Raw genomic sequence first — 57,671 nt, 5'->3', positions numbered from 1 at the left:
GCACGGCAACGAGAATTGGCGGGAGAATGAGAGATTCGCCAGCTCCATCCATGATCGTCTGGAAAAAGCCTATCCCGGGATTTCCCGAGGGATCTGGGGAAAGACGTCTTCTCAAGGCAACGGGGAATACAACCAGTCGCTGTCGCCGAACAGCGTCTTGATCGAAATCGGCGGCATCGACAACAGCGAAGAAGAGCTGGAGCGTACCGCCAAAGTGTTGGCCGGGATCCTGGCCGATCTGTATTGGGAAAGCCAGGACGCGGAGAAAGCGGGCAAGCTGACGAAAAGCGGTACGGACGGCATCGCGAACGGCAGCGCAGGCAACTCTAACAAAGGCTCGAGCAACTCCAACAAGGGTGCGAACGAGGGTTCAACGAAGTCCGGGGAAACGAGTAAGAAATCTTGATTTGAAATAAACGAAGCGACGGGGGATGGACATGGCTAAGATGCTGCGCAAAACATTGGTATACGGCCTATTACTGGCGGCGGGGGTGACGCTGGGGATGCAGCTCGCCGAAAGCGGAACAACCTCGGTATTCGGCCCCGGCTTTCAAACCGGGGGGACAACCGTGGGCACCAACGGACCATCCATAGCATATCCCTATCCGCAGCCGCAGCAATATAGCAACGGCTGGACAGCCGGCTCCGCCCCTGTATGGACAACCGGCCAAGGCAACGCCGCGCCGCAGGGGACGTCGGGCGGATACAGCCCGGCTCCCGGCTACGGTTATACTCCGTCAGGGACTGCCGCGCCAAGCGCGACGGATGACGGTTCGACCGCCTCGTCGGGCGGCCAGGCGATGCAAACGCCAGCGGACTTGCTGATGCCGCCGCCGTCGCCTCCGGCCATCGACCGGTTTGCGGACAAAGCGGCCCATCTGCTGCAGCAGGCGTCCCAGAAGAGCATTCATTGGGTAGCCTCCTTGTTTGGTCCCGGCGAATGAAATAGCGGTTTATAACGAAATCTGGATTTGTTATACTGCTGTTATATTGTTATGAATCCGTTCGTTATACGTTATTTCGGAGGTTAGAACTCTTGAAGAAAATTACGATGCAGCAAATCGCCGATCATTTAGGCGTCTCGAAATTCGTCGTATCCAAAGCTTTGTCCGGCAAGGGCGGGGTCAACGAGCAGACCCGGGAACGGGTCATTCAAGCCGCCTCTCAGCTCGGCTACTTTAACCAGAAGAACGGCTACGTCAAGAACGTCATTCCCTCGGGCACAACGCTGCCGGCGCCGGCTGGCAAGCAGTCGGTGCTGGTGTTGATGCCGAATATCCGGTTTCAAAACAAGGAATCGCTGTATTGGGGCCGGCTGCTGGAGGGCATCTCCCGGGAGCTGGAGGCACAGCAACTGGGGATGATCATCGTATCGGAACCCCGGGGCGACAATTTTATGCACATCCTGAATCCGGACGGCATTCTGGGAATGATCGGGGTCGGGCAAATCGCCACCTCATTCCTGTTGGAGGTGCACCGGATTGGACTGCCGATGGTCCTCGTTGATCATGAGGACCCGCTGATTCCCAGCGACACGGTCTTTGCGAACAACCTTGACGGGATGGCCCGCCTGACCACCCATTTGATCGGACTGGGGCACCGGGAATTGCACTTCTTGGGGAACTCGGCTTTCTCCCGAAGCTTCCGGGATCGCTGGATCGGTTACCGCAGCGCTTTGGAGGAGAATGGCCTAACACCTCAAGCGCCGGATGATCCGATGCTGCAGTTGGAAGGCATCGATACCGGGGCATACGGGGACGAGCTGCAAGGGTGGTTGGAACGGAGGAGAAAAGCAAAGACGCTCCCGACGGCGCTGGTATGCGCGAATGATTCCATCGCCATCCATGCCTGTACCGTCCTGGGTGAGATCGGGTTAACCGTGCCTGGGGACATCGTTGTAAGCGGGTTTGATAATATCGACGATGCGGCCCGCAACGCGCCGTCGATTACGACTATCCATGTGCCGAAAGAGGACCTCGGCCAGCGCGCGGTACGAAAGCTGATGGACCGGCTTGCTCATCCGGATGCGCCACAGGAAAAAATCATGATATCCGTCGAAACCGTGTACCGGGACTCTACCGCCGAACCACAACAGACCGGGCGATAGAAGGCGCTAACTGCCGCCGCCCTTCATACGAGAACAACCCAAAAGAGCGAACGACCAAGGAAACCTCCCTTAGCCGTTCGCTTTTTTTTAATAATTACAGACTTCCGTTCAGAAAATGCTCGTTTCGTTCAATCAAGTTGATTCGCTGCTGTACGCAGGCGTAGGAGCGCAGGGGATCCTCCGGCGTGTTCAACACATAGTCGAGAAGCCGATCCACCGTTGTCGTGGCGACGTGAATACGCGTGTCGGAGGAGGCGTAATAGATATAGATGTCGCCATTGTCGCGGGCGATGACACCGTTGCAGAACACGACGTTGGATACGTCGCCGACGCGCTCCTCGCCTTCCGGTGCGATCAGATGGCCACCCGGGCGATGCGTGACGCGCTGCGGCTTCTCGAGGTCAGAGAGAAAAGCGTATAGCACATAACGTAGTCCTGCTGCCGTTCCTCGTACGCCATGGGCGATATGCAACCAGCCTTGGTTCGTTTTGATCGGGGCTGGACCTTGGCCGTTCTTGACCTCTTTGATCGTATGGTACTTCCGGTCGTCCACGATGATTTCCTCGTCGATCACCGCACGCTCGATCGAATCGGACACCCCCCAGCCGATCCCGCCTCCGGAACCAGCGTCGATGAAGCCGTCCTGCGGACGGGTATAGAACGCGTATTTCCCGTCCACGAACTCGGGATGCAGCACGACGTTGCGCTGTTGCGGGGATTTTGTCTTCAGGTCGGCCAGCCGTTCCCAAGTGATCAGGTCCTTGGTACGGGCGATGCCGCACTGGGCGACGGCGCTCGATAAATCGCCCCGCGGAGCTTCGGGATCTTTACGCTCCGTGCAGAACAGGCCGTAGATCCAGCCGTCCTCATGCTGTACGATCCGCATGTCGTAGACGTTGACGTCTGGCTCCTCCGTTTCCGGCATCACCACCGGCTTATTCCAGAAGCGGAAGCCATCGACGCCGTTATCGCTCTCAGCAACTGCGAAGAACGATTTGCGGTCTACGCCCTCGACTCGTGCAATCAGGTAGAATTTTCCATTCAGCTCGATGGCACCCGGATTAAATACGCCGTTGACGCCGAGGCGTTCGGAGAAATATGGATTCGTGGCCGGGTTGAGATCGTATTTCCAAATGAGCGGCGCATGCTCCGCGGTTAGTACCGGATAACGATAGCGATCATACACCCCGTTGCCAAAAGGAACCTTCTCGTTGCGCCGTCCAATCAGCTGCTCGCAGCGTTCAGTAAGCTGCCGTTTTCTTTCGTCAAATAAGCTCATTCTATATTCCTCCGATCGATGAAATGGAATGAAAAGATGATAGCTATTGCTCGTGCCCCAGACGTTCCAACATTTCCAGGCAAGCGCGACTGTTGTGGTAAGGGCATTTCCACGGGCTGACCTTCGGCTCGCCCGGCAGCGGGTCGCCGCTTCGGTCTACGCCCCAGAACCATTCGCCGTTCTCGCGGTCCACCAGATACGTCTGGATAAATCTCCAGGAATGGGCCGCCGCATCCCGGTACTTCGCGTCACCGGTCAGTTGATAAGCGTTGTAAAAGCCAACCATCGCTTCCGCTTGCGGCCACCAGTCTTTATGATCATCGGTTAGGCCGTCTGAATCGGCTTCGTTCCATATGCCGCCGTCTAGGTCTACGCCTTCCATATATACGGCCTCCGCCATTGCTACGGCGATGTCCTTCACGCGCTGCGTCAGCACGGGGATACCCAGCACCTCAGCAGCCTCCACAAGCAGCCAGCTGCCTTCGATATCATGGCCATACGAGACATGATGTCCCTTGATCTCCCAGGTGTCATCGAAGAATAACAGAAAATGGGCGGTTTTCGGATCAATAATATGCTCCAGCGTCACATCAATCAATTCGGATAAGCTGTTTTGCAGCTCGGGGGATTTCCACACCCGGTACAGATTGGTGTATGCCTCCAGCACGTGCAGGTGCGTATTCATGGATTTCTTCTCGTTTAAATCCTTATTGCTGAGACTTAAGTCTTCGGTTGGTTTCCAATCGCGCGCGAGCGCTTCAATATAACCTTTGTGAACCGGATCATAGCCATGCTGCTCCAGGAGACGGTAAAGCTCGATCGCCCGTTCTAACACCTCGGTATTGGAGGTCACGCGATAATATTCCGCCAAAGCATAAATAACGAATGCTTGCCCGTAAACCTGCTTTTTGTCCTGGACCGGAATGCCTTGCGCATCGACCATCCAATAGAAGCCGCCGTACTCGGGATCTGCAAAATACGCCTTCAGGTAATCGTAAGCACGCTCCGCCATCTCCAGGTATTTCGGAACAGGGAAGAGGCGGTAGGCGGAAGCGAAGGTCCAAAGGATCCGGGCATTCAGCACCAGTCCTTTATCGGCATCGAGATTCTTGTTGAGGTGCGGATCGATGTAGCCGACAAAACCGCCTTGTTGCCCGTCAACCGTATGATCGGTCCAAAACGCCAGAATGTTGGCCTGCAGCTCCTGCTGCAGTTGTGATTTCCAATCAGGGGTTTTCACGAAAAAAGCCTCCTTAATCTTCTATCGCGCTAAGTTTGACGGCATAAGCTTCGGCCACGATCTTTTCCGCCTTTTTGCCATAAATGCAGTAACCATCATGCGTTGCCGCCTGGTTCCGTTCATATAGCCGCGCCGGCCAATCCCACAGCATAAAGCCGCGAACCCAGTCGCGCTCCCCGCATTTTTGCAGCATTGTGCGGTAATATTCCGCTTGCTCATCCTCGCTAACTGCGCCTTGCAGTGTCCAGTCGTTGGGAAGCATCGCCGAACCTGTGCGGCTGGGGCAGCCGGCTTCCATAAATAAAAATGGTTTGCCGAATTTTTGGATAACGCTTTCAATTCGGTCTAACTGGCGATCCCAATCCCCGATCGGGTAATAGCCGCTGGAACTAATCAGATCGAGTGCGTCCCACCATGTTACGTTGTCCTCTTGATATTTGTCGCAGTTGTAGGTCAACGGCCCGTGGTAAATCTGACGGACATCGGCGATTAAGGCGCGCCATTCCGCTTCCCGCCGGTCGGTTTGCACCATTTCGCAGCCGATACAGAACATCTCGCATCCGGTCTCCTCGGCGATTTGCGCGAAGTGCAGAATATAGGCACGGTAGGAGGTAAACCAATCGGACCATTTCGGTTCGCAGGGCACGTCTTTATCAAAAAAATTAATGTGCGCCCGCCAAGTCCCGTCCGCGCAGTTCACGATCGGCTTCAGGCATGCCTTGAGCCCGAGCGAATGCGCCTTACGAATCGCCCACCTGATTTCCTCGTCCATCACCGTCGGTGCTTCCCAGTAGGGGATCTCTGTCGAGAAGGCGGTCGCTTGTAATGCGGCAAAAGCAATGGCCGTCCAGTTACTCCCGGTGACTGCTGCCATTGTTTCCATGGAACGAGCCGCGGTTTCGTTACCCCAGTCGCCTCTGATCCCCATAAATCCCCAAGTCATCCCGGCAATATACGGTTCGATCGATTGCATCATGTAGATTCACCTCATCATCCATTACTTGATTTTTGTTATCATTTGTTATTTGCATTATGATAACAAACATCGATTTATGACATAACTATATAACGATTAAACGGGAGATTCAACCATTTTATTTTAGGATTTGTTAGCGTGTTTTTGCCTAAATACACAAAGAACCCGCCGACTATTCGGCGGGTTCAGTATGAAGGGTTTTGACGGAATTGCGATAGATGATCTTGCCCTGCACCAGCATGCGGCCGATGCGGCGATGGGGGTTGGACACTTTATCCATGATCGCCTTGACGGCGGAACGGGCCATCTGCTCAATATCCACCTCGACCGTTGTTAGCGGCGGGTTCGCCAGTGTTGCGTAAACGTCGTTGTCGAATCCGACAATCGAGCAGTCATCCGGAACGCGGTAACCCATGTTGTTTAGACGCTCGCCAAAAATATAGGCAACCTGGTCACAGTTACAGACGAACGCGGTAGGCATTTGTTCCGGAAGCTCAATATCGATATAAGCGCCATGTTCGTCACGATCATTGAGTAACAGGCGCTCATTTAACGCCATTCCGTGTTCCAGCAACGATTTGTAATAACCTAGGAAACGATCCTGGATACTGCTGGTGGAATAGATGTTGCCTACAAAGGCGATGTCGCGATGGCCGCATTGGATCAAATAATTGGTGATCTCGTATGCGCCGTAAAAGTTATCGGTAACGATCGAATCGATCGCGGCATGCTCATCGTAAAAGTCGAGAAACAGCTTCGGCAACTCCATATTTTGCACCGTTTCGATGTACTTCTTGCTGACCTGCCCCAAAATAATGATGCCGTCCACCTTATTCTCGCTGTAGACTCGCGGAAAATTCAGCTGTTCTTCGTCTTCACTGCTTAATATGTTTAAAATTCCGAAGTAGCCGTAGTGGTCCAATTGAATGGCGATCTGCTGATAGACCTGCAAATAAAAGGACTCCCGGAGCCCCGTAAACCGCTGCGGTATCATGACTCCAATATTATATGAAAGTCCGTCCTTGATCGATTTGGCCGCTGAGTTGAAGCGGTAACCCATTTCGCCGGCTACCTTTTTGATCTTCAGCTTCAGGGTGTCGCTAACGCCTTCTTTGTCATTCAGCGCTTTGGATACCGTTACACTGCTGACGCCTAGCTTGTCGGCGATATCTTTCATCGTTATGTTGCTTTTCATGAACTTGTATTCACCATCCCGTTAAATCGTTTCATGAGAGCCAATCGACCTAAAATCCAGTATACCTATTCTATCGGTAAATAGAAAGATAAGAAGTAGGTCGGACTTAATAAAAACCTAATATAACCTGAAAAATTACTTTACAAAATAAAAATATATCGACTTCATTATTGACGAGAAAGCGTATTCAATATAGAATCGTATGTAGTTTATCGATAACCTAATTTATAAACTGAAAGGGGTTAACAGAAATGAGAAAAAGTAAATCGTTTCTCGGCTTGATGGCCTTGATGCTTGTCCTGACTCTACTGGCAGGCTGTGGAGGGAACAACAAGAACAACGCGGCTCAGAACAATGTGACGGGGAATACCGGAACTGAAAGCACCAGCTCAGAGCAACCAGCGGGCGGAGATATCTCTGGAGAAATTACCGTCATTACCCAAAGAACAGACATCGTGGATACGGTATTCAAAGATTACGCGGCCGAGTTCAATAAGGAATATCCGAATGTCAAAGTGAAGTTTCAAGCACTTTCCGACTATGAAGGACAAATTACGGTTCGGATGAACTCCGACGATTACGGCGATGTTCTGCTGCTTCCTACCAGCATTCCGCTCGCGGATACCCCAGAGTTCTTCGAACCGCTCGGTACATTGGAGGAACTGAGCAAGCAGTACATCGGTTTGGAAGAGAGAACCGTAGACGGGCAATCTTACGGCATTCCGATCGCAGTGAACTTCTCCGGTATTTTGTACAACAAGAAAGTGTTCAATGACGCCGGCGTAACGACGACACCAAGAACGCCGGACGAATTTTTAGCGGCTTTGCAGAAAATCAAAGACAAAGGCGACGCGATTCCTCTATACAGCAACTATGCGGACAGCTGGCCTTTGACCCAATGGGAAGCTGTATTGACTACCGTTGCCGGAAGCGTCGACTACGTCAACGTTACGCAACCCAACACGGACGACAACTTCGTTCCTGGACAACCGCACTATGAACTGTACAAAGTGATGTACGACACCGCGAAACAAGGTTTAATTGAAGAAGACCCAACCACGACGAACTGGGAAGCCTCCAAAGCCGACATGGCCAATGGCAAAATCGGGGCCATGGTGCTGGGTTCGTGGGCGATCGGGCAGGTTCAAGGGTTAGCTGAGAATCCAGATGACATCGCTTACATGCCTTTCCCGACGAATGCCAAGGAAATCATTATGCCACTCGCCGACGACTATACGCTAGGCATCAGCAAGCACAGCAAGAACAAAGAAGCGGCAAGAGCTTGGCTGGACTGGTTCATCAATAAATCCGGATATCCTACGGAACAAGCAGGCGGCATGAGCCCGGTTGTAGGCGCTCCGCTTCCTGAAACGCTGAAGCAATTCGAAGGGTCCGATGTGAAGTTTGAATTGCAAACCCCTGCACAGCCAGGCCAAGAAGGTTTGGTGGACAAAATCGACAAGGATGCAGAAATCGGCTTGTGGCAACCTGAATTTAAGAAACGGATCATGGAAGCCGCGATCGGCAACCTCGATGAATCCTATGACGACATCATGAAGGATCTGAACGACGCCTGGATCAAATCCCGCGCCAAATTTGCGAAATAACTTCGGTCACCGGGGAGACAAAACTTGCAAGGGGAACGTGCTGAATGTGCGTTTCCCTTGTGATCTTGGTCAAGGAGAGACAGATATAGGCATTTTTCAGAGTTTTTGGAGGTGTGAGTGGTGTTCAAAAATTTAAGCTACAAAACCCAGCGGAAAGTGATCATCTTCGCCTTCTCGCTGATCCCGGTCGCCTTATTGTTCACTTTCGCCTACTTGCCGGTATTTAATATGTTCAAATACAGCTTCACCAATTGGAACGGTTATAGCAAGCATTACGATTTCGTAGGGTTTGAGAACTACAAGACGATTTTTACCGACTCCAAGTATTTCACCGTCTTTAAGGTCAGCTTATATTATTTCGGCGCGACCTTCGTTCAAATGGCTTTAGCTCTTTATTTCGCGACGATTTTAAGCTTTAAAGTACGGCTCAAAAACTTTTTCAAAGGGGTCTTGTTCTTTCCTTACCTCCTAAACGGGGTAGCCATCGGGTTCATTTTCCTGTTCTTCTTCCGTCCGGACGGTACGCTGGATACCTTAATGCAATCGGTGGGGCTCGGCGCCTTTACGCAGGGATGGCTGAAAAACCCAAACATCATCAACATCTCGCTGGCAGGCGCGTCCTTGTGGAGATATATGGGCTTTAACTTCATTATTTTCCTAGGAGCGATATCCTCGATCGGTTCCGATATTTACGAGGCTGCCGAGATCGACGGGGCCAACCGCTGGCACCAGTTCCGCCATATCATTATCCCGAGCATTATGAAAATCGTGCAGCTCAACCTGATCCTCGCCATCAGCGGCGCGATCAGTGCCTTCGACATTCCGTATATTATGACCGGCGGCTCTAACGGAAGTAACACGTTCGTCATCCAGACGGTGACCACCGCGTTTAAATATAACAAGCTTGGCCTCGCTTCCGCCATGGCGGTCGTCCTGCTGTTCATCGTCATCATCGTGACCCTGCTGCAGCGCATGTTGATCAAGGAGGAGAAGTAAGCCATGTATAGATTGAAATATGCCGCCACGTCCTTCATTAAATATATCAGCTTGCTGCTGGGCGCTTTCGCGGCGTTGGTTCCCATCGTCGTCGTGCTGTTTGCTTCCTTTAAAACGAATAAGGAATACGGCTCGACCAGCCCATTGACGCCGCCTGAGAACTGGCTGAACTTCGCCAACTATTCCAAAGCTTTTCTTAACGGAAAAATGCTGCTAGGCTTCGGGAACACGGTGATCATCGTGATTGTTTCAATCCTCGGCGCCACCTTGATCGGCTCGATGATCGCTTACGTCTTGAACCGCTTCAAATTCCGCGGCAACAAGTTGCTGATGGGCGCCTTCTTACTGGCGACCCTGATTCCAAGCGTGACGACCCAGGTCGCCACTTTCCGAATCATCAATTTCTTTCACCTGGTCGATACGCGCTTTGCCCCGATTTTGCTCTACTTGGGCACGGATATTATTGCCGTGTATATCTTCATGCAGTTTCTGGATTCGATATCCGAATCTCTGGACGAATCGGCCATGCTGGACGGTGCTTCTTATTTTACGATTTACTGGCGGATTATTCTACCACTGCTCGCCCCGGCCATTGTCACCGTCATTATCGTGAAGGGCGTCAATATCTATAACGATTTCTATACGCCGTTCCTGTATATGCCTAGCGAGGATCTGCAGGTGATCTCCACCGCACTGTTCAAGTTTAAAGGCCCTTACGGTTCACAATGGGAAGTCATCTGTGCAGGGATCATGATTACGATTGTGCCGATCTTGATCGCTTTTGTATCGCTGCAGAAATACATTTACAACGGATTCGCGCAAGGCTCGGTCAAATAAACGCACTCATCTGATTGAATTGGAAGGGGTAACCTCATGAGCACAGTGAAAATTATTGGAGAGAACCTGCCGAATATCCCATGGCAAGACAAACCGGAGTCTGCGGCAGGACCCGTATGGAGACATAGCGCTAACCCCGTCGTGAAGAGAAATCCGGCCAAGGGTATCGCGCGGATTTTCAATAGCGCGGTCGTTCCTTACGGAGGCCGTTTCGTTGGTGTTTTCCGCGCCGAAACGATTAACGGTCGTCCTCATCTGCATGTAGGTTGGAGTAATGACGGCTATGACTGGAAAATCGACGAGGAACGGATTTTATTCGTAGATGAACAAGGGAAGCCGTTCCAACCGAATTATGCGTACGATCCCCGGTTGGTGAAGGTGGAGGATATCTACTATATTATTTGGTGCACCGATTTTTACGGCGCGTCAATCGGCGTGGCCACAACTCAGGACTTCAAGACGTTTGTTCGCTTGGAAAATCCGTTCCTGCCGTTTAACCGCAACGGCGTGTTGTTCCCGCGGAAAATCGGCGGCAATTTCGTGATGTTGTCTCGCCCAAGCGATAGCGGCCACACGCCGTTTGGCGACATCTTCCTTAGCGAAAGCCCGGATTTCGTTTATTGGGGCAAACATCGCCATGTGATGACCAAGGGCGGGCAAGGTTGGTGGCAATCGGTGAAGATCGGCGGAGGCCCGGCTCCCATCGAAACGTCCGAGGGTTGGCTGATGTTTTATCATGGCGTGACTGGGACGTGTAACGGACTGGTTTACAGTATGGGCGCGGTAATCTTGGATAAAGACGAACCTTCTCGCGTGAAATACCGCTCCAGCACCTACGTGCTGACGCCGGAAGAATGGTATGAGGAGCGTGGCTTCGTGCCCAATGTGGTGTTTCCGTGTGCCGCCCTTACCGATGCTGATACAGGGCGAATCACCATTTACTACGGAGCTGCGGACACCTATGTAGGCGTCGCCTATACGACGGTGCAGGAGATCGTGGATTATGTAAAAGCTACGCATGAGGAAGTCGGAGACGACGCCGATATCGGAAGAATGTAGCGGGAACGGGAGGCGCCGAGATGGCTAACGATAAATTGGTGGACTTGTTAACATACGAGGGGAGCAGTCCCAAACCTGACGACTTCGACGCTTATTGGGCGCGGGCCTTGGGTGAATTGGACGCCCAACCGCTCAAATACGAGTTGGTCCCGGCGGATTTTCAGACACCGCTCGCGGAATGTTACCATCTGTATTTCATGGGAGTAGGCGGAGCACGGGTTCATGCGAAATTGGCGAAACCCAAACACCCGCAGGGTCGAGGAGCAGGGCTGGCTTTATTCCACGGGTATCATACCGGAAGCGGAGATTGGTCGGATAAAGCGGCGTATGCGGCTCATGGCATTACAGTCATTGCCATGGATTGCCGGGGGCAAGGCGGTTTGTCTGAGGATAACCTGAACGTTAGGGGAACAACGCTGAAAGGACATATCATTCGCGGGATCGACGAAGACAACCCGGATCAGCTGTATTACCGCAATGTATTTCTCGATCTCGTCCAAACCGTGCGGATCTTGATGACGATGGAACAGGTCGAACCCGATCGAATCGGCGTGCACGGCTGCTCACAGGGAGGCGCTTTAGCCTTGGCCTGTGCCGCGCTGGAGCCGCGGGTGAAGCTGACCATTGCGGTGTACCCGTTCCTAACGGACTACAAGAAGGCATGGGAAATGGAAGTCACCAGTTCTGCGTACGAGGAGTTGGCCTACTACTTCCGGTTTATGGATCCTCTGCACCAGAAGCAGGACGATTTCTTCAACAAATTGGGCTACATCGATGTTCAGAATCTCGCCGATCGCATAAGGGCAAGGGTCATCTTCGTCACCGGCTTGGCCGATACGATCTGCCCGCCCTATACGCAATTTGCGGCCTATAACAAGATCCTATCGGAGAAGGAACTGGTGGTTTATCATGAATACGGTCATGAATATTTGCCTTATTTGGGCGACCGGGTTCTTCTGGAGATGTTGAAGCTGTAAACGGAATTTAACTCGTCGTGATTGCTGCTTGCCCCTGCAACTGATATAATAAATTGATTGTATGACTTCGATGATTTGTGGTGGGGGTAAGGATGACAGATATTAGGGCTAGACAAGCGAAAATTCGCAATTTCTGTATTATTGCACATATAGACCATGGCAAATCGACATTGGCCGACCGAATTCTGGAGTATACCGGGGCGCTGACTTCCCGGGAAATGCAGGAGCAGGTCCTTGACCAAATGGATTTGGAACGCGAACGTGGAATCACGATTAAACTACAGGCCGTCCGCTTAACCTATCGCGCCGACGATGGGGAGGAGTATTTGCTGAACCTCATCGATACGCCGGGACACGTCGACTTCACTTACGAGGTCTCCCGCAGTTTGGCCGCTTGCGAAGGCGCCCTTCTAGTGGTAGACGCCGCTCAGGGGATCGAGGCGCAAACGCTGGCCAACGTTTATCTGGCGCTCGATAACAACCTGGAAATTTTACCGGTCATTAACAAAATCGACTTGCCAAGCGCCGATCCCGATCGGGTGAAGCAGGAGATTGAGGATGTCATCGGCCTCGATGCCAGCGAAGCGGTGCACGCTTCCGCCAAAGCCGGGATCGGGATTAAGGAGATTCTGGAGCAGGTCGTACAGAAGGTGCCTGCACCAACGGGAGACCCGGATCAGCCGCTGAAGGCGCTGATTTTCGATTCGCATTATGACCCTTACAAGGGCGTTATCGTTTACGTGCGCGTCATTGACGGGCAGATTAAGGCTGGCTCGAAAATCAAAATGATGGCAACGGAAAAAACGTTTGAAGTTATCGAAGTGGGTGCCTTCAAACCGCGGATGACAATCGTGGACGAGCTGAATGTCGGCGATGTCGGCTTTATCGTTGCCGGGATCAAGACGGTCGGCGACACTCGCGTCGGGGATACCGTCACGGACGCGAAGCATCCGACACTTGAACCGCTGCCGGGTTATCGTAAGATTAATCCGATGGTCTATTGCGGCTTGTATCCGATCGAAACGTCGGATTACAACGATCTGCGTGAAGCGTTGGAGAAGCTGCAGTTGAACGACGCTTCGCTGAGCTTCGAACCGGAAACCTCAAGCGCGCTCGGCTTCGGTTTCCGTTGCGGCTTCCTGGGATTGTTGCACATGGACGTCATTCAGGAACGGATTGAGCGGGAATTCAACATTCCGCTGATTACGACGGCGCCAAGCGTTATTTACAAAGTAACGCTGACGAACGGCGAGACGATCTCCATCGACAACCCGTCCAACTATCCGGAGGTCGGCAAAATCGACTATGTCGAGGAGCCTTACGTCAAAGCGGCGATCATCGTACCCAATGATTATGTCGGAACCGTCATGGAACTCTGCCAAAGCAAACGCGGCGAGTTCGTGAATATGGAATACCTTGACACAACCCGTGTGACGATTACGTACCAGGTGCCATTGTCGGAGATTGTATACGACTTCTTCGATCAGTTGAAATCGAGCACGAAGGGTTACGCTTCCTTCGATTATGAGCTGTCGGGTTATCGTCAATCGAACCTTGTGAAGATGGACATCCTCCTGAACGGAGAGCAGGTCGACGCTTTGTCCTTTATCGTCCACCGCGAACGTGCTTACCACCGCGGCCGGATCATTTGCGAGAAGCTGCGTGAGCTGATCCCGCGCCAAATGTTTGAAGTGCCGATTCAGGCCTCGATCGGGCAGAAGGTCATCGCCCGCGAGACCGTTAAGGCGATGCGCAAGAACGTCCTTGCCAAATGTTACGGCGGTGATATCTCGCGGAAGCGCAAGCTGCTGGAGAAGCAGAAGGAAGGCAAGAAGCGGATGAAGCAGGTCGGCAACGTCGAGGTACCGCAGGAAGCGTTTATGGCCGTACTGAAAATCGACGACAATTAAGAAATGCAAATCGTTTGATGAAGGAAAGCCGTCAGGCTTTCCTTTCTACTATTATTCATGATAATTACGGAGGAGGGCATGACCATGAACCAAACGACAAACCGATCAGGGCAGGGAGTGCCGATCCATAACCCGGCGGCGGGCAGCGATATGACGCACCTCGAACCATCCATCGCACCGCAAGCTGTATATATCCATATCCCGTTTTGCACGAACAAGTGCTTTTATTGCGATTTCAATTCCTACGTCCTGAAGGATCAGCCGGTGATGGACTATTTGCGCGCCTTGGACCGAGAAATGGAACGGACGGTTCAGCAGACCCCACCGGGTGAAATCCGCAGTATCTTTGTAGGCGGGGGCACGCCAACTGTACTCAATCCGCAAGAAATGGAGTTCTTCCTGGCATCGGTCAGACGCCATTTCCCCCATTGGTCCAGTGATATTGAATTTACGATGGAAGCCAACCCGGGAACGACAGATCGGGACAAAATGACGGTCATGAAAGACGGCGGCGTGAATCGGGTCAGCTTCGGCGTGCAGGCGTTCCAGAACGAACTGCTCAGCGGCATCGGCCGGATTCATAATACGGAAGATGTTTACCGGAGTCTGGAAAATGCCCGGGCGGTCGGCCTCGATAATCTGTCCATCGACTTGATGTTCGGGCTGCCAAACCAGACGGTCGATATGTTGGACTATAGCGTTTCACGAGCATTGGAGCTCGGGCTGCCGCATTATTCGATCTATAGCCTCAAGGTCGAAGAGAACACGCTGTTCCATACGCTGTATCACAAAAATCAGCTTCCGCTCCCCAGTGAAGAGGAGGAGCTGAATATGTATCTCCTGCTGATGGAACGGATGGAGCAGGCCGGGTACAAACAGTACGAGATTAGCAACTTTGCGAAACCCAGCTTTGCCAGCCGGCATAATATTACTTATTGGAAGAACGAGGATTATTACGGCCTGGGTGCCGGCGCTCACGGTTATGTTGGCCGCAAGCGTCACGTCAATATCAAGGGTGTGAATCCTTACGTTGAAGCGGCGAAAGCAGGCCTTCCTCGCTTGGAGCAGTTTGGCGTGTCCCGGGAAGAGGCGATGGAGGATTTCGTGATGGTAGGCCTTCGCATGTTGGACGGCATCCGCAAGGCGGACTTCCGCAAGCAATTTGACGAAGAGCTGGATGACGTGTTTGCCCGGCCGCTCAACAAGATGCTTAGCGCCGGTTTGCTGGAGACCCATGAGGATGGAGAAGGCTACCGGTTAAGCAAGCAAGGCGTATTGTTCGGAAACGAGGTATTTGCCGAGTTTATCGGTGTTTTAACCGTATAGCAACCGATGAATCAAGCAGCTTGCACTTCATTTATGAAGTAGCTAAGCTGCTTTTTTGCGTTCCGCTGAATATACCTTGAACGTGACATGGCGGTGAAACATTTTCCTTGAAGTTTTATACCGTATAATGTATATTTATTCATATTATTGATTTGTGATCGAGGGGGAAAACAGCATGCCAGCGGTTGCCGTGTGCAGACAGGCGAACATAGCGGACGTCGAGCCGTTATATAACATGATTGAGGGGTATGCCCGTCGGGGGATTATGCTGCCGCGTTCGCGGGCGGTGCTGGAGCGCCAAATCAAGGATTTCGTCGTCGCGGAAGTGGATGGCGAGGTCGTCGGCTGCGGATCGCTGTGCAAGCTGGGGGAGGAATTGGTTGAAATTCGTTCGCTTGGGATCGCCGAAGGCCACAAGGGCAAAGGGTTGGGCTCCATGCTCGTCGGTCAGCTGGTGGAAGAGGCGCGGAGACAAGCGATTCCCAAAGTAATGGCGCTCACGTATGAGGTTTCCTTTTTCGTCAAAAACGGGTTTGCGGTCGTCGATAAAGAGATCTTTCCGGAGAAAGTATGGACCGACTGCGTCAATTGCGCGAAGCAGCATTGCTGCGACGAAATCGCCGTTCTCAAGATACTGGACTGACTTGACAATCGTCAGGTCGGTTTGGTATTTTTGTATTAGTGATTAGCACTCTACGACATTGAGTGCTAACGATTCGAAAAATCGAGCAAACTCAGGAGGGATTGCCATGTTGACGGAACGCCAAAGAATGATTTTGACAGCTATTGTGGACGACTATATTCGCTCGGCGGAGCCTGTGGGATCCCGAAGCATTTCGAAACGGGGCGATGTCGGGTACAGCCCGGCGACGATCCGAAATGAAATGGCCGATTTGGAGGAGCTTGGTTTTTTGGAGCAGCCGCATACGTCGGCGGGGCGGATTCCTTCCAATAAAGGCTATCGCTACTATGTGGATCACCTGACACCGCTGAATTTGCTAACCAACGATGAATTGACGACGTTAAAAGCGTTTTTCGCCGAGAAGCTGAACGCAACCGAACAAGTGATTCAACATGCCGGGACGATTCTATCCCAAATGACCAACTACACTTCCATCCTGCTGGGTCCGGAAGTTTTTCATACGTCTTTGCGCCATTTTCAGCTATTGCCGCTGAACGAGACGACGGCGGTGGCCATCGTCGTGACGAATACGGGGCAAGTGGAGAATAAGACGGTGACCGTTCCGGCCGGCTTGTCCGTTTCGGATATGGAGCAGGTGGTCAACCTGTTGAACCGCAGGCTCGCGGGCGTGCCGATATACAAGCTGAAGTCTGCCTTGTACAACGAAATTGGCCGGGAGATGCAGCGGCATATCGAGCATTTCGAAGAGCTGATGAAGGTGTTGGATCAAGCGCTCGACGCTGGCTCGGAGGGGCAACGCCTCTTCTTGAGCGGGGCGACGAACATGCTGACGCAGCCGGAGTTCCGCGATGTCGACAAGGTGAAGAGCATTCTGGATTTGCTGGAACAGACGCCAACCTTGACGAAGATGATCTCCTCGGCCGCCGGTTCCGGGATTCAAGTGCGCATCGGTACCGAGAACGGTCATGAAGCCTTCGCCAATTGCAGTCTTATCACGGCGACTTATCAATTGGAAGGCGAAGCGGTTGGAACGATAGGCATTTTGGGACCGACACGGATGGAGTACGCCCGGGTTATCCGAATTTTGGAGATATTGTCCAGGGATTTGAGCAAATTCCTGACCCGGATGTAATAACATGCATGAACGATTCGTCTAGCTGCATGTTAAGGAGGCGAGCATCTTGAAGGAATCACAGCCGATTCAAGACAACATCAATCCTAATGTAGAGGAAGAAACGAACATGAACGATAACATGCAAGAGGACTTGCAACAAACGCAGGAACCGGAAACGAGGCAGGAAGAAATCGTCGAGGAACCCCAGGGCGCTGCAGAAGAGATAGCTGAATCCGGGAACGATGCCGGAGCTTCCGCCGAACTGGAGAAGCTGCGTGCGGAGAGCGAGGAGTACCAGCAGCGGCTGCTAAGAACGCAGGCCGATTTCGATAATTTCCGGCGCCGTACGGTCAAAGAGAAGGAAGAACTGGGAAAATACGCTTCCGCCAAGTTGATTACCGAGCTGTTGCCGGTCATCGATAACTTTGAACGGGCTCTCAGCTCGGCTGGGGAGAGCACGGACGCTTCTTCCTACACGAAGGGCGTAGAAATGATTTTCCGCCAGCTGGAAGGCGTGCTTAAGGCAGAAGGGCTGACGCCGATGGAAGCGGAAGGTCAGCCGTTTAATCCGGAGTTCCACCAGGCGATTATGCAGGTGGAATCCGATGAGCATGAAGAGGGCGTCGTCGTTGAAGTCGTGCAGAAGGGTTATCTTTTGAAGGATAAGGTGCTGCGCCCGGCGATGGTCAAAGTTAGCGGCTAATTTCTCTGGCCAGCTTTGGGATCTTAGATGATTTAACCTATTAAGGAGGACATAACGTAATGAGCAAAGTAATCGGTATTGACTTAGGAACAACCAACTCCTGCGTAGCAGTTATGGAGGGCGGCGAAGCGGTCGTCATCCCGAACCCCGAAGGGGCGCGTACGACTCCATCCGTCGTAGGCTTTAAGAAAGATGGCGAACGGATCGTCGGGGAAACGGCGAAACGTCAAGCGATCACCAATCCGGACCGGACGATCATTTCGATCAAACGGCATATGGGGACCAACCATAAAGAATCGATCGACGGCAAGGAATTTACGCCGCAGGAAATTTCCGCGATCATTTTGCAGAAACTGAAAGCCGACGCGGAAGCGTACCTGGGCCAACCGGTCACGCAAGCGGTGATCACGGTTCCGGCTTATTTTAACGATAGCCAACGTCAAGCAACCAAAGACGCCGGTAAGATCGCGGGTCTGGATGTGCTGCGGATCGTCAACGAACCAACGGCGGCTGCCCTGGCTTACGGTCTGGAAAAAGCCGAAGATCAAACGATTCTGGTCTATGACCTCGGCGGCGGGACGTTCGACGTTTCGATCCTCGAGCTGGGCGACGGGTTCTTCGAAGTGAAAGCGACCAGCGGGGACAACCATCTCGGCGGCGACGACTTCGACCAGAAGATCATCGATTACCTGGTGGCTGAATTCAAGAAAGATCAAGGGATTGATTTGAGCAAGGATAAAGCGGCCGTGCAACGTTTGAAGGATGCTGCCGAGAAAGCGAAAAAGGAATTGTCCGGCGTGCTGACCACGACGATCTCCTTGCCGTTCATCACCGTAGTGGACGGCGTGCCTCAGCACCTTGAGGTCAACCTTACCCGCGCGAAATTCGAAGAATTGACCGCGGATCTCGTAGAGCGTACGCTCGGCCCGACTCGCCGTGCGCTTAGCGATGCTGGCTTAACGCCGGCGGATATCGACCGCATCGTTCTTGTCGGCGGATCCACGCGGATTCCGGCCGTGCAAGAAGCCATCAAGAAACTGACCGGTAAAGAACCGCACAAAGGCGTAAACCCGGACGAAGTCGTTGCGCTTGGCGCAGCGGTGCAAGCGGGCGTGCTGACAGGCGACGTCAAAGACGTCGTATTGCTCGACGTGACTCCGCTTTCCCTGGGGATCGAAACCGCCGGCGGCGTATTTACGAAGATGATTGAACGGAATACAACGATTCCGACCAGCAAATCGCAAATTTTCTCCACCTATGCCGATAATCAGCCAAGCGTAGAGATCCACGTGCTGCAAGGTGAACGGGAGATGGCGGCCGGCAACAAAACGCTGGGACGCTTTATGTTGGGCGACATTCCGTTGGCTCCGCGCGGCGTACCGCAAATCGAAGTCACCTTCGACATCGACGCGAACGGGATCGTGAACGTGTCCGCAACGGACAAAGGAACCGGCAAAAGTCAAAAAATCACGATCACTTCTTCCAGCGGCTTGAGCGACGAGGAAGTCGAGCGGATGATGAAGGACGCCGAGCTGCATGCGGAAGAAGACAAGAAACGCAAAGAGCTGGTTGAAGCGAAGAACAACGGCGACCAATTGATCTACAGCGTTGACAAGACGTTGAAAGAGCTGGGCGACAAAGTCGACGCATCCGAAACCGACAAAGCGAACGCGGTCAAGGAAGAGCTGAAGAAAGCGCTGGAAAGCGACGATCTGGAGCAAATCAAAGCGGCTTCGGAGAAATTGACCGAAATCGTTCAGCAATTGTCCGTGAAGCTGTATGAGCAGGCTTCGCAGGCGGCGGGAGCGGAAGGCGCAGCCGATGCTGCCGGCGGCCAAACCCGCGATAACGTCGTGGACGCCGACTATGAAGTGGTTGACGAAGACAAGAAACAAAGCTAAGATGACTCACAGAGCAGTAGAGTCTTGGGAATAGACTTTGGCAACCGGGAAGGTCAAAGTGCGGGAGGCTTCCGCGCTTTGACTTTCCTTTTGCCGTGATCATAAGATGACTATTTGTCGGGTTTTGAGCACCGAGAAGGTTGGATGAAGCTGGGACTGAGTAGCGGAGCGTACATAGGGGTACGTGAGCAACTGAAATGTTTCCGTGGGAAACATGCTTCGGAAGCATACGCTTTGGCTCGGCTGAATTCAAGATTCGATGTCGAATCAGCTTCTCGATTTGCTTCGTGATCAAAAGACGATAGACGGGGGTGGAAGAATGGCAGAAAAACGCGATTACTACGAGGTGCTGGGCCTCGGTAAAAACGCATCCGACGAAGAAATCAAAAAAGCTTACCGCAAGCTGGCCCGGCAATATCACCCGGACGTCAATAAAGCGGAGGATGCGGAAGCGAAATTCAAGGAAGTAAAGGAAGCTTATGACGTTCTGAGCGATTCGGCGAAACGCTCGCGTTATGACCAATACGGCCATGTCGATCCGAATCAGGGAATGGGCGGCGGTTTCTCCGGCGGGGATTTCGGCGGTTTCGGAGATATCTTCGACATGTTCTTCGGCGGCGGTGGCGGACGGCGTGACCCTAACGCTCCGCAGCGCGGCAACGATTTGCAATATACGATGACGATCGAATTCAAGGAAGCGGTGTTCGGCAAGGAAACGGATATCACGATTCCGCGTACGGAAAACTGCGACACTTGCTTTGGGACTGGGGCCAAACCCGGAACGAAGCCGGTCACCTGCTCCGTGTGCCACGGCACAGGGCAACAGGAGGTTGTGCAGAACACGCCGTTTGGCCGAATGGTCAACCGGCGGGCTTGCAGCAACTGCGGCGGCAAAGGGCAAATCATCAAGGAGAAATGTCCGACCTGCGCCGGCAGCGGCAAGGTGAAGAAGCAGCGCAAAATTCATGTCCGCATTCCGGCAGGGGTGGACGATGGGGCGCAGCTGCGGATGACCGGCGAAGGCGAAGGCGGATTGCGTGGCGGTCCTGCCGGTGACCTCTACATCGTCATCCGCGTGAAATCGCATGATTTCTTCGACCGCGAAGGCGACGATATCTATTGCGAAGTACCGTTGACGTTCGCCCAAGCCGCGCTCGGAGATGAAATTGAAATTCCGACGCTAACGGAGAAAGTGAAGCTGAAAATTCCGGCCGGAACGCAAACCGGGACCTACTTCCGCTTAAAAGGAAAAGGGGTTCCGCGCCTGCGCGGGATCGGCCAAGGGGACCAGCATGTCAAAGTGGTTGTCGTCACCCCAAGCAAGCTGAGCGACGAGCAGAAGGAACTGTTGCGCCAATTTGCTTCTCTGGACGGCGAACAGACGCACGAACATGAGCAATCGTTTTTTGACCGTATGAAACGGGCATTTCGCGGGGATTGATTGATCCCCGATAAAAAAAGCGCGAGCCGAGGAATCATCCTGGCTCGCGCTTCTTTTTTACTTATGGGATGCAGTCCGCGGAGATTAACCGTTCGTCTGAATCTCCGCGAGAATTTCTTCCTCCAGCATAAGCCGGATATCCTCGCGGAACACCCGCATCCCGTATTCCCGGTGAACGTACACCATGATCGCTTCCATGATGTTCGATTCGACGATATACCGGCTGCGGCCGTTGACCCAAACTTCTCCGGTATATCCGGTATCCTCATCCCAGCTGAGCTCCACCGTCACATCGGTGGGACGAACGCCCGTCCGCTCGGCGGTATGCAGGCAAATCGCGTTTATGATTTCGTCCATCCCGAGGATCATGGTTTAATACCGGCCTCCGCCGCGGTAATCATCGTGGCTCGGCCGCTTTTTGAATCGGCGATACAAGGCCATGACCGCGAGAATAATGACATAAATGGCCAACAGGTTAACGGCTAAACCCAGCAAATTGCCGAAGAAGCCCATATTCCCAAACAAGCCGCCGAATAGCAGGCCGGCAAATCCGCCGATCATCATCCCGCGCATAAAGCTGCCGCCGCTAAAAAATCCCCGGTTCGTCGTCGGGGTACCTGTCGTAGCTCCCGTTCGATTCCCCGTCGTATTCTGGTATTCGCTTTGCGCCGGTTTCTTCGGAGCAGGCTTGTAGGTGCGAGGGCCGGATTTAAAACCTCCGCCGCGTCTCGCGTCGGCAAAATCAGGGGCGGTGAAGGTGAAAAATACGGTAAAGGCCATCATGAGAAGCATCACTCTTTTTAACATGTTGCTTGAACCCCTCCTATGCAAGTAAGTATGTTCTGTTCCCTCGCAAGTAATACGGACAACCCCTGCCGGACGTTTCAAATTTAAAATACAGCGCCCCGGAGCAAAGTTTGCATAAAGCGAAGCCCAAGATTACATCCTACGACATAATGGGCTGTGAAGGGTACAGCTTCATTGAAGCGTAAAACGAAAGGCAGGGAGGAAGAATGGCTGAAAAGAACATTTTGGCCTATTTCAAAAGCCCGGAGGAAGCCGAAGGGGTCGCCCGTAAGTTAAGCGCGCTGCGGGTTGCGGATATGTCGATCGACCGTTTCAGCCGTTATGCGGGCGAGGGATACGATCCGATGAACCCGGTTACGGGAAGCATATCCAGCCTGGCGGCCATGACCCAGGATGCGGCAATCACGAACCGTTCAGCGGGGATTCTGGCGGCGGCAGATCCGGCAGCCAGCGGACTCAGCCACGGGGGACAAGGCGGGCCGACCGGCCATGATATCTTGCTGACCGCCGTCGTCGACGAATCGATTCACCATCAGGCGCTGCGTATTATTGAAGAAGCAGGCGGCATGATTTAGCGATGAAGGACGATCCAGAATCTTACCGATACTGGAGATCAAACCTGAAGGAGATGAGCATGGAGATGAGTCAAAGCCAGGAGGACCGGCGAACGAAGCGGATTTCGGCCAACGGAAAAAATCTGCCGATCGGACATAATAACGACGTGGAGTTTTCTGAGGATCTGGCCGATCAAGAGGATTGGGAAGCGTTGGAACGCAGCGAACGGGCGGATGCTCGCCAGCAGGGACAATTTAAGTTGTAACGCCATGGCAGGCGGGGGAACCTTAACGGGGTCCCCTGTTTTGTTTTGTCACGTTCTTTATTCTATAGTACAATAAAACTTATGCATGTAAGTCAAGGAGGAAATCATACGATGATTTGGAAGGAAATAACTATACATACGACGGAGGAAGCGGTGGAGATGGTTTCCAATTTCCTGCATGAAGCAGGTGCAGGCGGTGTAACCATCGAAGAGCACGTCGATAACGATAAACCTCGGGATACTTCGCTTGGGCAATGGTTTGAAATTCCGCCCAATGATATTCCTGAAGGGGAAGCCAAAATCAGCGGTTATTTTCCGGAGGGTCTGAATATCGATGAAGTGATTGCCGAAGTCCGGACGCGCATCGAGGAGCTCAAGGGCTACGATATCGACCCGGGGAATGCCGACATTACCGTCCGGGACGTAAGCGAAGACGACTGGGCCAATAACTGGAAGCAATACTTTAAGCCGCTGCGGGTGTCGGAGAAGCTGACGATTAAACCGACATGGGAGGAATATCAACCTCAATCTCCGGAGGAGCAAATCATCGAGCTGGATCCCGGAATGGCGTTTGGAACGGGCACGCATCCGACGACGTCATTATGCTTGAGAACCCTCGAGAGCATTATCCGCGAAGGGGACGAAGTCATCGACGTTGGCACCGGTTCGGGGATCCTGGCCATCGGCGCCTGCCGGCTTGGCGCTTCCAAGGTGCTGGCTCTGGATCTGGATCCGGTAGCCGTGTCCAGCGCAACGGAGAACACGCGCCTGAACGGCCTGGAGAACCAGATCCAGGTAGTGGAAAGCGATCTGCTGTCCGTCCTTAAAGGCGAAGGCAGTACCAACGTTCAGGTCAAGCTGCCCGTGCGGGTCGTCGTGGCCAATATTTTGGCGGAGATCATTTTGCTGTTTATCGAGGATGTTTACCAAGCACTAGCGTCCGGCGGTTATTATATCGCATCGGGCATTTATAAGAACAAAGAACAAGCCGTACAAGAAGCGCTGATAGCCGCGGGTTTCGAACTGGAACGGACGGCCCGGGATGAAGATTGGGTCGCTTTTGTGGCTAGAAAGAGGTAACTTTGCATGGATTTTTTGAACCGAATTTTGATTTACCCGTTGGATCAGCTTCCCTTTTATTTGATCACGTTGGTGATCGCGTTTACCTTGCATGAATTTTCGCACGCTTATTTTGCCAATAAATTTGGGGATCCGACCGCCAAACTGCTTGGCCGCGTGACGCTAAATCCAGCGGTACACTTCGATTTGCTGGGCATCATCCTCTTGATGATCGCCGGCTTCGGCTGGGCCCGGCCGGTACCGGTCAATCGCGACAACTTCAGCAAACCGCGCCTGATGGGCGTGATCGTATCGGCAGCGGGACCGCTCAGCAACTTGTTACTGGGCGTTCTCGGAACCTTGGTTTACGTGATGCTGGCCCAGTTTGGCGTTTTGGACTCCATTACGAACGAGAAGTTGTTTCAAGCCGTACTGATCTTTTTTAATCTGTTTACCATCATGAACTTCTTCCTATTCTTATTTAACCTGATTCCTTTGCCGCCGCTCGACGGCTATCGGATCCTGGAGGATGTCGTGCCGCGTCGCATGTTGGGCAAGCTGCAGCAATACGAGCAGTGGTCGGTGCTGATTTTTCTGGTGATCCTGATCGTCCCGGGAATGCAGCGGTATACGATCACGCCGTTGTATAACGCGGCCGAGGCGATCTATTTCCAGTTCGCCCATCTTTTCCTGGCGATGTTCGGTGCATAAGGCCGGAAGTAGGACTGGAAACGGGGTTTCAAAAGTTGTATGATGTAGTTTGGTGATTTTGAACCTTGATTGAACGATGAGGATGATAAGCATGCAGCGTTATTTTGTGGAGCCCGTGCAATTCGGCGATCGGGAAGTGATGATTGTCGGCGAGGATGCCCGTCATATCGGCAGGGTGATGCGTTCCAAACCCGGCGACAAGCTGATCGTGAGTGACGGGGTTTCCCGGGAAGTCCTCGCGGAGATTACATTCATCGAGCCGCAGCAGGTAACTGCGGCTATTATAGAGGAACTGGCGGCGTCCGGAGAACCGTGGCTGCAGGTGACCGTGGCCCAGAGCTTGCCGAAAGGCGACAAGATGGAAACCGTCATCCAGAAGTGCACGGAGATTGGAGCGGCCTCTTTCCTTCCATTCCTATCGGAACGTACGGTCGTGCAATACGATAGCAAGAAGGAAGAGAAGCGGCTCGCCCGCTGGCAAAAAATCGCCAAGGAAGCCGCCGAGCAAGCGCATCGCAGCAAAATCCCGGCTGTCGAGCTTCCGGTCAAGTGGGACGAACTGCTTGCTGCGCTGCCGGGCTACGATTTGGTATGCTTATGTTATGAAAAAGAGGACGGCCAGCAACTGAGGGATGTGCTGCAGCCTTTCGCTGCGGGGCTAACGCCCGAAAAGACGGTGAACGTCGCCGTCGTGGTCGGGCCGGAAGGCGGCTTCAGCGAAGCGGAGGTAAAGGAAGCCGAAGCTGCGGGCGCGGTATCCGTCGGTTTGGGCCGGCGCATCTTGCGCACCGAGACGGCCGCCATGGCCGCCCTGACCTGCATCATGTATGAAACCGGAGAAATGGGGGGGATTTGAGCGATGCCAACCGTCGCCTTTTACACCTTGGGCTGTAAAGTGAATTTCTATGATACCGAAGCCATTTGGCAGTTATTTAAAAACGAAGGCTACGAGCAGGTTGATTTCGAGCAATCGGCTGCCGACGTTTATTTGATCAATACCTGCACCGTGACGAACACCGGCGACAAGAAGAGCCGCCAGATCATTCGGCGTGCCGTTCGCCGCAATCCGGACGCCATCGTTGCGGTGACCGGCTGCTATGCGCAGACGTCGCCTGCGGAGATTTTGGACATCCCCGGCGTGGATCTGGTCATCGGAACGCAGGACCGGGACAAAATTATCCCTTACGTAAAGCAGCTTCAGGAGCAGCGCAAGCCGATTAACGCGGTGCGCAACATCATGAAGACGCGGGAGTTTGAAGAACTGGACGTTCCGAGTTTCGCCGACCATACCCGGGCTTTCTTGAAAATCCAGGAAGGCTGCAACAATTTCTGCACCTTCTGCATTATCCCATGGTCGCGCGGCTTGTCGCGCAGCCGTGACCCGCAAAGCGTCATTCAGCAAGCGCGCCAATTGGTCGCCGCGGGTTACAAGGAGATTGTCCTGACCGGCATCCATACCGGCGGGTACGGGGACGACCTGGAAAACTACCGTTTGTCCGATCTGTTATGGGATCTGGATAAAGTGGAAGGGCTGGGCCGCATCCGCATCAGTTCGATCGAAGCGAGCCAGATCGACGAGCGCATGCTGGAGGTGTTGAAGAACTCCTCGAAAATGTGCCGCCATTTCCATATCCCGCTGCAAGCGGGCAGCAACGAAGTGCTGAAGCGCATGAGAAGAAAGTACACTATCGAAGAGTTTGAGCATAAAATCAAAATGATCCGCGATTTCATGCCGGACGTTGCGATTACGACCGACGTCATCGTGGGCTTCCCGGGGGAAACCGACGAGCTGTTCCGCGAAGGCTTCGAAGCGATCAAACGCATCGGCTTCTCGGAAATGCACGTGTTCCCTTATTCCAAGCGGAGCGGTACGCCGGCCGCGCGGATGGAGGATCAGGTCGACGGGGACGTGAAGCATGCCCGCGTGCATGAGCTGATCGATTTGTCCGAACAAATGCAGCTCGCTTATGCCGAGAAATTCGTCGGCCAGGTGCTGGACGTCATCCCGGAGAAGGATGAGAAGGGCACCGCCGGAGATGGTTTCGTGACCGGCTTCAGCGACAACTATCTGCAAATTCGCTTCCCGGGCACTCCGGACCTGACCGGCAAAATGTGCCGCGTCAAGCTGACCCGAGCCGACGTCAACACCAGCGAAGGCCAGTTGGTCCGCGTCCTGGACGAAGCGTCGCAAGCCCTAGCCTAATACTACCGCCCGCCACCGGGCATTAGCCAAGGATTTCACCCGGATAGGGTTGAAATCCTTGTTGTTACATAAGGGCAAATTGGAAGGATGAGTACGATGCGCCTATAATTAACAAGTAACATCAGGCGTCATCGTATTCTCCCCAGCACCGGAGACCGCGCATTCCCGAAGGGGGAAAAGCGTTCCACGAGCCAACGTCAAGCGCATTCCCGAAGGGAACAGCGCAGGAGCGCCTCAGTCGATCCCACGTTCTTCCGGTTTGAGCAGGTAACCCAGGAGCCAAGAAAGTAAGACGAACCCGAAGGGGGAAAAGCGTTCCACGAGCCAACGTTAAGCGCATTCCCGAAGGGAACAGCGAGTCAGGAGCGCCTCAGTCGATCCCGCGTTCTTCCGGTTTGAGTCAGGTAGCCCAGGAGCCAAAGAAGTAAGACGAACCCGAAGGGGGAAAAGCGTTCCACGAGCCAACGTCAAGCGCATTCCCGAAGGGAACAGCGCAGGAGCGCCTCAGTCGATCCCACGTTCTTCCGGTTTGAGCAGGTAACCCAGGAGCCAAAGAAGTAAGACGAACCCGAAGGGGGAAAAGCGTTCCACGGGCCAACGTTAAGCGCATTCCCGAAGGGAACAGCGGCAGGAGCGCCTCAGTCGATCCCATGTTCTTCCAGTTTGCGGGATCCCCAAGGGCAGCGGGCCCTTGGGGGCCCTCCCTTACGGTAAGGGAGGGTTTGGGAGGGTTGAGTCCCGGTTTGGGAGGGTTGAGTCCCGGTTTGGGAGGGTTGAGTAACTTAAAGGAGGTACAGCCAGAATGCCATTCAAAGAAATCTCTGCTGGAGGCGTCGTCTATCGCATCCAAGACGGGCGGCTGCAAGTGCAGCTGATTACCGACCGTTACGGCAAAATATCGTTTCCGAAAGGGAAGAGAGAACCGGGGGAAACGGTAGAGCAAACGGCACTGCGCGAAATTTTGGAGGAAACCGGCATTGTGGGCCGGATCGATAAATTGATCGATATCATCGCTTATACTTACCATCATCCCAAACTGGGGAACGTCGATAAAGAAGTCCATTATTACCTGGTAGAATGGCAGAGCGGAGCCCTTCGCCCTCAGTTGGAGGAGATCCGCAGCGTGTCCTGGTACGAGCCGCAGGAGGCTTGGCGTCAGCAGCTCAAGGCGGGGTACGACAACAACGATTTCATTTTAGAAAAAGCGTTGCAAATGCTTGGCGTCGAACCGAAAAGTTAGAAAATGTGGAGGCGAGCGGAAATAGATGCCAATATACAGTTATTTCCGCCGAAATCGTCTAATACGCTCGAATAAATGCAAGAGTGCAGTTATTTTTTACGGTATTTGAGAAATCGAAGGATATCGGCGAAAATAACTGCATTTTTGCAGCTGTATGTAGGAGAAGAGCCGCCTTTGACTTAGGAATAACTGCATTCTCGCAGTTCTTCCTAAGCCTTCGTGTTCGGAAGGAGAGGGCCGGTGAGATCGCTATCGGACCGGTCCAGCCGGGACCAGACCGGCAAATAGCAAAACGGCAGCGCGAGCAAGGAGCAAACGACGTTAAAAATCGTTTGCGTGTGGGCGATTTGCGCCGAAGGATCGCCCGTCAACCAAGTCGCTGCCGCTTGCAGCAGCGGAACTAGCGGCAAGAACAACGCCGCCCCCAGCACGTTGAGCGTCACGTGCGACCAGGCGACGAACCGGCCCGGCCGGGTGCCGCCGATCGCGGCGATGACCGCCGTCACGCAGGTGCCGACGTTGGAGCCGATGACCATGGCGATCCCGAACTCCACCGGCAGAGCGCCGCTGGCCGCAAGCCCCATCGTCATGGCGACGACCGCGGCGCTGCTGTGAATAAGCGCCGTCAGGATCGCGCCGGCGAAGGCGCCCCACAGCAGGCTGCCGGTGGCATGCTCCAGCAGCCAGGAGATCACGCCGCGCTCTTCCAGCGCCGGACCGATGGATTGCATGAAGCGTATCGCGACCATCACCAGGCTGAAGCCGGCCAAGGCCAAGGCGCCAAACTGCAAGGGCAACAGCCAAGGCATGCGGCGTTTAACATATTCGGGCAGCATTTCGCCGCCAAGCACGGCGGCCGCCCAAAGCCCTAACGAAACGACGAGCATGGGAACGCCCAGCTTGGCTATATTAAGGGCAAGCAGCTCCGTGGTCAGGCAGGTCCCGATATTGCCTCCCAGGATGATCCCCAGCGTTCGCGCGTAGGACAACAGGCCGGCATTAACGAGACCGATGGTCATCACCGTTACGGCCGTGCTGCTCTGCAGGACCGCCGTGATCAGCGTGCTCGACAGCAGGCCGGTCCAAGGCGTCCGCGTCGTTCGGTGAAGAAAGCCGACCAGCCTGGGGCCGGCCCAAGCGTGCAGGGCAGCCTCCATCACTTTCATGCCGAACAGGAACAGGGCGAACCCAAACGTCACCGGGAACAAGATGTCTTGATACATTTTGGCAGCCCCCTTTCCCGCATAATCAGTAAATGCAAACAAGGCTACATTCGTACAAGTTACATATATGACGGACGGACAACTTCCATGCTAGCAAAGCCGGCGCAACGTCCGAACCGTAAGGGGCGCATGACGCCCGGGGTTTATTTTTTTTCATGAGGAGTGAAGTATCAAGTGGCAAGGGTCATACTGCAGCGCAGCCGTAAGAAACGGTTAGAGAAAGGACATCCCTGGATCTTCAAAAACGAAATCGAGGGCATAGAAGGGGAAGTGGAGCCGGGCGCTTTGGTCGAGGTCGTTGATCACCGGCAGCGTTACTTGGCCACGGGCTACTACAACCCGGCCTCGCAAATTACCGTCCGCGTCGTGTCGTATGCACCGTTGGCGGCGATGGACACGGCCTTTTTTGTCCGGCGGTTTACGGAATGCCTAAAGCACCGGGAAAGGTTCGTGAAAGAGGATTCCTACCGCTTGGTATACGGAGAAGCCGACTTTCTGCCGGGGCTGATCGTGGACAAGTTCGGGGATGTGCTGGTCGTGCAACTGTTGACGCTCGGCATGGATCGCTGCCGGGAGCAGATCGTGGAGGCGTTGTCGGAAGTGCTGCATCCCGTCGGCATCTATGAGCGAAGCGACGTATCCGTACGCGAAATGGAAGGCTTGGAGCAGGTGAAGGGGCCGATGTTCGGTCAGCCGCCGCGCCATGTCATCGTGTCTGAGAACGGGCTCCGGATCGAGGTGGATATCGAGCAGGGGCAAAAAACGGGGTATTTCTTCGACCAGCGGGAAAACCGGGCGTCTATTAAGCCGCTGATGACGGGCTGGGGCGGACGCAGCGGCATTGCGCTGCAGGAGCTGCCGGCGGAAGACGGCGGCGTACGGCTAGCGCCGGTCAACCGGAACGGCAAAGAGGTCACCTTCCCGTACTGGGACGGGGCGACCGTGCTGGAATGCTTCTCGCACACCGGTAGCTTCACCCTGCATGCCTGCCAATACGGAGCCAAAAAGGTCACCTGCCTCGACATCTCCGAGCATGCGATCGAAAGCGCGAAACGGAACGTCGAGTTAAACGGGTTCACCGATCGCGTCGAATTTGTCGTGGCCGATGCGTTCGACTATTTGCGGAGCCAAGTGAAGGGCTTGGAGGAGCGGGCGCGCCGGGCGGAGCAGGATGCGAAGGTCGATACCTCCTTGCCGCTGACGGCCGGAGGGGGACGGACCTGGGACGTCGTGATCCTCGATCCGCCGGCGTTCGCGAAGACGAAATCAGCGGTCAAAGGCGCCTGCCGCGGCTACAAGGACATAAACCTGCACGGCATGAAGCTGGTCAACGAAGGCGGTTATTTGGTAACGGCCAGCTGCTCCTATCACATGCGTCCGGATCTGTTCTTGGAGACGATCCTGGAGGCGGCGGAGGATGCGGGCAAAGTGCTGCGCCTGGTCGAATGGCGGGCGGCCGGAAAAGACCATCCGCAAATCCTTGGGGTGGACGAAGGGCATTACCTGAAATTCGCCATTTTCGAGGTCCGCAGCAAAGACGTGTTTTAAGATTAGCAACGATGGGGCAAGGATGTAACATTTTTCCTGATTTCTGCCGATAAGTAAGGATAAGAGAAAAATACTAGGGAGATGCTGAAATGAACGTGATCAACGGGAGGATCGCCACATCTTATCCGAATCTCTACACCTCCGCCAAGACGACGGAAAAACCGGGTTGGGTCCAAGCGGAGGGACCTTTGCCCCGCCTGGAAGTTCGCCGGGATTTGCTGGAAATCAGCGATGAGGCTCGCCGGATCGCGGCCGATGTTACGCATGAAGCGGTCAAAGTCGCGATCCCGGATCGTCCCGTGGGAGCTCCGGAGGACTACGTGGCAGCGGATAAACTGATGGAGTTTGTCCATCCCGAAACCTATGGGAAGATGACCGAAGCTTTTACGCAAGGGGATGCCAAATCGGGCTTAAGCCTGTTGCTCGATTTCGTTCGAAACATCCCGGCTCACCCGGAATGGATGGAGAGCTACAGGAAAAATAGGCAACAGGCAACGATGTAAGTGGAAAATGACGGTACAACAGCCTCGTTTCGCGGACTAGCGCGGAGCGGGGCTGGTTTTTTATATGCGAATGTTTGATCGTATTTATGCTATACTGGAGACTAACGAATTGTCCGTCGTAGGAGGTATTTCCATGTCTTTACGGTTCATACTCGGCCGCTCCGGCAGCGGCAAAACCAGCCTCATTCTCGACCGGGTTACCGCCGCGCTGCGCGAGGATCCCACCGGTCCGCCGCTGATCCTCTTAACTCCGGAACAAGGCACGTTCCAAATCGAACAGCGGATCGCCACGGCCCCGGGCCTACGCGGTACCGTCCGCACCCAAGTGCTGGGGTTCCGCCGTCTGGCGCTGCGCGTCATGCAGGAAACCGGCGGAGCGGCGCTGGTCCCGATCGATGACGAAGGCAAAAAAATGCTGCTGTACAAGCTCATGCGCCGCCGTAAGGACGATCTGAAGCTGTTCGGGCACGGCGGGGATCAGCTGGGATTGATCGACCGGATCGCCGGACTATATACGGAAATGAAGAAATATAACGTGGATTTCCCGGCATTGCAGGAGCACTACCGGCTCTTGGAGCAGACCGAAGGGGAGTCCCCTTTATTGAAGGATAAAATGCACGACCTCAGCCTGTTGTTCGCCGAATTCGACGAAGAGCTGTCCCGCTTGTACATCGACAACGAGGACCATGTCGTCAAGCTGGCGCAAGGGGCTGCGGAATCGGCTTATTTGCGGGGAGCGGAGATTTGGATCGACGGGTTTCACACGTTCACGCCGCAGGAATATACGGCGATTCTCGCGCTGCTCAAGGCAGCCGCGAACGTCACCGTCTCGTTGACGATGGACCGGATCTACCGCGACGGAACGGTGCCGCACGAATTAAATCTATTCCATACTCCGGCGTCCGCTTACATTACATTGAGCCAACTGGCCGTGGAGGCCGGAATCGATGTGCAGCCGGCGGAGCTGCTGGAGGAACGTCCGTTTCCCCGTTTCAGGGAGAGCGAGACGCTTTCGTACCTGGAGTCGGCTTACGAACGGCGTTTGCCGTGGCCGCAGGCCATGCCGCCGAAAGATTTGGAGCAAGCCTTGTCTTTGCACCGGGCCGCCAGCCGGCGGGCCGAAGTCGAAGGCGCGGCGCGCGAGATGGTGCGCCTGGCACGGGAAGAAGGAGCACGCTGGCGCGACATGGCATTGCTGGTGCGTAATCTGGGGGATTACGAAGAATTGCTTGCTCCGACGATGGAAGCTTACGGGATTCCTTATTTTCTAGACCAGAAGGCAAGCATGCTGTATCACCCGATGATCGATTTTATCCGGGCGGCGCTGGACGTGGTGCTCGGCTTTTGGAAATACGAAGACGTATTCCGCTGCGTGAAAAGCGAGTTTCTTCTGCCGCTGGACGGCAGCCTGACGCGCGGACATATGGATATGCTGGAGAACTACGCCTTGGCCAGCGGCATTCAAGGCTACCGTTGGTTTGACGGGCGGCCATGGAAGTCGGCGCCAAGCCTGTCGCTCGAGCAGGAGGACCAAACGGCGGCTTCGGCAAAAGCCTTGGAGCAGTTGAAGCTTCTGGAACGGTGCCGCGCTGCGGTGGCAGAGCCTTTGTCGACGTTCGAGAAAGAGATCCGGAAGGCGAAGAACGCCGCAGACATGTGTGCCGCGGTGTATCACCTGCTGGAGAGCGTGGAAGCGGCCCAGCGCCTTGATGTGCTGGCGCACCGGATGGTGCGCGAAGGCAAGCCGCGCCAGGCGATGGAACATCGCCAATTATGGGGCGCGGTACTGGACGTACTAGACCAGATCGTGGAAATGATGGGGGACGAGCCTCTGGAGCTGGAGCTGTTTGCCGGCGTGCTGGAGACCGGTCTGCAGGAACTGAAGTTGGCCCTGGTGCCGCCTTCGCTCGACCAGGTGCTGATCGGGAGCACCGAACGGACGCGTTCGGGGCAGGTCAAACACCTGTTCCTGCTGGGCATTAACGAAGGGATCATGCCGGCCAATCTGCAGGAGGAAGGCGTGCTCAGCGAGCAGGAGCGGCAGCGCCTGGCGGAGCTCGGCCTGGAATTGGCGCCGGGGCTTGCCCGGAAGCTGCTGGATGAGCGGTTCCTCGTGTACGAGGCGCTGTCGGGGGCAAGCCGTTCGCTGTGGCTGAGCTACCCGGCCGCGGATGGAGAAGGCGGCGCGCTTTTGCCATCCGAGGTGATCCGGCACGTGAAGCGGATTTTCCCGGGCCTGCAGGAGCGCCCGCTTGCTTTAGCACCCGGGCCGGCCAACGGCTCTGCCGATCTGACGGCCTCGCAGCTTGATTTTGTCTCGCGCCCGGGGCCCGCGCTCAACGTTTTGATCGGTCAGTTGCGGCTATGGAAGGCGGGGGAGCCCATTTCCCCGCTGTGGTGGCGCGTGCTGGAATGGTACAAGGACCGGCCGGAATGGGATCACAAAGCCTCGCGGCTGCTCACGTCGCTGGATTACCGCAACCGGGTGCGCGGCTTGACGCCGGCGACCAGCCGGCGGCTCTACGGCAAGCGGCTGCGGACGAGCGTGTCGCGGATGGAGCAGTTCTCGGCTTGTCCGTTCGCGCACTTCGCTTCCCACGGACTGAAACTGAAGGAAAGACAACTCTATCGGCTGCAAGCGCCGGATATCGGGCAGCTGTTCCATGCCGCGCTCAGCCAGATGGCGATCACTTTCAAAGCGCAAAACCGGAGCTGGGGCAGCCTCACGCCGGAGGAAGCGATACAAGCGGCGAATTCGGCCGTTGACGAGTTGGCGCCGAAGCTGCAGGGAGAAATCCTGTTAAGCTCCAAGCGCTACGGTTATATTTCCCGCAAGCTCAAAGCCATCGTTGGCCGAGCTTCGCTGATCCTTGGCGAGCAAGCGCGCCGCGGCAGCTTCGAACCGGTCGGCCTGGAGCTGGATTTCGGGCCGGGTCGGCCGCTGCCTCCGCTGACGTTCGAGCTGCCGAACGGCTGCGTCATGGAGATCGTCGGCCGGATCGACCGGGTCGATATGGCGGAAGGCGAACATGGTTTGCTGCTGCGGGTCATCGACTACAAGTCGAGCCAGACCGACCTGAAGCTGCACGAAGTCTATTACGGCTTATCGCTGCAAATGCTCACCTACCTGGACGTCTTGTTGTCTTCGGCGGAGGCTTGGCTAGGCCAACCTGCGCTCCCTGCAGGCACCTTGTACTTCCACGTGCACAATCCGTTGCTTCAGAGCACCAACGGGATGAGTGCGGAGCAGGCGCAGCAGGAGCTGTTGAAACGGTTCAAAATGAAAGGCTTGCTGCTGGCGGATCGGGATGTGATCGCGAAAATGGACGGCCAACTGGAAAAAGGCTATTCGGAGATTATCCCCGTGGCGATCAAGGCGGACGGCGGTTTTTACAGCAGCGCGTCCGTAGCGACGCCAGAGCAGTGGGATACGCTGCTGGGTTCCGTTCGGCAGACGATCGCCGAGATCGGTACGCGCATCACGGAAGGTGACGTGCAGATTGCCCCCTACCGGCTTGGCATGGAGACGGCTTGTACGTTTTGTCCATACAAACCGGTGTGCCGGTTCGAGGAATCGCTGGACGGCAATTCGTATCACGTGCTCGGCAAGCCGGGCAAAAACGAGATTTGGCAGCTCCTGGGACAGGAGAGCGGAAAGGAAGCGAATCCATCATGACGACCACGATGAAACCCAAACCGGCCGGCAGTTATTGGAGCGACGACCAATGGCGGGCGATCGCCCTGTCCGGCGGCGACATGCTGGTGGCGGCGGCAGCCGGCTCCGGCAAGACGGCGGTGCTCGTCGAGCGGATCATCCGCAAGCTGACGGACCGCGATCAACCGCTAGGCGTGGACCGGCTGCTGGTGGCCACGTTCACCAAAGCGGCCGCCGCGGAGATGCGGGGGCGGATCACGGAAGCGCTGGAGAAGGAGCTTGCCAAGGATCCGAACAACGAATACTTGAACCGTCAATTGGCCATGCTGGGGCGCGCTTCGATTACGACGCTCCACTCGTTCTGCATGGAGGTCATCCAGCGTTATTACACGTTGATCCCGCTCGATCCGGTCTTTCGGATCGCTTCCGAAAGCGAAACGGCGCTGTTGCGGCAGGAGGTACTGGAGGAGCTGCTCGAGGAAAAGTACGGCAGCGAACCGGCGGACAGCCCGTTTCTGAAACTGGTTGATCGGTTTGGCGGGGAACGCAGCGATGCCGCGGTGTTCACCTTGGTCCAACGCCTTTACGATTTCTCGCGCAGCCATCCTTGGCCGGATCATTGGCTGCAGGAAGCGTCCTCGGCCTTTATGGCTCCGGATCTAGGAGCCTTAGAGAAGAGCGCATGGGTTCAAAGCCTATTGGCCGATACGACGTTGGCGCTGGGAGGCGCGATCAGCTTGTTGTCGCAAGCGAAGGCGCTGGCGTTGTCTCCGGGGGGACCCGAGCCTTACGCCGTGACGCTGGAGGACGATCTGAACGTGGTTCGTTCGTTGCAGGAAGCGGTGAACCGCGGAGCCTGGGCTTCGCTGTACGACGTGTTTCAGGGCACGAGCTTCGGCAAGCTGAAGCCGGTTAAGAAAGACCAGACCGATCCGGAGGTGCAGGAGCGGGTCAAAGCGCTGCGCGAGGAAGCGAAGAAGACGGTCACCGACTTGCGAACGCAGCTATACGGCCGGCCGGCGGAGGCGTTTTTGCGGGAGATGCATGACATGGCTCCGCTGCTTGGCGCGCTTTCCGGTCTCGTCAGCGACTTCGGGGAACGGTATCGGCAGCAAAAAGTGTCCAAAGGCTGGCTCGATTTCTCCGACCTGGAGCATTATTGCCTGCAGATTTTACGGCATCCGGATTCGGAGCCGGGCGAGCTTCGGCCGTCCGACGCCGCCCTGGAATACCGGCTGCAATTCGATGAGGTGTTGCTGGACGAATACCAGGATACCAATACGGTACAGGAGACGATCGTGCGGTTGATCGCCCGGGAGAACCCGGGCAACCGGTTTATGGTCGGCGACGTGAAGCAGAGCATCTACCGCTTTCGTTTGGCCGAACCGGGGTTGTTCTTGGAGAAATACCGGACCTATGGCGACGATTTTGACGGGACTGGTCTGCGCATCGATTTGGCGCGGAACTTCCGCAGCCGTCGCGAGGTCGTCGATGCGGTTAATTTGTTGTTCCGGCAAATCATGAACGAAAGCGTGGCGGAAATTTCGTACGATCCGCGCGCCGAGCTGGTGTACGGGGAAGGATTTCCGCCGGAGGAGGCGGAGGATTACCGGCCGGAGCTTTTGCTGATCGACCGCGACACCGGCTCAGGCGGAAGTTCGGATTTCGCGGACCGCGGGGATAGCGAGACGACAGAGAGCGAAGGCGGTGACGAGGAAGATGAGGCAGCGTTGATCGAGGCCGTGCGGCTGGAAGCCCGCGCGATCGCTGCCCGCATCCGCGGCATGCTGGGCGAAGGCGGCCAACCGCTGCGCATCTACGACAAACAGCTGCAGGCCATGCGCCCGGTCGCATTCCGGGATATGGTGATTTTGCTGCGCTCGACGTTGACCTGGGCCCCGGCCATGATCGAGGAGCTTCGGGTGGAAGGGATCCCGGCTTATGGGGAACTGAGCCAGGGGTATTTTCAGGCGTCCGAGGTCGAGACGATGCTGTCGCTCCTGCAAGTGATCGATAATCCGCTGCAGGACATTCCGCTGGCGGCGGTGCTGCGTTCCCCGCTGTACGATTTCTCCGAGGAGGAGCTGGCGGACATTCGGCTCGCTTTCCCGGGAGGCCGTTACTATGAGGCGGTGCTCGCACGGGCAAGGGCTGCCGCCGGGAACGCGGAGGCGTCTTCGGAGGACCGTAGCGTTGGCGGTGCAGGGGAAGCCCCGGCAATTAACTTGGCGGTAGGGACGGTTAGTCCAACGGCCAAGGATGCTTTGGCGATGAAACTGCAGGCCTTCTTGCGGCAGCTGGAGGCTTGGCGCAGCATGGCCCGAGTCGGACAGCTGGGCGACCTGATCCGGGAGATCTACCGGGAAACCGGTTATTTGGAATGGGTCGGCGGCTTGCCGGGCGGAACCCAACGTCAAAGCAACCTGCAAGCGTTGCTGGACCGCGCTAGGCAATACGAGGTGTCGTCTTCCGCGCCCGGTTTGTTCCGCTTCCTGCGTTACGTCACCCGTCTGCGCGAAAACGGCGGCGACCTCGGCGCACCCGGGGATGCCGGGGAGCAGGGCGACGGCGTCCGCATCATGACGATCCACAAGAGCAAAGGCTTGGAGTTTCCAGTCGTGTTCGTTGCCGGGTTATCGAAGCAATTTAACCGGCAGGATTTGAACGCGCCGTTTCTGATGCATAAAGAAATGGGCTTTGGTCCGAAATACGTCGATGCGGAGACCCGCGTCAGCTATCCGACGCTGCCGAATCTGGCGATCCGGCGGCGGGCGCAAATGGAGCTGCTCGCGGAGGAGATGCGCGTGTTGTACGTGGCGTTAACCCGCCCGAAGGACAAGCTTGTGCTCGTTTCTTCGGTGAAGAACCTCGCCAAGTCCGTCGAAGCCTGGGGCGGTGCGCTCGAGGCAAGCGACCCGCAGTTGCCGGATTACTTGCTGGCGCGCGGTCGCTGCTATCTCGACTGGATCGGCCCGGCGTTGATCCGCCACCCGAGCATGCGGGAGCTGCGGCAATTTGCCGGGCTGCCGGAAACAGGGCCCGCCGTGTTAGCGGACAGCCCGTCCGAGTGGCGCATCGCGTTTATGTCCGCGCGTGCGGCAGGACAGACCGGCGGAGCGGAAGCCGCAGCGACTGCGGAATCTGCGGCGGTGGACCCGGCGCAAATCAAAGCGCTGCTGGCGGGGCGGCCGGTAGCGGTCCTGCGGAAGCAGGCGGACGATGCGGAGGCCGCTGCGTTGAAAACCGCGGTGGAGTCCCGGCTCAGCTGGACGTATCCTTACGCGTTGGCGAGCCGGATCGCGGCCAAAACGTCAGTGACGGAGATGAAGGCGCTGTTGGCCCTGCAGGAGGAACCGGCGCGCGACATCTTCGCCGAAGCGGAGCTGGCGCGCGAACGGGAGCAAGCGGAGGCGGAAGAGCTGCCGGAGTTGAAGCTGCATTTGCGGAGGCCGCGGTTTATGGAGCAGCGCAAGCTGACCCCAACCGAAAGAGGGGTGGCATACCATACGCTGATGCAGCATCTGCCGTTTGACGCGGAGCCGGACATCGCGGTGGTTCAAGCGACGTTGTCCGGGCTGGTCGAGCGGCGGATCATGACCGCCGAGCAGGCGGCCGCGATCGACGCGGAGAACATCGCGCGGCTGTTGATAAGCCCGCTTGGCGAGCTGCTTCGGCAGGCGGACTGGGTGAAGCGGGAAATGCCGTTCAGTTATGGGCTGCCCGCGGCGGAAGCCTCGCCGCAGCTTGGCGGCCTGGAAACGTTGGATACCGATCCGACTGGCACGGCAACGATCCAGGAGTTGGACGGGGAAACCGTGCTGATCCAGGGAATCGTGGACTGCCTGTTCGCGGCGGGCGGCAAAGTGTACCTGCTCGACTACAAAAGCGACCGGGTGCTGGAGCATCGCGGCGGCACGGCGGCGCTGACGGAATCGTACCGGTTCCAACTGGAGCTGTACGCCAAAGCGGTCGAAGCAATCACCGGCACGGCGGTTGACGAGAAGTGGCTGTATTTCTTCGATGGCGGCCAAGCGGTCAAGCTGTGAGACTGCGAAACTATGAAACTGCGAAACTGCAAATATTTAGAAACTATGAAACTGAGAAACTATGAACTATGAACTATGAAGTTTGTAAATAGTTAACAGTGTAACTATGTAACGGTGAAATTGTGGGCTTCGGGAACGCGGATAGGGTCATACACGGTTTGCTCAAGGTTCGTTCAAGCTAGGTGCAAGATCGGGGCAAGGGTTTGTGCAAGGTTCGCCAAGATCAGCGCAAGGTCCGCGCAAGATCCGTGCAGGGTCCGCGCAAGATCCGCCCGAAGTTCGTGCACAGTTCGTGCAAGGTCGGTGTACAGAACGTGCAAGGTCCGTGCTAGATTCGTGTGCGGTTCGATACGTCGTTCTGCGATACCCTTAGCGTTTTCGGTAACGAGAAACTGCAAAAGTGCAGTTATTTGGGACAAAGTTGGAGTTTCTGGTGAAATTGATGCAAAAATGCAGGTATTTTACGGAAATTTGAGGTATTAGCCTATTTTCGTAGAAATAACTGTATTTTGCAGGAATATTCGATAGATTGGCCATATTCCACAGAATTAACTGTATTATTGCAGGAATTTTCTGGGGTAACTCTCAGGCAGATCGTAAAAACGTTAGACTGGCTGACGAAAGAGAGCCTGGTGAGTAGTTTGTGATTTAACCATGTGGAAAGCCGGCGGATCGCCGGAGTTAGAGGGGGAGGAACGGATGCGCATATTACATACGGGCGATTGGCATTTGGGTCGCACGCTGGAGGGACGCAGCCGGCTCGCGGAGCAGGAGGCGTTCCTGGACGAGCTGGTGCGGATGGTCAAGGAGCAGCAGGTCGATCTCATCCTGATGGCCGGCGACGTCTATGACAGCGTGAACCCGCCGGCTGCGGCGGAGGGGATGTTCTACGAAGCGGCGGCACGGCTGATGGAGACCGGCTGCCATCTGGCGGTGATCGCCGGCAACCATGACCAGCCGGAGCGGGTGGCCGCCGTATCGCCGCTGGTCGCGCGCCGGGGCATCTCGTTGGTGGGGCTGCCGGTGCCGGAAGCGATCGCCGTCCCCGTTGCCCGCACCGGGGAAACGGCGGTCATCGCCGCGCTTCCGTATCCGTCGGAGGCCCGGCTGTCCGAGCTGCTGGCCGGCGATGCGGACGAATCCGAGCTGCGGCTCGCCTACAGCGCCAAGGTGGGGCTGCTCATGCGCCAGCTGGCCGGTGCATTTCGCCCGGACACCATCAACCTCGCGATGAGCCATATATATGTGCTTGGCGGACTCGAGTCCGACTCCGAACGTCCGATCCAGGTTGGCGGCGCCTATACCGTGGATCCGTCGGCGCTCGACGTTGGCGCGCAATACACGGCGCTGGGCCACCTCCACCGGCCTCAAGCGGTGAAGGGCGGCGGACTGACCCGGTACAGCGGGTCGCCGCTGGCGTATTCTTTTTCCGAGGCGGGACAAGCCAAGTCGGTGATGCTGCTGGACGTGGCACCTGGCAAGGAGCCGGTCCTGGAAGAGCTGTTTCTGAGCAGCGGTCGGCCGTTGGTGCGTTGGAGCTGCCGGGGCGGTCTCGCGGAAGCGTATCGCTGGCTGGAGGAGGGCCGAGACGCGAATGCGTTCATCGACCTCGAAATCAGCCTAAGCGAAGCGATGTCACTGGGCGATATCCAGGCGCTGCGCAAAGCCCATGAAGGCATCGTGCATATCCGGCCGGTGTATCCCGGACGGGAGCTGGAGGAGGATGAGCTAACGTCCCGCGCGAGCGTGCCGGTGCATGAGCTGTTCCGCAAGTTTTACCAGCGACAAACCGGCGGGGCCGAGCCGGAGGAAGCGATGGTCGAGCTGTTTATGTCGCTCGTCTCTGAGGAAGAGGACGAGGCGGCGGGCGATGAGGGAATGGGGGAGGGGGAAAGCCGATGAAGCCGATTACGCTGAAATTAGCCGGGCTGCAGAGTTACCGCGAGCCACAGACGATCGATTTCACCGAGCTGTGCGAGACGGGCTTGTTTGGCATCTTTGGACCGACGGGCAGCGGGAAATCGACGATTTTGGACGCGATTACGCTGGCCCTTTACGGCAAGGTCGGGCGTGCATCCGGCGGGACCCAGGGCATCATGAACCATTCGGAGGATTCATTGTTCGTGGCGTTCACCTTCGAGCTGAACTCCGCCGCCGGAACGGAGCGTTATCGGGTGGAGCGGCGTTTTAAACGCCAAGGCGAGCTGTCGGTCAGCAATACGATCAGCCGGTTTATCGAAATTCTGCCCGAAGGGGAAAAGGTCGTCGCCGACAAGCTTGCCGACGTGACGCGCTATGTGGAGCAAAAGCTTGGCCTCAAGATGGACGATTTCACCCGCGCGGTCGTGCTGCCCCAAGGCAAATTCGCCGAATTTCTGTCCCTGAAAGGGGCGGACCGCCGAGCCATGCTGCAGCGGCTGTTCCATCTGGAGAAATACGGCGACCTGCTGGGGCAGAAGCTGACGCGCAAGGTGCGGGCCAACGAGCAGCGCCGCGCCGAGGTGGCCGCCGAGCAGCAAGGGCTCGGCAACGCGTCCGCGGAGGCGCTGGAGCAAGCGGCGGCTGCGGCGCGCGAAGCTGCGGAGCACGCGGCCGAGCGGCGCCGCGAGTTGCTGCTCGCGCAGCAGCGCTACGACCAGCTCGCCAAGGTGCGCGAGCTCGCGGTGGAGCGCGCCGGGCGTGCGGCGCAGCTGGAGGCGCTGCGCGCGCAAAGCGGCGAGATCGCCGCGCTGGAAGCGAAGCTGGCTCGCGGGAGCGCCGCCGAGGCGCTCAGGCCGGTGCTGACGGCCTGGCAAGAGGCGCAGCGCGCCGCCGCGGAGCGCGCGCGACTGGCGGCCGAGGCCGAGCAGGCGGCTCGGGCCGCTGCTGCGGCTGCCGCCGAGGCCCATGCGGCCGCCGAAACTGCTGCGGCGGCGCTTGGCCGCGAGGAGCCGACGCTGCTCGTGCGGCTTGAGCAGCTGGAGCAGGCGCGCGGCCTGCAGGAAGAGGCCGCGCGCCTCGTCGACGAGCTGCAGCGGCTAGCGGCGCAACGCGCGGAGGGTGCGCAACGGAAGCAACAGCTCGCCGAGCAGACGACGAAGGAGGAGCAGCTGCTGGCGAAGGCGCAGACGCGGCAACGTGAGCTGGAGCAGCAGTTGAAGGAAGCGGAGGTCAAGGCCGAGGAGCGTCAGCTGGTTCAAACCGCCGTGCAGCTCGCACAGCAGTTGACCGCATTCCAAGAGCAGCTCGCCGGGGCGGAGCGGGAGGAGGCGGCGGGGCGGACGAACCTGCAGCAAGCAACGTCCAAGCTGGAGCATATCTCCGCCGAGCTTGCCGCGGCGCAGCAATCCGGGCAAGCGCTGGCCGTGCAGCTCGCGGAAACCGCTGGGCAACTGGTTGGGCTGGAGGAAGACTTGCGGCTTTATGCCGGCGAGCTGGCAGCGCACGAAACCTCGCTGCGCCAGGCGCTGAAGGCCCGCGAACGCCATCATTGGGCGGCCCGGCTAGCCGAGCAGCTGCAAAGCGGCGAACCTTGCCCCGTGTGCGGGTCTGTGCATCATCCGGCACCGGTGCAGGCCGAGGACGGCGACGCCGATGGCGGCGAAGCGGAGCTTGAAACGCTCGCCGCCCGGATCGCAGAGGCCCGCGAGCTGCAGTTCGCGGTTTCCCGCGACCGGGACGCTTGCGATGCGCTGCTGCAAGCGCTGGGCCATGACGGCGAGGCCGCGGGTTCTGCGGCGGCCACGTTCGCCGCTCGCGAAGCGGCCGCCGGCGCCGAGATGGCCGCGCCGGACGCCCCCGCGCCGGCCCCTGCGGGCATCGCGGGCATGGCTGCCCTGCAGCAGCAGGCCTTGGCGCTGGGCGAGCGGCACGCCGCTTGCCGCCGCCGGCTGGAGGCGCTGCAGCAGGACGGCCGCGCGGCGCAAACCGCGCTGGCGGCTTTGCAGCCGCAGCGTGCCGCCGCCGAAGCGGCCGCGGCTGCCGCCTCCGGGCTGCTGGAGCAAGCGGCCGCGCGCAGCGCGCAACATCGCGAAGCCCTCGCCGCGAAACGGCGCGAGTGGGCGGAGCTGTACCCGGGCATTACGCCGGAGGAAGCCGCCCGGCAAATGGAGTCTTTTGCCGCCAAGGATCGGCAGGCGGAAGACCTGCGGGGCCGGCTGGCGCTCAGCGTGCCGTTCATCGAGGAAAAGACGGCCAAGCTACAGGCATTGGCCGGAGAAATGATCGAGCTGGATAAAACGCTGGTGCAGTGGGAAGTTCAGGAGCAAGGGAAACAGGAGCTGCTTCGCGAAAAACAGGAAAGACTGCATGCCGTGGCTGGAGAACGTCCGGTCGATGCGCTGCTCGCGGAGACCCGGGAGAAGCTGGCGGTCCTTCGCCAACAAGCGGAGAGCAGCCGGGCGCTGCAAGCGGAAACCGCGGCCCGAAGCCACGAGCTGGCCAAAGCCGAGGCACTCGCCGGTCAAGCGGCTACGGCTGCCCGGGAGCAGGAAGCGGAGCTGCAGGCCCGCTGGTTCCAGGCGTTGACGGATTCGCCTTTTGAGGAGGAAACCTCCGTGCTGGACAATCTGCTCGCCCCGGGAGAAGCGGACGCGATCGCCGGTACCGTGCAAAACCACCGCAGCCGCGAACAGGAGCTGGTGATCGGCCTTAGCGAGCTGGACGCCAAGCTGGCGGGACAAACGGTCGGTGACGAGGAATGGAAAGTTAGCGAGGCGGCGCTAATCGCAGCAAAGGAGCAGGACGAGGCCGCCCTGCAGCGGAAGGCCCGCGCCGAGCGGGATTGGGAGGACCTGCAGGTCCGTCACGTCCGCTGGCAGGAGCTGGAGACGGTCCGCGCCCAACTGGAGCAGGAAGCAGGTTTACTCGCCAAACTGCAGTCGGCGCTGCGCGGCAATGCGTTTGTCGAATACGTGGCGGAGGAGCAGTTGATGAACGTCAGCCACGCCGCTTCCCAACGCCTGCGGTTCTTGACGAAGCAGCGGTATGCGCTGGAGACCGATTCCGGCGGAGGCTTCGTGATCCGAGACGATGCGAGCGGCGGCGTGAAGCGCCCGGTGGCCACGCTGTCGGGAGGGGAGACTTTCCTGGCTTCCTTGGCGCTGGCGCTGGCCTTGTCGGCGCAGATTCAACTGCGCGGCCAATATCCGCTGCAGTTCTTCTTCCTGGACGAAGGTTTTGGAACGCTGGATCCCGAGCTGCTCGACACGGTGATCACCTCGCTGGAGCATTTGCATCACGACCATCTCTCGGTGGGGATTATCAGCCATGTCGCCGAGCTGCGGTCCCGGCTGGCCCGCAAGCTGGTGGTCATTCCCGCGGAAAGCGGCGGCGCCGGTTCCCGCATCGAACTGGAACGGCTGTAATGAAACAGCGGGTATAGGCCGTTAGTCAGGCGTGGATTAGCCCGCTGGCGAAGTACGGATACGAAACGGAGGAGCGGCATGAAAATACGCGTGCTGATCGCAGACGATAACTCATTTATCCGCGAGGGAATGCGGATCATTTTGAACAGCTTCGAGGAATTCGAGGTGGCGGAGACGGTGCAGGACGGTCAGGAAGCGGTGGATTATTGCCGCCAACACCCGGTGGACGTTGCGCTGCTGGACGTGCGAATGCCGAACCTGAACGGCGTGGAAGCGACTCGGCTGCTGACGGAGGAAGGGCTGGCGAAGCCGCTGATCCTGACCACCTTCGACGACGATGAATACATCATGGACGCCATCCGTTTCGGAGCCAAAGGGTACTTGCTGAAAAACAACGATCCGGAACGGATCCGCGACGCAATCAAAAGCGTCCATTACGGGCATAACGTCCTGCAAGACGTTGTGTTGGACAAGCTGAAGCAGTCGCTTACCGCAGGTGGAGCTTCTAAGGAGGAAGGCGCGCAGCCTAAGCCGGAATCTGCCGGCGCCCGGGTTGACTTCCCCGCACCTGCTCTCCATTCTCCCGCCGCTCCGGCCTCGGAAGGCTCCCGTCCGCCTATCGATCTGGAGCCGTTCACCGAACGGGAGCTCGAGGTCATGTCGCGTATCGCCAAGGGATTATCCAACAAGGAAATCGCCAAGGAAATTTTCATTTCCGAGGGAACCGTGGCGAACTACATTACTTCCATCCTGAACAAAACCGGGCTGGAGCATCGTACGCAAATCGCGATATATTATCTGACCGGAAGGATCCGTTAACCTATGGAGCGGTGGAGCATCGGCAACAAATGGCTCGTGCTTGGCCTGGCAATCGCCTTGGTTTATGCGATGGAGACGGCCCCGTCCCCTAGGCTGATTTTGTTTATTCTGCTTTATCTCGCCATGGATCTCACGGCGCTCTTGCTTCAGAAAACGGTTTTTCGGAACGTAATGCACGGGTTGTTGATCGTTTACTGCGCCGTTTGCGCGGGATACGTCAACCCCGAATTCGCGCTGCTGCTGCCGCCGATCGCCTATGAAACGGTCCGGGGGACCGGTCCGCGCGTCGTCGTTACGGCTTTGCTGGTAATCCCGCTGCTGTTCCTGGAGGGGATGCTAGCGACGGTGTATGCGTTTATTGCGGCGCTCAGCCTATTTAACGGAATCCACGTCCGGCGCCTTTTACTGCGGTTAACTCGGCAGGAGGAACAGCTCGACAAACTGCGCCTGGATCAAGAAAAAATGCGAAAGCAACTGAACGGCAACCGGGAATTCATCCGGGCTTCGGAATACGCCTATAAGCTGGAGGAGCGAAACCGCCTCTCCCAGGAAATTCACGACGGCATCGGCCATTCGATGACGGGGGCTCTGATCCAGATGGAAGCGGCCAAACGGGTGCTGCATACCGACCCGGCAGGGGCGGAGAAGCTGCTGCAAAATGCGATCGGCATCTCCCAGGAATCGATCGAGCGGATTCGGCAAACGCTCAAGAACATGAAACCTCCGGTGGAGCAACTGGGGATTCACCGGCTAAGAAACGCCGTCGAGGCCTTCGGCAGCCGTTCCGGGCTCCAGACCTCGGTCGTTCACAGCGGGGATCTAGAGAAGATCACGCCGCTTTACTGGAAGGTCATTCACGATAACGTGACGGAGGCGCTGACCAATACGGCCAAATACGGGAGTGCCACCACCGTGCAGGTCGAAGTACGGGTACTCGGCAAATGGATTCAAGCCGTCGTGACGGATAATGGGCGGGGACAGGCCAAAATCGTCAAAGGCATGGGCCTGCTCGGCATGGAAGAGCGAACGGCCGCGGTCAACGGTACGGTGATCGCGGATGGCACGCAGGGGTTCAAGGTGACGACGTTGATTCCGTACGTCCCGTCCAAGGAATGAAGAACCTCACCCGTCTTTGTCCAGCCCTGGCGACAACATGAACATTTTCATGCGCAAAGGATGAACTTATGCACTGACATAAGGGCATCCTTTTTTTCTACAATAGGGTCAAGAACCAAGCAGGAATGGAGAGGTTGCAATGAATGTATTGGAGATCCACGGACTGACGAAAAAATTCGGCGACTTTATCGCGGTTGACAACATGTCATTATCCGTCAAGGAAGGGGAAATTTTCGGGTTCCTCGGCTCCAACGGCGCTGGCAAAAGCACGACGATCCATCTGGTCGCCTCGTTGCTTCGCCCGACGAGCGGGGAAATCCGGATCCTCGACAAAGACATCGTCAAGCACAGCCGGTTCGCCAAAATGAACCTGGGGATCGTACCGCAGGATTTGGCGATTTACCAGGACATGACCGCCTACGAAAACGTGAAGTTTTTCGCCGGGCTGTACGGCTTGCGGGGGGCGGAGCTCCAAGACCGGGCGGAGGAAGCGCTGCGGTTCGTCGGTTTGGAAGATAAAGCAAAGAGCTTTCCGAAGAATTTCTCCGGCGGGATGAAACGCCGGTTGAACATCGCCTGCGCGATCGCGCACCGGCCTAAGCTGATCATCATGGACGAACCGACGGTTGGCATTGACCCGCAATCGCGGAACTACATTTTGACCTCCGTCCGGAAGCTGAATGAAATGGGCTGCACGATTATTTACACCAGCCATTACATGGAGGAAGTCGAAGAAATCTGCTCCCGGATCGCCATCATCGATCACGGGAAGATCATCGCCGACGGCACGAAAGAGCAATTGATCGCGACGATAACCGACGTGAAGGAAGTGCGCATCGAGCTGAAACAGGCGGGGGATGGCTTTCTGGGCCTGATCCAGACGTTACCCGGGGTCCGAAGCGTTACCGCTCATGAAGAAGCGATCCGAATTCACAGTGATCTGTCGGTCGATAACCTTAGCGGCATCCTGAAGCAGCTGATCGACGGCGGGGCGGTCATCCGCTCCGTCGAGGAGCAGGAGCCGAATCTGGAGACGGTGTTCCTGACGCTGACCGGACGGAATTTGCGGGATTAGGACGGCGGTCGGCATACGGATCGCTAAGGGAGGAGATCAGAATGAATACATTATCGATTGCGCTCAAGGAGATCAGAAGGGAGACGCGAAACCGTTGGACGCTGGTGTTCATGCTCGCGTTTCCGATCGTGCTTATCTTGATCCTGGGCACAGCCCTGTCGAACGCGTTTGGCGGTACGGCCCAGGTCGGGGACATTCGCGTGCTGGTCAAGGATCAGGGGGCGAATCCGGCCTTGACGCAAGCGTTCGGGGCCTTTGCCAAGGAAACCGCCGGCATGGGGCTCTCCTTCGAGCCGCTAACCACGGAAGAAGATGGCCGGAAAGAGGTTGAAACCGGCCGTTACGACGAATACGTCGAATTGGGAGACCAAGGCATATCCCTCTATTTAAGCGGGCGGGATGCCATCCAGAGCAATGTCGTGCAAGGCATGCTGACGGCATTTGCCGAGCAATACAATGCGATATTGGCCATAGAGAAGAACGCTCCCGGTCAGGCGGCACGAGCCATGGCCGCGGGGGCGGCGAATCCTGAGTATATCAAGGAAACTTCGATTGCAGCCGACCGCCAGCCAGGTTCGCTCGATTATTACGCGCTGGCCATGACCTCCATGATCGCCTTTTGGAGCGCGATATCCGCCAGCCGGCTGATCTCAGGGGAGATTCGGCAGGGGACCGGCACGCGGCTCGCGGCGTCTCCGGTCGGCAAAGGCGAGATTTTCGCCGGCAAAGTACTCGGCAACCTGGTGATTAACATGCTGTGCGTGCTCATCCTCATTCTTTTCAGCAAATTCGCTTTTCAAGCTTATTGGGGAGAGCATCCTATTGCGGTGCTTGCCGTATTGGGTTCGGAAGTCGTTATGGGCGTGAGCCTTGGGTTGGCCGTTAGCTACGTTTTGAAAGAGGCGGCTACGCAAGGCGTGCTCCTGATCATTACTCAGGTTGCGGCATTTTTCGGTGGGGCGTATTTTCCGATGGGAACGGATGAGGACCTGGGCCTGCTTGGTTACGCGGCCGGCTTGTCGCCGGTCCGATGGGCTAACGTAGCGATTACGCGGATCATTTATAATGATCAGGTGTCGGCGGCGTGGCCGGTCATGGCTTTAAACTTAAGCCTCGCCGTCGTTTTGTTGGCAGCGGCAGCATGGATGATGCGGCGCAAGGAGGGACTGTAGCATGATGAAGGACATTTGGTGGCTCGCTTCCCATATTCTTCGGACAACGTTTCGAAAACGCAATAATTTGATTCTTTATTTAGGTTTGCCGTTGGCTGGGGTTCTGTTAACGATGATGATTTACGGCAACGCGGGAGAGGCCGGGCTGCGGGTCGGCGTTGTGAACCAGGACGGGAAGGAGACGATTGCGGCGGATACGGTTCGGTTTCTGGAGGGACTGGACCAGATTCGGCTGACGAAAGTGACGGAGTCGGAGCTCCGCGAGCAACTCGCGTCCGGAAAGCTGGACAGTGGTCTTGTGCTGGGAGCCGGCTATTCGCAAAGCGTGCTTGCCGGGAAGCCTGATCATATCGGCATCCAATCGGTCAAGGGCGCGCAGGTCACAGCCTATATGAAAGCGATGCTGTACAATTATACAGGGAATCTGGCGGCGCTTAGCCGGGCGGCTCAGGGAGACGAGGCGAAGTTTGCCCAGCTTTACGCGGATTACCAGAACCCCGGCATGAAGCTGACCGTCCAGTCGGTCGATGGCTCCGCTCAGAAAAAACAGGCGATGACCTATCAAACGATCGGTTTCCTGATCATGTTCATGATGATGTCGGCGGTCAATTTGTCGGAATTGATTCTGAAAAGCAGGGAGGACCGTACCTTTTTCCGGGTGATTTCCTCGCCGATCCACGCCAGGAATTTCGTGATTGCCAACATTTTCGTCAATTTCGTCGTGATGGCGGTGCAGATCGTCGTGACCCTGTTCTTCCTGGAAGTCGTGTTCCGAATCGACACCGGCATTGCGTTCGGGCGGATGGCGCTGCTCCTGATGCTGTTTTCCCTCGTATCGATCAGCCTGTCGCTCGTCATCGTCGCCTTCTCCAAGAACAGCGGCGTCTCCGGGTCTTTGCAAAACATCATCATTACGCCGACTTGCCTGCTGGCGGGCTGCTTCTTCCCGAGCGAAATCATGCCGGCGGCGGTGCGGCGGATTTCCGAATTCATGCCGCAGCACTGGGTGCTGCAGTCGATCGAAAAGCTGCAGCAAGGCGAAGGCTTTGGACAGATCTGGTTTAACCTGTCCGTACTTGCCGCGTTCGCCCTGGTTTTCTTCCTGCTCGCAGCCTACAAGATCGGACGCAACAACGACACACGCAATTTCATTTGAAGGAAGTTCAAAAGTCGTCTTTTGATCATGAAGCTTTAACGATGAAGCGAATTCGACATCGAATCTTAATTCAACCGGGCCTTCCGTTGCTCACATAGCTGGAAAAAATAACTTTTCAAGTCGTGATGTACATCACAGATACAGTACCACCCTGCTGTTATACTACAGTTAGCCGACATCATATTTGCAAGCACCCCGCCGGACGTATTGGTGACAGAGAGAGCGTTACACATTTTTTCCGTCCAATACGTCCGTGCGACCAGCCAACTCATTATTGAGGCGGCAGGGTGCTTCTTTTTTTTGCCTATTTTCGGTATCATGAGATTTAGCAAAGAAAATGATGAGGGGGCTTTACGATGGATAACTGTTTGTTTTGCAAAATCGTCGAAGGTTCGATTCCGTCGAACAAGGTGTACGAGGATGAAAATGTTCTCGTTTTTCACGATATCCAACCGGCAGCGCCGGTGCATGTGCTGATCATTCCCAAGAAGCACATCGCTTCCATGAATGAGGTCGATTCCGAGGATTTGGCTTTGATCGGAGAGATGCACCGCATCGCTCAGGAAACCGCGAAACAACTGGGCGTTGCCGAGAGCGGGTACCGGCTGATCAACAACTGCGGACCCGACAGCGGACAAGCGGTTGCGCATTTGCACTACCATCTGATCGGAGGCGCAAAGCTGGGCGCGTTGGTGCAAGCCTCGGGCTCGCATGCGCTATAAAACTCCTTTTAGAAATTGGAAGAGAAAAAAGCGGGTGCTCAGGTTGACACCCTATTTCTCTTTCCCCTATAATGAAGTTTGATGAACCGTGTTATGCTCTTGGACGGTCTGGTCGGAGGGAGGGAAAACTGGTGTCTGAAACTAAAGTTCGCAAAAACGAGACAATTGATGCTGCACTTCGTCGCTTTAAACGTTCCATCGCGAAAGATGGAGTATTGGCTGAGGTGAAGAAACGTAAGCATTATGAAAAGCCAAGCGTAAAGCGCAAGAAAAAGTCCGAGGCTGCTCGTAAGAGAAAGTTTTAGGAGGATTTAATCAGCGATGAATCTTAGCGAGCGATTGAACGAAGATATGAAGCAAGCGATGAAGAGTCAAGACAAGTTCAAGCTCTCCACCATTCGAATGGTTCGTGCTACGATGAAAAATCTTGAAATAGATTTGAAAAGAACTTTGAACGATAATGAAGTGCTTGATATCCTAAGTCGTGAAATCAAACAGCGCAAAGATGCCCTCCAAGAATTTGAGAAAGCGGGTCGTGACGATCTTGCCGCGCAAGTGAAAGCGGAAGCAGAGATCCTTGCTGAGTACCTTCCCGAACAGCTAAGCGAAGAAGAAATTAAAGTCATTGTACAGCAGACCATCCAGGAAACCGGTGCTTCTTCGAAAGCCGAAATCGGGAAAGTGATGAGCGCGCTGATGCCTAAGGTGAAAGGCCGGGCAGACGGCAAACTCGTAAACCAGACGGTTCAACAGCTTTTGCCATAACTTCGAGAGACAAACACCTTCTACGAATCGTAGAGGGTGTTTTTTCATTTATTCCGCCCCTTGAAAGCCAAGGCTGCTTGCCGTAGCAGCCTTGGCTTTTTGTTCTCCTTTTCCTTTCTCATAAATCCAAGCAGGGCCGCATAATTTGTACAGTAGGGGAAGGAGGATTGCCTCATATGAGCCGGTTTGTCCGCAAAATTCGCAAATGGACGGTCGATGCGCTCGACCTGCCCAGCGACCTTGTATTCGATTTGCCGAGGCTCACCTTAATTGGAGGTCAGCAGCTGTATATAGAAAATCATCGGGGCGTTGTCCACTTCTCTCCCGAGGCGCTGCATTTGGCGCTAAGTCAAGGAACGCTGGAAGTTGAGGGAAGCGGACTGGTCATTAAAGCGATCATGCCGGAAGAAGTGGTCGTGGAAGGCCGGATTTTCGGCATTAAATATCGTGGAACGGAGGAATGAAGCGTGAGATCACCGGCCTTAAGCCAGTTGAGAGGCATCGTTACGATCACGGTCCGCGGAGGATCGATCGAACAGCTCGTGAACGAGCTGTCCCGTCAGGGCATCGACATCTGGGATGTCCAGCCCTTGCCCGGAGGGAAAATGAATATGAAAATCGCGTTGGCCGATTTCTTTCGCCTGCGGCCGCTGTTGAAGCGGACAGGCTGCCGAATGTCGATCCGGGGGCGTTCCGGACTGCCGTTCGTGTTGGCCCGGGTTTGGAAGCGAAAGGGGTTCATCGCCGGATTCGCCATATTTGTCGCGGCAATATTTTGCTTAAGCTCGCTGGTTTGGGATGTTGAGGTGAAAGGCAACGAGGAGATCGCCTCTCAAGACGTGCTGCAGGCGGCGAAACAAGAGGGCATTTATCCGTTTCAATGGATTTTTCGTTTGCCGGATCAGGACAAGCTTTCCGCGGTATTAACCCGCAAACTGCCGGGTACGTCCTGGGTGGGGGTCACCCGCACGGGGACTCGAATCACGATCCAAGTGGTGGAGGCGACCAAGCCCAAGGACCGGAAGCTGGTCAGTCCAAGCCATCTGGTGAGCAAACATGACGCCGTAATCACGCATATTTACGCGGAAAAAGGTCAGCCGGAGGTCGGTAAGAACGACCGGGTGAAAAAGGGACAAGTGCTGGTTTCGGGATATCAAGGCGGCAAACCGATCGTGCCTGAGGCGAATATTCGCGGCATCGTTTGGCACGAGTATAACATCCAGGTGCCTCTAGTGTATAAGCAGAAAGTGTACACGGGAGAGCGCAAGCAACGGGGATATTTGTTTTTCGGCAATACGGCCATTCAACTGACCGGATACGGCAAAGTCGAATACGCCGAGTCGGAGACGATGACCGATCAGGATCCGTTGACGTGGCGCGGTTGGAAGCTGCCGATCGGCTGGATGACGGAGAAGGTCATGGAAACGACGGAGCTCGAGCTGAAACGGACCGAGGAAGAAGCCAAACAGGAGGGAATCGAACGGGCCAAACGCGATATTCTGGCGAAATACGGCACGGACAGCGTCATTATGGATCAAAAAATTTTGCATGAGAAGGCGGACAATGGTAAAGTTTATATAAAAGTGCATTTCGAAGTAGAGCAGAACATTGCGGAAGAAGTGCCGATAGTACAAGATCAAGGAGAATGAGGCTATTTGTCGGAACAACTGGTGAACATCAAATTACCGCTGCACAGTGCGGCTGAAGGGCTTTCGCTATTCGGCCCTCAAGACGCGTTTCTGAAACTGATTGAACAGCATTTGCCAGCAAGCATTGTATTGCGGGAATCGGAGATAACCATCCGCGGGGAACAACGTGAGGCGGAGAAGGTAGAGCAGTTGTTTGAAGTATTGCTTGAACTGATCCGGAACGGATACATATTGACCGAACGGGACGTGCTTTACGCCATCGATTTGGCCAAGGACTTCCGTGCCGATCAGCTGCTTGATTTATATAAAGGCGAAATTGCCATGACCTATCGGGGCAAGCCGATTCGGGTGAAAACCATCGGCCAGAAGCACTATGTCACGACGATCAAGAAACGGGACGTCGTCTTTGGCGTCGGTCCGGCCGGGACGGGCAAAACGTATTTGGCCGTCGTCCTCGCGATCACGGCGCTGAAGGAAGGATCGGTCAAACGGATTGTTCTGACCCGTCCGGCCGTTGAAGCCGGGGAAAGCCTCGGGTTTTTGCCAGGTGACTTGCAAGAGAAAGTGGATCCTTATCTGCGTCCGTTATACGATGCCTTGTACGATGTCATGGGCCCGGAGCAAACCGCCAAGGCGCTGGAGCGCGGGTTGATCGAGATCGCGCCGCTCGCCTACATGCGGGGGCGGACATTGGATGATTCGTTTATCATCTTGGACGAAGCGCAGAACACGACGCCGGAGCAAATGAAGATGTTTCTGACCCGGCTTGGCTTTGGGTCCAAGATGGTGATCACCGGGGACGTGACGCAAATCGATCTCCCGAAAGGGAAAAAGTCCGGGCTGGTGGAAGCGAAAACGATTTTGAGCGGAATCGAGGAGATCGGGTTCGTCCAATTCGCCGAGTCCGATGTCGTTCGTCACTCGCTCGTGCAGAAAATTATTGTGGCGTACGACCGCGCTGCCGAAAACCAAGGGTAAGCTTCCCAGCCGCTTCAGGGTTTACCATGTTCAGGAGGGCTGTCTATTATGACAAATAACGATCAGCAAAAGAGAAGCGCGTTTCAATCCAGAATTACGGGATGGAAACATAGCACCGGCGTGCGTTATGTTCTGTTCGCGCTGCTTGTCGTTATGTTTTACGTCAGCTTGGCGCCCAAACTGCTTCCCGAAACGTATGATATTGCGGTAGGTTTGCCCAGCGATAAGGAAATTATGGCGCCGATGGACATTCCCGATACCAAAGCTACGCTGAAGGCGCAGGAAGAGGCGGCCGAGAAGGTGGGACAAGTTTACACCATTCTCCCGCTCCGTAATGAAACGTTGGTTGCGCAAATGCTCGACCGGATTTTCCGTTTGAATCAGGACGATCAGGTGTCGGCAGACGATAAAATCAAGATCTACAGGGAAGAACTGCCGCAGCGCGTCAAGGATTACGTGCAGAACTTCATTATGAATAACCGGAACTCCAGCGTCTATTCGGCAACGTTGTTTGAGGAAGTGACCCAGCGCGTTGACGAGCAACAGTATCATATCTCGGAGGAGACGTTTATCAAGATCCCTCGCTTAACGGCGGAGGATATCAACGAAATGAAGCCGGTCGCCGCCGATATCGTCGCCCGGTTGACGGCGGACCCGATCGTCGAGGCGCAGGCTGCACGCGCGAAAGTCGCCGAGATGGTCAGCACCAGTTCCCTGAGCAAACGAACCGCACGCGAGGTCGTCCAGGAGCTGGCCCGCTTGTCGATTACCGCCAACAAGTTTTACGATGAAGAAGCGACCAAGGCAGCGAAGGTAGAAGCGCGCGAGAATACGCCTACCGTATATATCAAGCAAGGGGATGTTCTCGTCCAAAAAGGCGAGAGAATTACCCAGGAAATGTACACCCTGCTGGAGAAAAACGGCCTGCTGAAAGACGAGGTCGATTATTCGCCGCAGTTCGGGCTCGTTTTGCTGTCCCTGCTGATGGCGACCGGGCTGATTATGTTTATCCGCCAGTCGGAAGGCGCCAGCCGGTTTAAGTATAACAACGCGCAGTTCGTTATGCTGCTTTTGATTATTTTCATCACGATCGTATCGATGCATGTCATTAATATTTTGCAAACGGAACAGCAGTCGTATCTCGGTTATTTGGCCCCAATCGCTACCGGTGCAATGCTGATTACGTTGTTGCTGGACTTGCCGCTGGCTTACATCTGCTCGATCCTGTTTGGCATCCTGGCCAGCATCATTTTGAATCAGCGACAAAGCGAAATCTTTGACTTTCAGTTTGGTTTCTTCGCCTTGGTGACATCGTTTGCGGCGATTTTCGCCATTCACCGGGCCAGCCAGCGTTCCACGCTGCTGAAAGCGGGGATCATGATCTGTTTGTTTGGCGCCTTGTCGATCTTCACGCTGCAGCTAATCGATCATCAGGACTGGACGCAAAACAGCACGTTGTATGCGCTTGGATTTTCCGTGGCCGGGGGGTTGGTGACGACGATTTTGGTCATCGGCTTGATGCCTTTCTTCGAGGTCACCTTCGGGATTCTCTCGGCGCTCAAGCTTGTAGAGCTTTCGAACCCGAACCATCCGCTGCTGCGCAAACTGCTGACGGAGACGCCGGGTACTTACCATCACAGCGTCATGGTGGGCAATCTATCGGAAGCGGCGGCCGAAGCGATTGGCGCAAACGGGCTGCTATGCCGCGTCGGTTCCTATTACCATGACATCGGGAAGACCAAGCGGCCGAGTTATTTTATCGAAAACCAGAACAACATGGAAAACCCCCATGATTTTATCGATCCGAAGCTAAGCAAATCGATCATTATCGCCCATGCCCGGGACGGGGTGGAAATGCAGAAGGAATATAAGCTGCCGAAGCCGATTCGGGATATCGCCGAGCAGCATCATGGAACGACGTTTTTGCATTATTTTTATCACAAGGCGTTGCGTTTGGCGGAAGAACAAGGGGTGGAGCCGGATTTCACCGAAGACGATTTCCGCTATCCGGGGCCTAAAGCCCAATCGAAGGAGGCCGCCGTGGTCGGTATAGCCGACAGCGTCGAGGCGGCCGTGCGTTCGCTGCGTAAACCGACGGTGGATCAGGTCGAGTCGATGATCGAGAAGATCATCAAAAGCCGGCTGGACGATCACCAGTTTAACGAATGCGATCTGACGATGCGGGAGCTGGATTTGATCGCGCAGACGTTGAAGGAAACGGTCATGGGAATCTTCCACTCGCGGATCGAATATCCGGAGGAAGTCAAGAAGAGTAAAGAGAACGAGGAGAAGGACAGGGGGCAAAACGTAAATGGGCCTACAGCTGGCTTGGAGCAATGAGCAGGATAAAATGGAGATCGGGCAGGAGTTGATCGATCTTTTGGATCGGGTGCTACAGATCGCCGGACAAGCGGAGGGCATTACCGAAGGCGAGGTGGCGCTCACGTTCGTGGACGACGAGGCGATCCACGAGTTGAACCGCGATTATCGCGGGATCGACCGGCCGACGGATGTGCTGTCGTTCGCGATGAACGAATCGCTGGAGGAAGAACCAGAAATGGAAATCGTCTATGAGCTCGAAGAAGACGAGGATTTGGACGATTTGACCGACGTGCTCGGGGATATTATCATCTCCGTCGACCGGGCCAAAGCCCAAAGCGAGGAATACGGCCATTCGCTCGAACGGGAAATCGGTTTCCTGTTTGTGCACGGCTTTTTGCATTTGCTAGGCTACGACCATCAGGACGCTGCCAGCGAAGCGGAAATGATGGGCAAACAAGAGGCGGCGCTGGCCGAGGTAGGGCTTGTCCGCTGATGAAACCGTCGCGCCGCTGGAGCTCGTCTTTTCGTTATGCGCTGGAGGGAATTGCCACTTCGTTTAAAACCCAGCGCCATGTGCGGTTCCATTGCGTTGCGGCCGTGGTCGTGATTGCTGCGGCGATGGCGTTGTCCCTTCCCGTGAGGGACGTAGCCTTGCTGCTGTTGGTTATCGCCTTGGTTATTTCGCTCGAACTCGTCAACACGGCGATCGAAGCCGTCGTTGATCTCGCAGCCCCGGAGTGGCATCGTCTTGGCAAGATCGCCAAGGATGCCGCGGCCGGGGCCGTACTGGTCGCAGCGGTTTTTGCCGTAGCGATCGGAATTTTGATCTTTTACGATCCGGTAATGAGGTGGCTGGGGTTGCCTTAAAGGTGGTTCAGGCCGGCCGATTCGAACTGCTTTACCCGTACTTATTTTGCCTTCGTTAAGGAGATGATAGGGATATGGATTACGGACAATTAATGCAAGAAGCCATCGAAGCCCGCAAAACGGCTTACATCCCGTATTCGGGATTCGGCGTCGGGGCAGCTCTGCTCGATAGCCAAGGCCATGTTCACCGTGGATGCAACGTGGAGAATGCGGCCTACACCCCAGGGAACTGCGCCGAACGTACCGCGATGTTCCGGGCGATTGCCGACGGCCATCAACCAGGAACATTCCAGGCGATCGCCGTCGTTGGCGACACGGAGGAGCCGGTCGCGCCTTGCGGCGTTTGCCGCCAGGTCCTGCTGGAGCTTTGTGGCCCGGACATGCCCGTGATCCTGGGCAATCTGAAGGGCGACATCCGCCAAACTACGGTGCGGGAGCTGCTCCCCTACGCCTTCGCCCCCTCCCATCTGGAGGAGCAGCGGTAACTCAAAAAGGCGTCTTCGGATCACGAAGCGGTAAACTGAAGCAGAGTCGGCGTCGAATCTTGAATTCAGCCGGA

The 57,671-nt window shown here is 56.0% G+C and carries 50 protein-coding genes (1 of these 50 running past the window's edge); 43 read left to right on the top strand and 7 right to left on the bottom strand.

Annotated features, from left to right (window positions below; all coding sequences use genetic code 11):
• From MJ257_RS14630 to MJ257_RS14620, 3 genes are all read left to right on the top strand, one after another.
• A protein-coding gene (locus MJ257_RS14630; protein ID WP_240269923.1) for a stage II sporulation protein P crosses the window boundary here: on the top strand, positions 1 to 406 show its final stretch. The gene continues 989 nt to the left of window position 1, outside the view; the window shows 406 of its 1,395 coding nt (coding positions 990–1,395); its start codon lies beyond the left edge, outside the window; its stop codon occupies positions 404 to 406.
• 31 nt (positions 407 to 437) lie between these two features.
• On the top strand, positions 438 to 944 hold the full coding sequence (locus MJ257_RS14625) for a hypothetical protein (protein ID WP_240269922.1): 507 nt from the start codon (positions 438 to 440) through the stop codon (positions 942 to 944).
• Positions 945 to 1,036: 92 nt separating this feature from the next.
• Entirely contained in the window at positions 1,037 to 2,107 is a 1,071-nt protein-coding gene (locus MJ257_RS14620) for a LacI family DNA-binding transcriptional regulator (protein WP_193416396.1), read from the top strand.
• A 94-nt stretch (positions 2,108 to 2,201) separates the two neighbouring features.
• On the opposite strand, the gene MJ257_RS14615 is transcribed toward MJ257_RS14620, so the two are convergent.
• The 4 genes from MJ257_RS14615 to MJ257_RS14600 form a co-directional block, all read right to left on the bottom strand.
• Positions 2,202 to 3,386 carry a glycoside hydrolase family 130 protein gene (locus MJ257_RS14615; protein ID WP_240269921.1) on the bottom strand — a complete coding sequence of 395 codons (1,185 nt, stop codon included), beginning with the start codon at positions 3,384 to 3,386 and terminating at the stop codon, positions 2,202 to 2,204.
• A 43-nt stretch (positions 3,387 to 3,429) separates the two neighbouring features.
• Positions 3,430 to 4,626, bottom strand: a complete 1,197-nt coding sequence (locus MJ257_RS14610) for an AGE family epimerase/isomerase (protein ID WP_240269920.1) — start codon at positions 4,624 to 4,626, stop codon at positions 3,430 to 3,432.
• A 13-nt stretch (positions 4,627 to 4,639) separates the two neighbouring features.
• The gene (locus MJ257_RS14605; protein WP_240269930.1) at positions 4,640 to 5,599 is read right to left on the bottom strand and encodes a glycoside hydrolase family 113; all 960 of its coding nucleotides are present in this window, start codon (positions 5,597 to 5,599) and stop codon (positions 4,640 to 4,642) included.
• 175 nt (positions 5,600 to 5,774) lie between these two features.
• Positions 5,775 to 6,797, bottom strand: a complete 1,023-nt coding sequence (locus MJ257_RS14600) for a substrate-binding domain-containing protein (RefSeq protein WP_155605618.1) — start codon at positions 6,795 to 6,797, stop codon at positions 5,775 to 5,777.
• 251 nt (positions 6,798 to 7,048) lie between these two features.
• Between MJ257_RS14600 and MJ257_RS14595 the strand changes: the two genes are divergently transcribed.
• From MJ257_RS14595 to dnaJ, 12 genes are all read left to right on the top strand, one after another.
• A complete protein-coding gene (locus tag MJ257_RS14595) occupies positions 7,049 to 8,404 on the top strand; it encodes an ABC transporter substrate-binding protein (RefSeq protein ID WP_240269919.1) in 1,356 nt (451 codons plus the stop codon).
• 120 nt (positions 8,405 to 8,524) lie between these two features.
• On the top strand, positions 8,525 to 9,400 hold the full coding sequence (locus tag MJ257_RS14590; RefSeq protein ID WP_240269918.1) for a carbohydrate ABC transporter permease: 876 nt from the start codon (positions 8,525 to 8,527) through the stop codon (positions 9,398 to 9,400).
• A gap of 3 nt (positions 9,401 to 9,403) precedes the next feature.
• Positions 9,404 to 10,237: a carbohydrate ABC transporter permease gene (locus MJ257_RS14585; RefSeq protein WP_155605616.1), complete on the top strand. Its 834-nt coding sequence runs from the start codon at positions 9,404 to 9,406 to the stop codon at positions 10,235 to 10,237.
• Positions 10,238 to 10,273: 36 nt separating this feature from the next.
• On the top strand, positions 10,274 to 11,296 hold the full coding sequence (locus MJ257_RS14580) for a glycoside hydrolase family 130 protein (protein ID WP_240269917.1): 1,023 nt from the start codon (positions 10,274 to 10,276) through the stop codon (positions 11,294 to 11,296).
• Between the two features lie 20 nt (positions 11,297 to 11,316).
• Positions 11,317 to 12,273, top strand: a complete 957-nt coding sequence (locus tag MJ257_RS14575; protein ID WP_240269916.1) for an alpha/beta fold hydrolase — start codon at positions 11,317 to 11,319, stop codon at positions 12,271 to 12,273.
• A gap of 92 nt (positions 12,274 to 12,365) precedes the next feature.
• A complete protein-coding gene (gene lepA / locus MJ257_RS14570) occupies positions 12,366 to 14,183 on the top strand; it encodes a translation elongation factor 4 (RefSeq protein ID WP_240269915.1) in 1,818 nt (605 codons plus the stop codon).
• A 150-nt stretch (positions 14,184 to 14,333) separates the two neighbouring features.
• Positions 14,334 to 15,509 (top strand): radical SAM family heme chaperone HemW, encoded by a 1,176-nt coding sequence (hemW, locus tag MJ257_RS14565; protein ID WP_240269929.1) that lies wholly within the window; start codon positions 14,334 to 14,336, stop codon positions 15,507 to 15,509.
• A gap of 175 nt (positions 15,510 to 15,684) precedes the next feature.
• On the top strand, positions 15,685 to 16,152 hold the full coding sequence (locus MJ257_RS14560; RefSeq protein WP_240269914.1) for an N-acetyltransferase: 468 nt from the start codon (positions 15,685 to 15,687) through the stop codon (positions 16,150 to 16,152).
• Positions 16,153 to 16,258: 106 nt separating this feature from the next.
• The gene (gene hrcA, locus MJ257_RS14555; RefSeq protein WP_240269913.1) at positions 16,259 to 17,284 is read left to right on the top strand and encodes a heat-inducible transcriptional repressor HrcA; all 1,026 of its coding nucleotides are present in this window, start codon (positions 16,259 to 16,261) and stop codon (positions 17,282 to 17,284) included.
• A gap of 109 nt (positions 17,285 to 17,393) precedes the next feature.
• Positions 17,394 to 17,969, top strand: coding sequence for a nucleotide exchange factor GrpE (gene grpE / locus MJ257_RS14550; protein ID WP_240269928.1), 576 nt, complete (start codon positions 17,394 to 17,396; stop codon positions 17,967 to 17,969).
• Between the two features lie 59 nt (positions 17,970 to 18,028).
• Positions 18,029 to 19,870, top strand: a complete 1,842-nt coding sequence (gene dnaK / locus MJ257_RS14545; RefSeq protein WP_240269912.1) for a molecular chaperone DnaK — start codon at positions 18,029 to 18,031, stop codon at positions 19,868 to 19,870.
• A 319-nt stretch (positions 19,871 to 20,189) separates the two neighbouring features.
• Complete coding sequence (gene dnaJ, locus MJ257_RS14540; RefSeq protein WP_240269911.1) at positions 20,190 to 21,311, top strand: molecular chaperone DnaJ; 1,122 nt, start codon at positions 20,190 to 20,192, stop codon at positions 21,309 to 21,311.
• 84 nt (positions 21,312 to 21,395) lie between these two features.
• On the opposite strand, the gene MJ257_RS14535 is transcribed toward dnaJ, so the two are convergent.
• Together MJ257_RS14535 and MJ257_RS14530 are read right to left on the bottom strand one after the other, a co-directional pair.
• On the bottom strand, positions 21,396 to 21,680 hold the full coding sequence (locus MJ257_RS14535; protein ID WP_240269910.1) for a YxcD family protein: 285 nt from the start codon (positions 21,678 to 21,680) through the stop codon (positions 21,396 to 21,398).
• 3 nt (positions 21,681 to 21,683) lie between these two features.
• A complete protein-coding gene (locus MJ257_RS14530) occupies positions 21,684 to 22,118 on the bottom strand; it encodes a hypothetical protein (protein WP_240269909.1) in 435 nt (144 codons plus the stop codon).
• Positions 22,119 to 22,324: 206 nt separating this feature from the next.
• Between MJ257_RS14530 and MJ257_RS14525 the strand changes: the two genes are divergently transcribed.
• The 7 genes from MJ257_RS14525 to MJ257_RS14495 all read left to right on the top strand — a co-directional run bounded on the left by MJ257_RS14525 (position 22,325) and on the right by MJ257_RS14495 (position 28,151).
• The gene (locus tag MJ257_RS14525; protein ID WP_240269908.1) at positions 22,325 to 22,693 is read left to right on the top strand and encodes a hypothetical protein; all 369 of its coding nucleotides are present in this window, start codon (positions 22,325 to 22,327) and stop codon (positions 22,691 to 22,693) included.
• 65 nt (positions 22,694 to 22,758) lie between these two features.
• Positions 22,759 to 22,938, top strand: coding sequence for a YfhD family protein (locus tag MJ257_RS14520; protein ID WP_240269907.1), 180 nt, complete (start codon positions 22,759 to 22,761; stop codon positions 22,936 to 22,938).
• 111 nt (positions 22,939 to 23,049) lie between these two features.
• Complete coding sequence (prmA, locus tag MJ257_RS14515; protein WP_240269906.1) at positions 23,050 to 24,018, top strand: 50S ribosomal protein L11 methyltransferase; 969 nt, start codon at positions 23,050 to 23,052, stop codon at positions 24,016 to 24,018.
• 6 nt (positions 24,019 to 24,024) lie between these two features.
• Positions 24,025 to 24,708 carry a site-2 protease family protein gene (locus MJ257_RS14510; protein ID WP_240269905.1) on the top strand — a complete coding sequence of 228 codons (684 nt, stop codon included), beginning with the start codon at positions 24,025 to 24,027 and terminating at the stop codon, positions 24,706 to 24,708.
• Between the two features lie 91 nt (positions 24,709 to 24,799).
• The gene (locus MJ257_RS14505) at positions 24,800 to 25,564 is read left to right on the top strand and encodes a 16S rRNA (uracil(1498)-N(3))-methyltransferase (RefSeq protein WP_240269904.1); all 765 of its coding nucleotides are present in this window, start codon (positions 24,800 to 24,802) and stop codon (positions 25,562 to 25,564) included.
• Between the two features lie 3 nt (positions 25,565 to 25,567).
• The gene (gene mtaB, locus MJ257_RS14500; protein ID WP_240269903.1) at positions 25,568 to 26,911 is read left to right on the top strand and encodes a tRNA (N(6)-L-threonylcarbamoyladenosine(37)-C(2))-methylthiotransferase MtaB; all 1,344 of its coding nucleotides are present in this window, start codon (positions 25,568 to 25,570) and stop codon (positions 26,909 to 26,911) included.
• 802 nt (positions 26,912 to 27,713) lie between these two features.
• Complete coding sequence (locus MJ257_RS14495) at positions 27,714 to 28,151, top strand: NUDIX hydrolase (protein ID WP_240269902.1); 438 nt, start codon at positions 27,714 to 27,716, stop codon at positions 28,149 to 28,151.
• A gap of 209 nt (positions 28,152 to 28,360) precedes the next feature.
• Here the strand turns inward: MJ257_RS14495 and MJ257_RS14490 are convergent, their stop codons facing one another.
• Positions 28,361 to 29,374 (bottom strand): Na/Pi cotransporter family protein, encoded by a 1,014-nt coding sequence (locus MJ257_RS14490; RefSeq protein ID WP_240269901.1) that lies wholly within the window; start codon positions 29,372 to 29,374, stop codon positions 28,361 to 28,363.
• A gap of 174 nt (positions 29,375 to 29,548) precedes the next feature.
• Between MJ257_RS14490 and MJ257_RS14485 the strand changes: the two genes are divergently transcribed.
• The 21 genes from MJ257_RS14485 (at position 29,549) to MJ257_RS14385 (ending at position 57,597) form a co-directional block, all read left to right on the top strand.
• Positions 29,549 to 30,922, top strand: a complete 1,374-nt coding sequence (locus MJ257_RS14485) for a class I SAM-dependent rRNA methyltransferase (RefSeq protein WP_240269900.1) — start codon at positions 29,549 to 29,551, stop codon at positions 30,920 to 30,922.
• A gap of 89 nt (positions 30,923 to 31,011) precedes the next feature.
• A complete protein-coding gene (locus MJ257_RS14480; RefSeq protein ID WP_240269899.1) occupies positions 31,012 to 31,425 on the top strand; it encodes a hypothetical protein in 414 nt (137 codons plus the stop codon).
• Positions 31,426 to 31,558: 133 nt separating this feature from the next.
• Complete coding sequence (gene addB / locus MJ257_RS14475; protein ID WP_240269898.1) at positions 31,559 to 35,101, top strand: helicase-exonuclease AddAB subunit AddB; 3,543 nt, start codon at positions 31,559 to 31,561, stop codon at positions 35,099 to 35,101.
• Positions 35,098 to 39,126 carry a helicase-exonuclease AddAB subunit AddA gene (gene addA, locus MJ257_RS14470; RefSeq protein ID WP_240269897.1) on the top strand — a complete coding sequence of 1,343 codons (4,029 nt, stop codon included), beginning with the start codon at positions 35,098 to 35,100 and terminating at the stop codon, positions 39,124 to 39,126. Before addB ends, addA begins: the two co-directional genes overlap by 4 nt.
• A 699-nt stretch (positions 39,127 to 39,825) precedes the next feature.
• On the top strand, positions 39,826 to 41,028 hold the full coding sequence (locus tag MJ257_RS14465; RefSeq protein ID WP_240269896.1) for an exonuclease SbcCD subunit D: 1,203 nt from the start codon (positions 39,826 to 39,828) through the stop codon (positions 41,026 to 41,028).
• Entirely contained in the window at positions 41,025 to 44,471 is a 3,447-nt protein-coding gene (locus tag MJ257_RS14460) for an AAA family ATPase (RefSeq protein WP_240269895.1), read from the top strand. Before MJ257_RS14465 ends, MJ257_RS14460 begins: the two co-directional genes overlap by 4 nt.
• A gap of 78 nt (positions 44,472 to 44,549) precedes the next feature.
• Positions 44,550 to 45,290: a response regulator transcription factor gene (locus MJ257_RS14455; RefSeq protein ID WP_240269894.1), complete on the top strand. Its 741-nt coding sequence runs from the start codon at positions 44,550 to 44,552 to the stop codon at positions 45,288 to 45,290.
• Between the two features lie 3 nt (positions 45,291 to 45,293).
• A complete protein-coding gene (locus tag MJ257_RS14450) occupies positions 45,294 to 46,406 on the top strand; it encodes a sensor histidine kinase (protein ID WP_240269893.1) in 1,113 nt (370 codons plus the stop codon).
• 139 nt (positions 46,407 to 46,545) lie between these two features.
• Entirely contained in the window at positions 46,546 to 47,481 is a 936-nt protein-coding gene (locus tag MJ257_RS14445; protein WP_240269892.1) for an ABC transporter ATP-binding protein, read from the top strand.
• Between the two features lie 41 nt (positions 47,482 to 47,522).
• Positions 47,523 to 48,653: an ABC transporter permease gene (locus MJ257_RS14440; protein ID WP_240269891.1), complete on the top strand. Its 1,131-nt coding sequence runs from the start codon at positions 47,523 to 47,525 to the stop codon at positions 48,651 to 48,653.
• Between the two features lies 1 nt (position 48,654).
• Positions 48,655 to 49,809 carry an ABC transporter permease gene (locus tag MJ257_RS14435; RefSeq protein WP_308193199.1) on the top strand — a complete coding sequence of 385 codons (1,155 nt, stop codon included), beginning with the start codon at positions 48,655 to 48,657 and terminating at the stop codon, positions 49,807 to 49,809.
• Positions 49,810 to 50,165: 356 nt separating this feature from the next.
• On the top strand, positions 50,166 to 50,531 hold the full coding sequence (locus tag MJ257_RS14430) for a histidine triad nucleotide-binding protein (RefSeq protein ID WP_240269890.1): 366 nt from the start codon (positions 50,166 to 50,168) through the stop codon (positions 50,529 to 50,531).
• A gap of 131 nt (positions 50,532 to 50,662) precedes the next feature.
• On the top strand, positions 50,663 to 50,836 hold the full coding sequence (rpsU, locus tag MJ257_RS14425) for a 30S ribosomal protein S21 (protein ID WP_005547957.1): 174 nt from the start codon (positions 50,663 to 50,665) through the stop codon (positions 50,834 to 50,836).
• Between the two features lie 16 nt (positions 50,837 to 50,852).
• A complete protein-coding gene (locus tag MJ257_RS14420; protein WP_178023165.1) occupies positions 50,853 to 51,296 on the top strand; it encodes a GatB/YqeY domain-containing protein in 444 nt (147 codons plus the stop codon).
• Positions 51,297 to 51,472: 176 nt separating this feature from the next.
• Entirely contained in the window at positions 51,473 to 51,760 is a 288-nt protein-coding gene (gene yqfC, locus MJ257_RS14415; RefSeq protein WP_059044175.1) for a sporulation protein YqfC, read from the top strand.
• A gap of 3 nt (positions 51,761 to 51,763) precedes the next feature.
• Positions 51,764 to 52,945, top strand: coding sequence for a sporulation protein YqfD (yqfD, locus tag MJ257_RS14410; RefSeq protein ID WP_240269889.1), 1,182 nt, complete (start codon positions 51,764 to 51,766; stop codon positions 52,943 to 52,945).
• Between the two features lie 6 nt (positions 52,946 to 52,951).
• Complete coding sequence (locus MJ257_RS14405; protein WP_240269888.1) at positions 52,952 to 53,923, top strand: PhoH family protein; 972 nt, start codon at positions 52,952 to 52,954, stop codon at positions 53,921 to 53,923.
• Between the two features lie 48 nt (positions 53,924 to 53,971).
• The gene (locus tag MJ257_RS14400) at positions 53,972 to 56,263 is read left to right on the top strand and encodes an HD family phosphohydrolase (protein ID WP_240269887.1); all 2,292 of its coding nucleotides are present in this window, start codon (positions 53,972 to 53,974) and stop codon (positions 56,261 to 56,263) included.
• Positions 56,235 to 56,738 (top strand): rRNA maturation RNase YbeY, encoded by a 504-nt coding sequence (ybeY, locus tag MJ257_RS14395; protein WP_240269886.1) that lies wholly within the window; start codon positions 56,235 to 56,237, stop codon positions 56,736 to 56,738. The genes MJ257_RS14400 and ybeY overlap by 29 nt, the downstream gene beginning before the upstream one ends.
• Positions 56,738 to 57,112 (top strand): diacylglycerol kinase family protein, encoded by a 375-nt coding sequence (locus tag MJ257_RS14390; protein WP_240269885.1) that lies wholly within the window; start codon positions 56,738 to 56,740, stop codon positions 57,110 to 57,112. The genes ybeY and MJ257_RS14390 overlap by 1 nt, the downstream gene beginning before the upstream one ends.
• Before the next feature lie 74 nt (positions 57,113 to 57,186).
• Entirely contained in the window at positions 57,187 to 57,597 is a 411-nt protein-coding gene (locus MJ257_RS14385) for a cytidine deaminase (protein WP_240269884.1), read from the top strand.
• The last annotated feature ends 74 nt before the right edge of the window (positions 57,598 to 57,671 follow it).

Source organism: Paenibacillus timonensis, assembly GCF_022427145.1.
Lineage (GTDB): Bacteria > Bacillota > Bacilli > Paenibacillales > Paenibacillaceae > Fontibacillus > Fontibacillus timonensis.
Note: the sequence above shows the minus strand (reverse complement) of the source record. Positions and strands in the feature narration are given on the sequence as shown.

Excerpts from the sequence above, each read along its gene's own strand:
- MJ257_RS14580 (WP_240269917.1), top strand. The coding sequence starts at position 10,274 with ATGAGCACAGTGAAAATTATTGGAGAGAACCTGCCGAATATCCCATGG.
- MJ257_RS14505 (WP_240269904.1), top strand. The coding sequence starts at position 24,800 with ATGCAGCGTTATTTTGTGGAGCCCGTGCAATTCGGCGATCGGGAAGTG.
- MJ257_RS14535 (WP_240269910.1), bottom strand. The coding sequence starts at position 21,680 with ATGATCCTCGGGATGGACGAAATCATAAACGCGATTTGCCTGCATACC.
- MJ257_RS14400 (WP_240269887.1), top strand. The coding sequence starts at position 53,972 with ATGACAAATAACGATCAGCAAAAGAGAAGCGCGTTTCAATCCAGAATT.
- MJ257_RS14585 (WP_155605616.1), top strand. The coding sequence starts at position 9,404 with ATGTATAGATTGAAATATGCCGCCACGTCCTTCATTAAATATATCAGC.
- MJ257_RS14530 (WP_240269909.1), bottom strand. The coding sequence starts at position 22,118 with ATGTTAAAAAGAGTGATGCTTCTCATGATGGCCTTTACCGTATTTTTC.
- ybeY (WP_240269886.1), top strand. The coding sequence starts at position 56,235 with ATGGGCCTACAGCTGGCTTGGAGCAATGAGCAGGATAAAATGGAGATC.
- MJ257_RS14495 (WP_240269902.1), top strand. The coding sequence starts at position 27,714 with ATGCCATTCAAAGAAATCTCTGCTGGAGGCGTCGTCTATCGCATCCAA.
- yqfC (WP_059044175.1), top strand. The coding sequence starts at position 51,473 with ATGAGCCGGTTTGTCCGCAAAATTCGCAAATGGACGGTCGATGCGCTC.
- MJ257_RS14575 (WP_240269916.1), top strand. The coding sequence starts at position 11,317 with ATGGCTAACGATAAATTGGTGGACTTGTTAACATACGAGGGGAGCAGT.
- MJ257_RS14600 (WP_155605618.1), bottom strand. The coding sequence starts at position 6,797 with ATGAAAAGCAACATAACGATGAAAGATATCGCCGACAAGCTAGGCGTC.
- MJ257_RS14480 (WP_240269899.1), top strand. The coding sequence starts at position 31,012 with ATGAACGTGATCAACGGGAGGATCGCCACATCTTATCCGAATCTCTAC.
- MJ257_RS14440 (WP_240269891.1), top strand. The coding sequence starts at position 47,523 with ATGAATACATTATCGATTGCGCTCAAGGAGATCAGAAGGGAGACGCGA.
- mtaB (WP_240269903.1), top strand. The coding sequence starts at position 25,568 with ATGCCAACCGTCGCCTTTTACACCTTGGGCTGTAAAGTGAATTTCTAT.
- hrcA (WP_240269913.1), top strand. The coding sequence starts at position 16,259 with ATGTTGACGGAACGCCAAAGAATGATTTTGACAGCTATTGTGGACGAC.
- MJ257_RS14390 (WP_240269885.1), top strand. The coding sequence starts at position 56,738 with ATGAAACCGTCGCGCCGCTGGAGCTCGTCTTTTCGTTATGCGCTGGAG.
- MJ257_RS14595 (WP_240269919.1), top strand. The coding sequence starts at position 7,049 with ATGAGAAAAAGTAAATCGTTTCTCGGCTTGATGGCCTTGATGCTTGTC.
- MJ257_RS14490 (WP_240269901.1), bottom strand. The coding sequence starts at position 29,374 with ATGTATCAAGACATCTTGTTCCCGGTGACGTTTGGGTTCGCCCTGTTC.
- MJ257_RS14625 (WP_240269922.1), top strand. The coding sequence starts at position 438 with ATGGCTAAGATGCTGCGCAAAACATTGGTATACGGCCTATTACTGGCG.
- MJ257_RS14450 (WP_240269893.1), top strand. The coding sequence starts at position 45,294 with ATGGAGCGGTGGAGCATCGGCAACAAATGGCTCGTGCTTGGCCTGGCA.
- MJ257_RS14560 (WP_240269914.1), top strand. The coding sequence starts at position 15,685 with ATGCCAGCGGTTGCCGTGTGCAGACAGGCGAACATAGCGGACGTCGAG.
- MJ257_RS14605 (WP_240269930.1), bottom strand. The coding sequence starts at position 5,599 with ATGCAATCGATCGAACCGTATATTGCCGGGATGACTTGGGGATTTATG.
- MJ257_RS14460 (WP_240269895.1), top strand. The coding sequence starts at position 41,025 with ATGAAGCCGATTACGCTGAAATTAGCCGGGCTGCAGAGTTACCGCGAG.
- MJ257_RS14615 (WP_240269921.1), bottom strand. The coding sequence starts at position 3,386 with ATGAGCTTATTTGACGAAAGAAAACGGCAGCTTACTGAACGCTGCGAG.
- addA (WP_240269897.1), top strand. The coding sequence starts at position 35,098 with ATGACGACCACGATGAAACCCAAACCGGCCGGCAGTTATTGGAGCGAC.
- MJ257_RS14455 (WP_240269894.1), top strand. The coding sequence starts at position 44,550 with ATGAAAATACGCGTGCTGATCGCAGACGATAACTCATTTATCCGCGAG.
- MJ257_RS14510 (WP_240269905.1), top strand. The coding sequence starts at position 24,025 with ATGGATTTTTTGAACCGAATTTTGATTTACCCGTTGGATCAGCTTCCC.
- MJ257_RS14435 (WP_308193199.1), top strand. The coding sequence starts at position 48,655 with ATGATGAAGGACATTTGGTGGCTCGCTTCCCATATTCTTCGGACAACG.
- MJ257_RS14525 (WP_240269908.1), top strand. The coding sequence starts at position 22,325 with ATGGCTGAAAAGAACATTTTGGCCTATTTCAAAAGCCCGGAGGAAGCC.
- addB (WP_240269898.1), top strand. The coding sequence starts at position 31,559 with ATGTCTTTACGGTTCATACTCGGCCGCTCCGGCAGCGGCAAAACCAGC.
- dnaK (WP_240269912.1), top strand. The coding sequence starts at position 18,029 with ATGAGCAAAGTAATCGGTATTGACTTAGGAACAACCAACTCCTGCGTA.
- MJ257_RS14465 (WP_240269896.1), top strand. The coding sequence starts at position 39,826 with ATGCGCATATTACATACGGGCGATTGGCATTTGGGTCGCACGCTGGAG.
- MJ257_RS14430 (WP_240269890.1), top strand. The coding sequence starts at position 50,166 with ATGGATAACTGTTTGTTTTGCAAAATCGTCGAAGGTTCGATTCCGTCG.
- hemW (WP_240269929.1), top strand. The coding sequence starts at position 14,334 with ATGACGCACCTCGAACCATCCATCGCACCGCAAGCTGTATATATCCAT.
- prmA (WP_240269906.1), top strand. The coding sequence starts at position 23,050 with ATGATTTGGAAGGAAATAACTATACATACGACGGAGGAAGCGGTGGAG.
- lepA (WP_240269915.1), top strand. The coding sequence starts at position 12,366 with ATGACAGATATTAGGGCTAGACAAGCGAAAATTCGCAATTTCTGTATT.
- MJ257_RS14445 (WP_240269892.1), top strand. The coding sequence starts at position 46,546 with ATGAATGTATTGGAGATCCACGGACTGACGAAAAAATTCGGCGACTTT.
- grpE (WP_240269928.1), top strand. The coding sequence starts at position 17,394 with ATGAACGATAACATGCAAGAGGACTTGCAACAAACGCAGGAACCGGAA.
- dnaJ (WP_240269911.1), top strand. The coding sequence starts at position 20,190 with ATGGCAGAAAAACGCGATTACTACGAGGTGCTGGGCCTCGGTAAAAAC.
- MJ257_RS14420 (WP_178023165.1), top strand. The coding sequence starts at position 50,853 with ATGAATCTTAGCGAGCGATTGAACGAAGATATGAAGCAAGCGATGAAG.
- MJ257_RS14385 (WP_240269884.1), top strand. The coding sequence starts at position 57,187 with ATGGATTACGGACAATTAATGCAAGAAGCCATCGAAGCCCGCAAAACG.
- MJ257_RS14520 (WP_240269907.1), top strand. The coding sequence starts at position 22,759 with ATGAGTCAAAGCCAGGAGGACCGGCGAACGAAGCGGATTTCGGCCAAC.